This is a genomic window from Marinobacterium marinum (assembly GCF_013868415.1).
Taxonomy (GTDB): domain Bacteria; phylum Pseudomonadota; class Gammaproteobacteria; order Pseudomonadales; family Balneatricaceae; genus Marinobacterium; species Marinobacterium marinum.
This window is the reverse complement of record NZ_JACEMT010000046.1, coordinates 114,061-170,850: the sequence shown is the minus strand read 5'-3', so window position 1 is coordinate 170,850 and position 56,790 is coordinate 114,061. Positions and strand designations below refer to the sequence as shown.

Genomic DNA, 56,790 nt, shown 5'->3' with positions numbered 1-56,790 from the left:
AAACCTCTACTGCTCGCGTTTTCCTGCGTGCGGGTACTGGCAAAATCATGATCAACAACCGTACTCTGGAAGAGTACTTCGGTCGTGAAACCGCGCGTATGATCGTTAAGCAGCCGCTGGAACTGACCGACAATGTCGAGAAGTTCGATGCCCACATCACCGTTAAAGGCGGTGGCGGCTTCGGTCAGGCTGGTGCTATCCGTCACGGTATCACCCGTGCGCTGATGGAATACGACGAGACTCTGCGTGGTGCTCTGCGTGAAGCTGGCTACGTAACCCGTGACGCTCGTATGGTTGAGCGTAAGAAAGTGGGTCTGCGTAAAGCACGTAAGCGTCCGCAGTTCTCCAAGCGTTAATTGCAGGCGGCGAAGCCGCCTTACGGCAATTCAAAAAAGCCTGCAGCCCACGTGGTTGTGGGCTTTTTTTGTCTATGGGGTTAAGTCAATAAAATGGGTGTTCGCCTAATGGAGAGGGCTTTATACCTTGTAAAAAAAGGGTATTTTCTTTAACATTCGGCGCATTTGAACAAACCGGTTTTGTGTTTTCATGACTGAGCGCCTCGTCAGCTTTTTGTGTTTTTGCAAAATGTGGCGGGTCGATTGAGGGGAGATGAAGTTAATGAGCAATGACGGCGTGAATAAGGGGCGACGTCGTCTCCTGATCGGTGCCACATCTGCAGTAGGTGCAGTGGGTATCGTAGGAGTGGCCGTCCCGTTCGTGGCTTCCTGGAATCCGAGTGCCAAGGCGAAAGCCGCAGGTGCACCTGCCAAGGCGGATATCAGCAAGCTGGAGCCCGGTCAGCAGATGATCGTTGAATGGCGAGGCAAACCCGTATGGGTTGTGCGCCGTGGCGAGGAAGCACTGGCTAATCTGGAAAAACTGAACGATCGTGTCGCTGACCCGATGTCTGAAAAACCTCAGCAGCCGGATTACATTCCCAAGAATGCGGCTCGTGCTATCCGTCCGGAAATCGCTGTTATGGTCGGTATTTGTACTCACTTGGGCTGTTCTCCGACCTATCGCCCGGAAGTGGCACCGGAAGATCTGGGTAAAGACTGGCTGGGCGGCTTCTTCTGTCCTTGTCATGGCTCCCGTTTTGACCTCTCCGGTCGTGTATACAAGTCTGTGCCGGCACCAACCAACCTGGTTATCCCGCCGCACATGTATGAAGATGACAATACACTGATTATCGGTGTTGATCCGGAGACTGCATAATGGCTGGTACACGCAATAAAGGTAATCCGGGCCTGATGGGCTGGATTGACGATCGTTTCCCGGCAACTGCCATGTGGGAAGATCACCTTTCCAAATACTACGCGCCGAAGAACTTCAACTTCTGGTACTTTTTCGGTTCCTTGGCACTGCTGGTGCTGGTTAACCAGATCCTGACCGGTATCTGGCTGACCATGAGCTACAACCCGAGCGCCGAAGGTGCGTTCGCATCCGTTGAATACATCATGCGAGATGTGGAATACGGTTGGTTATTGCGCTACATGCACTCCACGGGTGCGTCGGCCTTCTTCGTGGTGGTTTATCTGCACATGCTGCGTGGCATCATGTACGGTTCCTACCGCAAGCCGCGCGAGCTGGTGTGGATCTTCGGTATGACCATTTATCTGGCGCTGATGGCCGAGGCCTTCATGGGCTACCTGCTGCCTTGGGGACAGATGTCCTATTGGGGGGCTCAGGTTATCATCTCCCTGTTCGGTGCGATTCCGGTTATCGGCCCCGACCTGCAGCAGTGGATTCGTGGTGACTTCCTGATCTCCGGCATCACGCTGAACCGTTTCTTTGCATTGCATGTCATTGCCCTGCCGATCGTGATCTTGGCGCTGGTTGTACTGCACATCATTGCGTTGCATGAAGTCGGTTCCAACAACCCGGACGGTATCGAAATCAAGGACAAGAAAGATGAAAACGGTGTGCCGTTGGATGGTATTCCGTTCCACCCGTACTACACCGTTAAAGATATTGTTGGGGTTGTTGTCTTCCTGTTCGTGTTCTGTACGGTTGTCTTCTTCTTCCCGGAAGGCGGCGGTTACTTCATTGAGAAACCGAACTTTGAGGCTGCCAACGCGCTGAAAACGCCTAACCACATTGCGCCGGTATGGTACTTCACGCCGTTCTACGCCATGTTGCGTGCGATCACCTTCCCGATGTTTGGTCTGGACGCCAAATTCTGGGGTGTGGTGGTAATGGGTGCTGCAATTGCCATCCTGTTTGTATTGCCCTGGCTGGATCGCAGCCCGGTTAAATCGATCCGTTACAAAGGCTGGTTGAGCAAAATCTGGCTGGTTATCTTTGCCGTGAGCTTTGTTGTACTGGGTGTGTTGGGTGTGCTGCCGGCAACAGAAGGCCGTACCCTCCTGTCTCAGGTCTGCACAGCACTGTACTTCGCATTCTTCCTGCTGATGCCGTTCTACACACGCATGGAGCGCACTAAACCGGTTCCGGAGAGGGTAACAGGCTAATGAAAAAGTTCCTTATCACATTGATGATGGCACTGGCGCCGATGACCGCCAGTGCAGCCGGCGGTGCCGGTGTGCCGCTGGACTCGTTCGAGGGTGATCTGACTGATCAGGCCTCCCTGCAACGCGGTATGCAGACCTTTGTAAACCGTTGTATGGGTTGTCACGAAGCGGGTTACCAGCGTTTTGAGCGTGCTGCTCAGGACTTGGGTATGCCCAATGCGCTGGTCGAGGAGTATCTGATTCTTGACCCCGCCGCTAAAATCGGCGAGCACATGAAAAGTGCGATGGCGAAAGATGATGCCGCGACCTGGTTTGGTGCGCCTCCGCCCGATCTGACGCTTGAAGCGCGTCTGCGTGGCTCCGACTGGCTGTACACATACCTGCGCAGCTTCTATAAGGATGAAAGCCGTCCTTGGGGTGTCAACAACGCGGTCTTCCCGGATGTGGGTATGCCGAACGTGTTGGAAGATCTTCAGGGCAAGGTGGTCAACCACTGTACTCCGGAAGAGCTTGCGCACAGCCAGGACGAAATCGATCCGCTGACCGGCAAAACCATGGGTGGCTGTCTGACAGTTGATGAAGCAGGCAGCCAGTCTGCGGAAGAGTTCGACAAGACCGTCTACGACCTGGTTAACTTCATGACCTATATGGGCGAGCCATCTCGTCTCGAGTCTGAAAGACTGGGTACCAAGGTCCTGATCTTCCTGGCGATCCTGTTCGTCTTTGCCTTTGCTCTGAAAAAAGAGTACTGGAAAGACGTACACTGATTGCCGACGGGTGATTGAGTCCGAAGCTACGCGGTCGTGAGGCCGCGTAGATTTTTTGTTTCAGCAGTATACTTTTGATGGGGATAGTGCGATGGGTGTAGTAGCCAAACGTTCTTCCATGACCTTTTACTCGGATGGTTCCGACCATTACAGCCACAGAGTACGTATTGTGCTGTGTGAAAAAGGCGTGGCGGTTGATATTGTTGAGTGTAAAGCAAGCGAGCTGCCGGAGGATGTCGCGGCGCAGAACCCCTACAACAGCCTGCCGACCCTGCTGGATCGCGAGCTGGTATTGTACGAACCCAATGTGATGATGGAATACCTCGATGAGCGTTTCCCTCATCCGCCCCTGTTGCCGGTCTACCCGGTTGCCCGAGCTGAGAGTCGCCTGTTCATGCATCGTATCCAGCGTGACTGGTGTGTGCTGGTTGATCGCATTCTGGCCGATGAAGGTACTGACGCAGAGCTGGATGCTGCGCGCAAGGATCTGCGTGACAGCCTGGTGACGATTTCACCGATCTTTGCTGAAAAACCGTTTTTCATGAGCGATGAATTCACGCTGGTGGATTGTTGTCTGGCTCCGATTCTGTGGCGCTTGCCGCAGATGGGCATTGAACTGCCTGAAGCGCAAACCAAGCCGCTGCAGGCGTACATGCAGCGCCTGTTTGAACGTGAATCATTCCAGGCCAGCCTGTCCGAGTATGAGCGCGAGATTCGCGACTGATTCGGCTGTTTGTTTGGTATGATCGTGCAGGGATGAAGGTGACTTCATCCCTTTTTTTATCCATAAATATAGAGGTCACTGTGGCGAGGCCGCTGTGGTGACGTTATCAAAACAGGCTCCGTACCAAGACACCGGGATGGGCCTGAGGAGCTGTTATGAGTGATATCAAACCCAGTCGTCCGTACTTGCTGAGAGCGCTGTATGAGTGGGTGCTGGACAACAATATGACCCCTCATGTTGTGGTGGATGCAACTGTACAGGGCGTACAGGTGCCCGAGCAGTTCGTGAACGATGGTCAAATCACCCTGAACATAGCCCCTGGTGCCGTGCAGTCGTTGTTGCTTGATGACCAGGGAATTAGTTTCAGTGCTCGCTTTGGTGGTGTACCGATGCAGGTGTATGTACCGATCGTTGCCGTTCTGGCAATTTTTACTCGGGAGAACGGCATGGGAATGGGCTTTGGTATGGAGCCGGGGGTGGAAGAGCTGCATGCGCAAGCAGAACGAGGTGTTGAGCCGCCGGATGACGAGCCGCCTGCGCCGAGTGGTGGCCGACCGGCGCTGCGAGTGGTGAAGTAGTTCCCTCGTCAGTGAAGGCAAAGGACAGAGGGCCGCCATGGCTGCCCTCTGTTTTATGGCGCAGGTCAGCCCTGGCCGCCAACGTATTCGAATACCTTGACGATCTTGCGCACGCCAGTCACGGAGCGTGTCACGTCCACGGCCAGGTCGGCCTCCGAGGGCGCGACCAGTCCCATCAGATAAACCACTCCGTTTTCGGTCACTACCTTGATTCGGCCACTGGCAATACGCTTGTCGGCCATCATCTGGACCTTGATGCGGCTGGTCAGGTAAGCGTCATTACTGCGGACAATGGCTGAGGTCGGGCCGGCAACCTCAAGTTCGTTATGCACCTTGCGGACGTGACGAACCTGGCTGGCAATTTCGCCGGCTTCTCGTTTGACCTGCTCTTCCGGGACCTGTCCAATCAGCAGAACCTGACCGTTGTAGCTGACCACGTTGACATGTGATCCCGCCAGAGCCTGAGAGCCCTTGCTGAGGTTGACCAGCGTTTTGGTTTCGATCGATTCATCTTCCAGGTAGCTGCCCAGGGTGCGGCTACTTTGATCTTCCTGAATCGGTTCTTCCCGGGTAGCGCTGATAATGCTGGAACAGCCGGTCAGAACGGTGGATGCCAGTATCATTGCGATCATGGGGCGTTTTAGCATGTTGATCAGCCTCCAAAGAGTTGGTATTCAATCAGGTCGCACAAACAGTGCAAAACCAGCAGGTGAGCACCGTGAATCAGAGCATCCTCGGTGCCCGGGATGCAGATTTCAATTTCATCAGGCAACAGCAGGGCTGCCATGTTGCCGCCGTCACCTCCGCTAAGCGCAATGACCATCATCTCGCGATCATGGGCCGCCTGAATGGCTTGTACCAGGCTATTGGCGCGGCCATGTGTTGAGATCAGCAGCAGGATGTCGCCTGGCTGTCCCAGTGCACGTATCTGTTTGGAGTAGACATCGGCGAACCCTGTTTCCTCACTGATGCCGCTCATGGCGGCGGCATCGCTGAGTGTCATGGCGGGGAGGCCGGGGCGTTCGTGACGAAAGCGATTCAGCAGCAGCGAGGAAAAATGCTGCGCGAGTGCAGTCGAGCCTCCGTTGCCAACACACAGTATCTTCTGTTCACTGACAAGGCATTGCAGCAGGAGTTCACCGGCTTCAGCGATCAGGGGAGTATGCTGCTCGATGGTGAGCGCATTGATCTCCATGGTGTTGTGAAACTGACTGACAATGCGGTCTTCGAGTTCCATTTAAAAGCGTTTCCGGTGTTCAGGGACGAAAGGCATCTTTATACCATATTGGTGGGGCGCTCTCCGAGTCTCCTTCAAAAGCCAGTACGTCAAAACGACAGGGGTACCGGCTCCAGTGAGGGTTGCGGCTGAGCATGAAACGAGCGGCTCGGATCAGTTTCTGTTGTTTGCGCCAGTCTACAGAAGCTGCAGCTCCGCCATACTGACGGCTTGAACGGCTGCGTACCTCTACAAAGACGATCTGTTCATGATCCTGCATGATCAGATCGATTTCACCCAGTCGACACCGGGCATTGCGCTGTAACAGAGTCAGTCCCTGCTGAAGGAGCCAATGTTCGGCCTGTTGCTCGGCATCCATGCCGATACGGTTGCGATCCATCGCATTATCCTCTTAGTTCTTATTGGTAGCCGCCTGAGACGAGGTCAGGCTGGCCGGGGTACCTGACGTGAACGTTGTGCAGCTCAATTCACGCAACAGGCGCTTGTTGCTATCCATGGCCAGTCGGCCGGTTTCGCCAAGCAGGAAGCTGCCGGGATTCTGTTCCAGCTGGGGGAGCCAGGGATAGGCTTTGATGGCATCCGCGCCCAAGGCAAACAGGCGGCCAAAGCGGGAGAGGGTATCTTCTCCCTTGCTGTTCAGCAGGCGATGAGTCTCGCTGGGTGGCTGGAGTAGCCAGGGCAGGTCACAGAATGTAATGCCGTCCATATCAACGTCGCGGACCGGGTTTGGCGACCCCGGATATAGGTGTGATGTGGCATAAATCGGCATATCGGATGCGAAGTGGTAATTCAGCATGGGCTTGATCAGGCGTGCGGGGTCTGGCTGGGCCGTCATCAGGATAGCATCGGCGTCCTGGCGTCTATATTGCTTGAACTGGGACGGGTGGCGCAGTTTCTTTTTACGCTCGGCGCTGCCTCGTATTTGCAGGAGTTCGGCGATCTGATCGCTGTAATTGCCGCTCGCTTCATAGCGCATATTACCAGTGACCTGGCCGCCGGCGGACTCAAGCTCTTCTTTCATGACATCGGCAATTCGGTCGCCCCATTCAGCAGCAGGGCTGATAATCAGCAGGTTTCGGTGGCCGTCGGCCAGGGCGCGGCGGACCACCATGCGGGCTTCATGCTCGGAAGACAGCTCCAGCTGCCAGGGGCGGGAAGGGCCTGCTTCGGCCGAATTCAGTGCCAGGACCGGAATGTTCTGTTCGGGCAGGGAAGAAAGCTGATTGATCAGGCTGGGCGTCAGCGGGCCGAGCAGAAAGTCGACAGCCTGTTGCCGGGCCTGTTGCAGCAAGGGCGTGACATCAGTGACACCGGTTGAGTCGAACATGATCAGCTGAGGAACCGGTTTGCCTTCGCGGCGCATGACTTCGATCTGGGCTTCCATGCCCTTGCGGATGGCGGAGGCAGGCTTGGCCAGATCGCCGCTAAGCGGCAGGATAACGCCGATGCGTTGAGCGAACAGCTGTTCACCATCAAACTCCAGACCCATCAGGCCGGCCGGAGGGAGTGTCAGCGCAGGGTGTGATTCCCACAGCACGCTCCAGTTTTCCAGTGCCTGTTGGCGGCCCGCCATATCAGTACTTGATCGCAGCATCATGGCCAGTTCGAACCAGCCCTGTTCCTGATAATTGTTGTTGGCCGAGGTTGCCGATTTGATGCCGTTGAGTGGCGTCTGCTGCAGTACTTGCCAGATACGGTTATGGTAGTGCTGCTGTTCGGTGGGGTCCAGTGTCAGCAGACTGCTGACAATCAGCTCGCGCACAGCGGCAATGCTGTTGTTCTGCTGGAGCCAGATATCGGCACGCAGTTGCCCCAGTTCAGCCTGTTGTGCCACCGGGAGTGCTCCCAAGCGGTTCGGATCAAGCAATTTTAGCGCTTCCGCCGGGTCCTCTGAGCCTGACACCAAAAGTGTTTTCAGTTTGGCCACTTCGAAGGCAAGTGTTGGGGGGATCTGGGCCAGATTGATGCTGTCGAGGATGTCGACGGCTCGCGTTTCATCGCCGTTCTGGGCTAGCATGCGAGCAGCCTGCAGCTTCAGATCGGCAGCGGGGGTTGCAGGCAGTGTCTCAGCCTTGCGCAGCAGACCTTCAATGTTTTGCGAAGTCGTTGCTGTCCTGTCAACGACCTCTGGAGATGTTGTGTGACTGGAGCAGCCTGCCAAAAGCGTTGTGGCCAGCAGGAGGCTGAAAGACAGTCGGTGTAAAATCGTCATATAATCCCAATCCTTGCCAACAGATGGATGTCCTAATGTCAGAACCTGTTCTTTATATCGTAGCTACGCCGATTGGTAATCTGGCGGACCTGTCGGAGCGCGCGAGGGAGGTGCTGGCTGGCGTGGATTACATCGCCGCCGAGGACACCCGCCACAGTGGGCGCTTGCTGGCACACTTTAACATTAAAGGTCAGATGATTTCAGTGCATGATCACAATGAACGTCAACGTTGTGAGCACATTATTAATCTGTTGAGCAGTGGGCATTCCATTGCGCTGGTCAGCGATGCCGGCACGCCGTTGATTTCCGACCCGGGCTTTCATCTGGTCCGTGCGGTGCGTGAAGCGGGTTATCGGGTTTCGCCGGTACCGGGTTGCTGCGCTTTTATAGCGGCATTATCGGCATCGGGGCTGCCGTCGGACCGATTTCAATTCATTGGCTTTCTGCCTTCCAAAAGTGGTGCTCGCAGTCAGGCGCTGGAAGTCTTGTCCGACAACGCTGAAACGCTGGTATTTTATGAATCAACGCATCGCATTCTCGACAGTCTCAAGGCCATGCGAGAAGTGTTCGGTGCCGGGCGCTATGCCGTTGTGGCGCGTGAACTGACCAAGACCTTCGAGACCATTCATGGCGACAGTCTGGCGGGCCTGATTGACTGGATGGAGGCCGATGCCAACCAGCAGCGAGGCGAATTCGTGGTGCTGGTGCAGGGGGCCGAGAAGTCTCAGGATGAGGATGCCATCGATCCTGAATCCGAGCGGATTTTGCGCATCCTGGCACAAGAGCTGCCACCGAAAAAGGCGGCGGGCGTGGCGGCCGAAATCACCGGTTACAAGAAAAACCGTCTTTATCAATTGCTGATCGACTGAATGACTTGCGTAACCGGCGCAGACCTATATACTTCGCGCCGAGAGTCTGCCAGGCAATCGTCGCTGCGTTCGCGCAGGGGAGGAAAGTCCGGGCTCCATTGGGCAAGGTGCCAGATAACGTCTGGGCGGCGCGAGCCGACGGAAAGTGCAACAGAAAGTATACCGCCTAAGCATCTTCGGATGCCGGTAAGGTTGAAATGGTGCGGTAAGAGCGCACCGCGTGGGTGGCAACATTCCACGGCGATGGTAAACCCCACCCGGAGCAAGACCAAATAGGGACCCATTAAGGCGTGGCCCGCGCCGGGTCCGGGTAGGTCGCTTGAGACCAGTGGCGACGCTGGTCCTAGATGAATGATTGTCCACGACAAAACCCGGCTTATCGGCAGACTCTCACTTCCCTTCTTGTTGTATCCACATCCACATGTTGCTTTCGTGACGGTGCAGATTCTTTCGATCTGCAAGCCATGGGCACACGTTGGCCGTTCAGGACAGGCGTGTCTCGATTATGAGTACGGGTGAGTTGTCGGTATGCCCGGCGGGCATATTGGAGAGGTGTTGCGGCGGGTATCGTTTTATGGCTTGAGAAAGTCGCTGCAGGCCCCCGGAGAGGAGGCTGCAGCGAAATGGTCAGCTTTCCTGATCCTTCACGAAAGTCGCGTCCTTTTCACCCTTGAAGAAGTCGCGTCCGTAGACCAGCAGGCAGAGTACGACGCCGACGGCAAAGGCCCAGGTAGCGCCACGGGTTGCCAGCACTGCTGCAACAATACCCGCGATGCCCAGGTCACGCTGGGAGCGCGCTTCCATAACGCCGATACGTACCGATACATAGCCCTGAATCAGCAGGGTCAGAGCCAGGGCTACGCCCAGAATCGGCTGTACCAGAGTCACGATCGGCATGAACAGCAGGCCGGTGTTGGTACCCCAGCGGAAGGAGCCTGCACCACCGAAAATGGAGTACATGGCCTTCTTGCCCTGACTGAAGCGTTCTACGATCACAACGTGCATGGCAGCCCAGAGCGGACCACACATGGCGACATCGGGGCCGATGATCGACATGACGGAGTTGCGAGCACCGAAGATCATGTGGGCGCGGTCCGGGTTGTACTCAACCACTTCATCCGGGCGTTCGTGGTCGGCTTCCTTCAGAATGGCACGACTCTGCAGCACATCGCCGAATAGTACGATGTAGGCGGCCAGTACGGTTGGAATACAGCTGATGAACATTTCCAGTGGCGGCATGCCCAGGCCGAATACGGTGTACTCGGACCAGAGAGTGGCGAAGTCGGGTGACGAAAAGCCCCACTCGATTTCAGGCCAGGAGGTTTCCCCCACGGTAGGCGCGATGACAATGGCCAACACCACGATGGGGAATACACCCAGTTTGCCGATCATATTGAACAGGGTGTTGCTGGCTTTCAGGCGTGCGAAATGACGTGAAAAAATAACGTAGAAGGCAATACCGACGGCCACGGAGATGGTGATCGGGTAAGTATCAAAGCGTCCGTCGACCTTGAATACGGTCATGACGGCTGCGATGCCGGCACCAATGATGACGCCTGATTTTATGGCCTGCGGGATTGCCGCCACTACGCGGTGCGCCAATCCCGAAGCGCCAATGCCAATGGCAAATAACCCTAATAGCAGCTGGAAGGATATAAGCGCATGTATTCGCTCCGGGCCTTCGGGGAAGCTGGCGCAGTAGGCCATCAGCAGTGGAATGGCGGGGGTGATCCAGCCCGGGATGACGGGGTCGCCCAGCAGGTGGTGCAGCAGGTAGAACAGGCCGTTCAGCATCACAACTGCCAGCGCAACTTCAAACGGCATGCCCAGCAGTTCGGTCATCAGGGGAATAGCCGCCAGGTCTACGGCACACATCAGCAGGCCCTGAAAGTAGTCCGGCCACTCGATCTTGTAGTGAATAAAGGGCAGGCGGATCTTGAATGGCCCGGCGGGCCAGTAAGGTGTTTCCTGTCCGTCAACTCGCTGTTTTAGCATAGTTGTACTCTTTGTTGTTGTATGAATGTTGAGCCCGTCCTGTCGGGCAGGGCGGGCATGGGTTGGGGATCAGTAAGCTTCCTGGTACAGCGCCAGAGCGTCGGCCTCGGTCACTTCAACCGGGTTGTTCATCAGCAATCGGCTTTGCAACATGGCGTCTCTGGCCAGCGTCGGCAGGCTGTCTTCGCTGATGTTGACGTCGCGCAGGCGCTGAGGGGCACCGGACTGGTTCATCAGTGCCTGCATGTGTTCGACAAAGCGTGCCGAGCGGGTCTGGACATCCGCATCGCTCGGGCCCAAGACAACGTCGGCCAGCTCCGCATACAGCGGTGCCGCAGCGGCCATGTTGAAACGCAGAACCGGACCCAGCATCAGCGCATTGGTCAGGCCGTGCGGCAGGTGGTAGTGACCACCCAGCGGGTAGGCGAGGGCGTGTACGGCTGCAACGGGGCTGTTAGAGAACGCCTGGCCGGCTAGATTGGAGCCCAGCAGCATGGCTTCACGAGCGGCTCGGTTAGAGCCTTCCTGACAGGCCGTCACCAGATTGCCGCACAGCAGACGCAGGGCTTCCCTGGCCAGCACGTCGGACAGGGGATTCTTGCGGTGAGCCGAGGTGTAGGCTTCAATGGCATGAACCATGGCGTCGATACCGGTCGCGGCGGTGGCGGCGGCCGGCAGACCAATAGTCAGCTCTGCATCCAGCAGGACGCGGTCGGCGTACAGTTGTTGGGCAACAACCCCCATCTTGGTGGTTTCACCGGTGGTCAGGATGGTGATGTTGGTCACTTCGGAGCCGGTACCGGCCGTGGTCGGTACCTGTACCAGCGGGGCACGATCACCCTTGATGTTGCCGATGCCATACATGTCGGCCAGAGACTGGTCGGATTTCAGCATGACGGCAACCAGCTTGGCGATGTCCATGGACGAGCCACCACCCAGCCCCAGCACAATATCGGCACCTGCAGTCTTACCCTGTTCGACACAGGCCAGCAGTACTGACTCGGGTGGGTCGGCGACGACATCATCGAAGACGACAACGCTAAAGCCACAGGCGGCCAGTGATGCCTTGGCAGCATCCAGCAGGCCGTTTTCGTGCAGGAACTTGTCGGTGACGATCAGCAGGTTGCGCTGTTCGAACCATTCGCCGAGCAGTTCGCCCATGCGCGCGGCGCCGCCCCATTCCAGATGCATCGACCCGGGGGTGTCGAAGGTAAAGGGCTTGAGTTCTTCAGTCATGGTTGGATTCCTCCTCCATTCCAGAGGCGAGCGGCACAAGGCCTGCTCGCCGGTTGAGTCTTACAGCGCGCTGCAGACGTACTTGAGTTCCAGGTATTCATCGATGCCGTACTTCGAACCTTCTCGGCCGAGCCCGGACTGTTTGACGCCACCAAAGGGTGCGACTTCGTTGGAAATCAGGCCGGTGTTGTGGCCGACCATGCCGTATTCCAGAGCTTCGGAAACGCGGATGGTGCGTGCGTGATCGCGGGTGTAGAAATAGGCGGCCAAACCGAAAATGGTGTCATTGGCCATGGCAATGGCTTCCTCTTCGGTGTCGAACACGAACAGGGGGGCCATGGGGCCGAAGGTTTCTTCCCGGGCCACTTTCATCTCGGTGGTGACACCGGTGAGAATGGCGGGCTGGAAGTAGAGGCCGCCCAGGCGCTCGCCACCGTGTAGCAGGGTGGCGCCCTTGGCAACGGCATCCTGAATGTGTTCTTCCACCTTGGTGATCGCCTTTTCCTCGATCATCGGACCGATATCGGTACCGGCCTTGGTGCCGTCACCGACTTTCAGCGCACGTACCCGTTCGGTCAGCTTTTCAGCGAAGGCATCGTAGACGCCGCGTTGTACCAGGATGCGGTTGGCGCATACGCAGGTCTGGCCGGCGTTGCGGTACTTGGAGGCCATGGCACCTTCAATGGCCTGATCCAGGTCGGCATCATCGAACACGATGAAGGGGGCGTTGCCACCCAGCTCCAGGGAAACTTTCTTGATAGTGTCTGCGCACTGGGCCATCAACAGTCGGCCGACTTCGGTAGAGCCGGTGAAGGACAGCTTGCTGACGACTTCGCTGTCGGTCAGCACTTTGCCGATCTTGCTGGCGGAGCCGGTGACGATCTGGAATACACCGGCCGGTACGCCGGCCCGCTGTGCCAGTTCGCCCAGTGCCAGAGCCGTCAGCGGGGTCAGGTCCGCGGGGCGGACGATCATGGAGCAGCCGGCGGCCAGGGCTGGTGCAACCTTGCGGGTGATCATGGCAGCCGGGAAGTTCCAGGGCGTGATGGCGGCAGTAACGCCAATGGGCTGGCGCAGCACGGTAATACGCTGGTCTGCACGGGGTGCAGGGATGGTGTCGCCGTACACGCGTTTGGCCTCTTCGGCAAACCATTCGATGAAAGAGGCCGCGTAGGCGATTTCGCCCTTGGCTTCGGCCAGCGGCTTGCCCTGTTCGCGGGTCATGATCAGGGCAAGATCATCGACGTTTTCCAGCATCAGCTCGAACCAGCGGCGCAGGATGGCTGCGCGTTCCTTGGCTGGGCGGGCTGCCCAGGTTTTCTGCGCGACTCGGGAGGCTTCGATAACGGCCGGGATTTCTTCCGGGGCCAGGTGAGGCACGGTCGCCAGGGGTTCACCGGTGGCCGGATTGGTCACGTTGATGGTGGCTTGCGATGCTGCAGCGACCCAGGTGCCATTGATCAGGCAAAGGTCTTTCAGCAAGGACGCATCCTTGAGTGTGGTCATAACCATCTCCATTCAGGTTGTGTGGCCATGGCTGTTCCCGCCGAGTTAAGGGCGCGAACAGCACTGAAAAGGCGTCGATTAACTAAACGTTGTACATGCAGAGGCGCGTTTGAACGCCGAGCGTCAAGCGCTCGACGTCGGGCAGAAGAGTGGACTTGGACTCCGTCCGGTGCAGCGAACGGGAAGCCGGCCTGAGTGCGGTGTTGCCAAGCCATGAGGGGCTCGTGGCGCCAGGGTGTAACCACGAGAAGGTCTTGAGGGCAGCACCTTGAAAGGGGCTGCAACAATGACTGTTTGACAGCATTCGCATACCGGTTTGCCTCTTTGTTGTTCTTCTGCGTCACGCGGGCAGAACTGCAAAGGTGCTAAAGCAAAACGGATGCCAGTTTTTACTATCTTGTAACTAATTGTTTATTAAGGGTTTTTGTTTGATCTGGAAACGCAATGAAAATGAATGAGCGGGATTCGCTCATTCATGATCGGCAGCGCGGGCGGTTTTCGCTCGGGATGAGGGGTGGGGCGGGTAGATTTTCCATTCGCCCAGCAGTTTGCTGGCAGGCGGGTGGTCGGAAGCGGGCAGGCTGCGGCCGATGGCGATGACCTGCTGTAATTGATGCGTAACCGGGTCCATGTAAGAGGTGAATCCGGGCGGATCTTCCGGCAGTTTCAGGCGGAGCCCCTCCAGGGTCGTGCGAATTTCGGTATCGTCGGCATCAACGCCTGCAATACGGATGGCTTCGGCGATGGCGAGAATGCCGGCGTAAGCGCCTTCTGCCGCATAGGAGGGGTAGCGACCGCTCAGTGCATGAAAGCGCTGTACGAACCAGCGGTTGTAGTCGGTTTGGGGCCAGTTATTGTGGTGGCGGGAAGAAAGAATGAGCCCGCTCGGCATGTCATCCGCCAAGGCTGCGAGAACTTCGTAGTTGCCACCGGTGTCGAAGTTGGCAAATTCGGCGTGCCGGAACAGATTGGCCTGGTTGGCCTGTTCGATGAAGGCTACGAGGTCGCCGCCCCACAGCGAATTGATGATCAGGTCGGTCGGTTGCTGCTTCAGGGCTTCTATATAGGGGGTGTAATCAGGCTCGTAGAGGCGAGGCCAGAGAGCGGTCACGATTTCGAAGGGAACGTCAGCCTGCCGCAGAGCCTGCTGCAGGTCTTGCCACATTTGGTAGCCATAATCGTAATCCGGTCCCAGATAGGAGATGCGCAGAGGTCTTTTTCCGGGCCGCTGAAAGGAATCCTGAATATAGCGTGCGGCGGCATACATGGACTGGCGGCTATTGTTGTTGACCCTGAAGTAGTAGGGAGAGACATCCGTTTCGGTCAGGCGGGGGGAAGCATGGTCGGTGCCGATGAAAAAGGCGCGTTCGGATTCCGCGACCTGGGCGACCTGCCAGGCAACGGCGGAATTGACCACGCCACAGATGAATCGGGTACCTCGGTCGCGCACAAACTCGCGCGCCAGGCGAGTTGTCCGAGAAGCCTTTGAGCGGCTGTCGGCAATGAATATTTGCAGGTGCGGGTATTGGATCGGCTGCTGTTGCAGCCATTCCAGTGCCAGCTGAATACCCACGGCACTGTCGCGACCATAGAGCCCGCCACGCCCGCTGAGCGGGAACAGGCAGCCGACGCGTACCTGGGCTTCAGCATCCTCAGCGCCGAGCGTGATCTCGGCCTGTGCGGGCAGGACTGCAAAAGTGAGGGGCAGCAGGATCAGTCGGCGTATGAGAGAGGCGAGAAAGCTGAGTCTGAACATTATGATTCTCTGTAGCGGGGTTTAAAGCCCCAGGCGTTGAATGCGACGCTTGAGAGCATGGCGGGAAATACCCAGGCGCTCGGCTGCCAGTCCTTTGTGTCCTCCTGTTTCCTGCAGGGCGGCAAGGATCAGTTGGCGTTCCTTGTCCTCGACCGCCTCTGTATAAGCGGCAGGTTGAGGCGCTGCGTCCGTGTCGGTCTGGAGTTCATCCGGCAGGTGTCGGGGCAGGATATTCTGTCCGGGGTGCAGGATGGTGATGCGCTCAACCAGGTTTCTTAGTTCCCGCACATTGCCGGGCCAGTCATAGTGGTGCAGCAGTTGTAGTGCTTCCGGGCTCCAGGCTGGCGGCTCACAACCTTCCTGGGCGGCAAACTGCTGGCTGAAGTGGTGCATCAGCAGCGGGATGTCATCGCTGCGTTCGGCCAGGGGCGGGGCGCTGATGGGCAGGATGTTGAGGCGGTAGTAGAGATCGGAACGAAAGGTTCCGTGTTCCACTTCGGACTTGAGATCGCGATTGGTGGCGGCCATCACGACCACATCAGCCTGAACTTCACGGCTGCTGCCGATCGGGCGGTAGCTGCGGTTCTCGAGAAAGCTCAGTAGCTTGGCCTGTAGGGGCAGAGGCAGTTCGCCGACCTCATCCAGAAACAGGGTGCCGCCATCGGCCAGGGCGATCAGGCCGTTGCGGTGTTGCGTTGCGCCGGTGTAGGCGCCACGCTCGGCACCGAACAGTTCGGCCTCAATCAATTGTTCGGGCAGGGCGGCGCAGTTGATTTCGATGAAGGGAGCATCCGCGAAGCGTACGTCGTGCAGGCTGCGTGCGACCAGCGCCTTGCCGGTACCTGAGGGGCCCGAGATCAGAACCGTCTTGCCGGAGCTGCGACCGATCTGCTCCAGTGTCTGGCGCAGCCGTTCCATCTGTGGACTGTTGCCGACCAAGCGGTGTGTATGTCTGTGACGTTGGCGGTGAAAGCTGAGTTCTCGCGCCATGCGTGAGTGCTCGCTGCTGCGCCGGATCAGCACGACCAGTTCATCCCATTCGAATGGCTTGGTGATGTAGTCGAGTGCTCCTTCTTTTACGGCTCGAACGGCAGAGCGAGTGTCGCCATGAGCCGAGATCATGATTACGGGGATTTCCGGTAGTGTCTGGCGCAAACGAGGCAGAAGCTCAAGCCCTGAAAGGTCTGGCAATCCCAGGTCCAGCAGGATTACGTCCGGTTGCTCGGAGGTCGCCAGTTCAAGCCCTTCACGCGCAGTACCGGCGCCGAGGACCTCGATTCCCTGGTCCATCAGGGCAAAGCGAATGCTGCGGATCAGATTGCGTTCATCGTCGATAACCAGAGCGGTCAGATTAGTCATTATTCGCCTCGTTGTGTCCTGGGGCCGGGCAGCGCAGTTCAACGCTGGTCCCCCGGTTGACCTGGCTGCGGATATGCAGCCTGGCGTCATTACTGGCCGCCAATACCTGGCAGATTGCCAGCCCCAGACCGGTGCCGGTTTCCCGGGTTGTGAAGAAGGGTTCGGTAATGCGGGGCAGCAGCGTGTCGGAAATGCCCGGACCGTCGTCGGTAACCGTGAGTAGAATGGCCCCCGTTTTCTGCTCTGTGACTGCTGTCAGTCGGATATGCCCCCCACTGCCCTCCAGGCTTTGCAAGGCATTCAGAATAAGGTTCATCAATATTTGTCGCATGTGACCGGCATCGGCACGAATGAACAGAGCACGATCACAGCTCATTGCCAGCGTGACCTGCTGATGCCGCGCCGACGCACTGACCAGTGCGATCAGTCCTTCATACAGCTCGCAGACGCGAATGAGTTCGGCCTGGGGTGGGCGCGGCCGGGCAAAATTGAGCAGGTTGGCAATCACCTCGTTGACCCGTTCGATCTCCTCTTCAACCATGTTCAGCATGTCTTTGTGCATGGCGTTCTGTTCACGTCGGGCCAGTGCCTGAATGGTGGTGCGAATGGTGGTCAGAGGGTTGCGAATATCATGCGCAAGTCCGGCGGCCAGTTGGCCCAGAGACGCCTGGCGCTCCATGTCGACTGTGGAACTGATGACCTGTTTAAGCTGTGTGCGCATGCGTTCGATGGCCTGTGTCAGGCGCCCCATTTCGGCGCTGTTGAGCAGCTTGACCGGGGTTTCAAGATCACCGTTCGCAACCTGTTCGACGCTCTGGATCAGTACGTCAACTTGGTGTTTGAGGCGGCGAGACAGGTACCAGTGCAGCAGTAGCAGGGACACGGCGGTGCCGGCAACCAGTGTGATCAGCCAGTAGCGCATCCCGGCGCTGGGCGGCTCTATGAGTTCGGTATTTTGTACCAGCTGCAGTGTCCAGCCGGGGATGAGTTCATGATGGTGGGAGGTGTCGCCGGGGGAGGCGGGTTGTCCGACAGTATCGTAACTATGGCCGTCCGGGGTACGCAAAAGTGCTTTGTAAACGCCACCCAGTTGCAGGTTTCGGGGAATACCGGCAAGGGTATTGAAACGAAGAATCAGCGCGATGGATGGAGCGTTTTCTGCCGGCGTCAGGGCGCTGAATGTGACCTTCTTGCGCATCAGAAGTGCGGGAGGGGTGTTCCATGAGTGTTCGCCGGGGCCGATGAGGTCGACGCTTTCGAAAGTGGATGTGGGGCTTTGTTGCATCTGTTGATATCGGGTTTGAGTCAGGGTCTGGGAGGGAAAGCTCCATAACAGATTGTCCTGAGCGTCGAAGAAAGCGATGCCGTAGACGGCCTGATCATCCAGCTGTAGCCGCAGCAGGCTTTTCAATTCGGGTGATAGAGCATGGTAGCCCTCTCGAGTAAACAGTTCACTCCTGTCGAGCTGGTCGGTGAGGGCTTCCAGTTCGTACTGGCGTTCGCGCAAGTGGGTACGGAATTCATTGCGGGTAGCAGCCAGATGGGTGGCCAGGCGCCCATCCGTAATACGGGTCACCAATTGCGCGAAGTAGCTGTCGTACAGGGCGGTAAATGACAGTAGCGGGACCAGTGCGACGATCAGGGAGAGCCAGAGGTACTGGGAGCTGAGCTGTTTTTGCTGAGGGTAGGCGGCCATTCAAGAGTTCTGCGGTTGTTGGACCGGGAGCTGGGCTGATGTGATCGAGCGCCGGGGGGAGCAACGATACCAGATCTTGTCATGCGATGTGCAGCGAATCCGTTATGGAGGGCTGAATGAGGGCGAGTGTGGACAGCAGGGCCTTTTCCTGCCGTGTTTTATTTTGGGGCCGCATGAATTTTATGAAGTGTATTTTCACGCATTTTTTTAAGGTCATTTTTAAATGCTTGATTTTCCGGCAGTCAGGTTGATTCATCGATGAAACAGCCTCTTGTTGCATTAATGAAACTCAAGTCGATCAGGGGGTGGATTCCCCTCAGGATGCCACTCCTATGCATTTTTTGAGTTTTATTAAGTGTTTGTTAAATAAGATTATTTTCGAATTTTTTGGCCGGATGAAGCAAGGGTTGAAATTGTTATACCGATGGTACACCACCTTGCATCTACTGGGCTTACTACCTATAGTGTCGCCTAGTGGGAAAAAGTGGATAAAAGTGGGTTAAATTGGGGAGTGACGGACGTGAAATTTCGCGGAGTCAATCCGATCAATCTCGATGCCAAAGGACGTATGGCCCTGCCGGCGCGCTATCGCGAGACTGTTCATGCTCATTGCGAAGGCCGAATGGTGGTGACGATTGATACCGAAGATCAGTGCCTGTTGCTTTATCCGCAACCCGAATGGGACGAAATTCAGGCGAAAATTGACGCCTTGCCCAGCTTCAATAAGGCCGTGCGACGCATTCAGCGTCTGCTGACCGGCCATGCAACGGACCTGGAGCTGGATGCGAATGGACGCATGTTATTGCCGGCACCCTTGCGTGACTATGCCGAGCTGGACAAGAAAATCATTCTGCTTGGCCAGGGCAACAAGTTCGAAATATGGAGCGAGGCGCTCTGGAACAGTACACGCGATGAGTATCTGCAGGCGGAGGACGAGGGTGAAATCCCGATTGAACTGCAAAGCCTGTCGCTTTAACAGACACAACGACGGAACAACATGAGTCAAACATTCAGTCATATTACCGTGCTGCTCGACGAGGCGGTCAAAGAGCTGGTCCAGGAGCCCGATGGATTTTACATCGATGGCACCTTTGGTCGAGGCGGACACAGTGCGCTGGTGCTGGAGCAGCTATCGCCGCAGGGGCACCTGATGGCGATTGATAAGGACCCTGAGGCTATCCGTCACGCTCATGAGCGTTTTGCCGACGAGCCGAGATTCAGTATTGAACATGGTTCCTTTGCTCAGCTGCAGACATTTGTCGAGCAGCGAGGTCTGGTGGGGAAAGTCAGTGGCGTTTTGCTGGACCTGGGGGTCAGCTCGCCGCAGCTGGATGACCCCGAGCGTGGTTTCAGTTTCCTTAACGATGGCCCGCTGGATATGCGGATGGATACCACGTCCGGGGAAAGTGCGGCGGACTGGATCAATCGCGCCTCCGAAACCGAGATCGCCGATGTGCTTTACCAGTACGGTGAGGAGCGCTTCTCTCGCCGCATGGCGCGCGCAGTTATTGCCGAGCGTGAAGAAGAGCCTATCGTCACCACGGCACGGTTGGCCAGGATTATTGCCGAAGCCAATCCGCGTTGGGAAAAGGGCAAGCACCCGGCAACGCGAGCTTTTCAGGGAATCCGAATTCACATTAACCGCGAACTGGCGGATGTGGAAGATTGTCTGGATCAGGCGCTGGAAGTGTTGGCTCCGGGTGGCCGCCTGGTCGTGATCAGCTTCCACTCGCTGGAAGACCGCATCGTTAAGCGTTTTATTCGTCGTCACGTTAAAGGAGACGAGCATTTGCCGCCCGGGGTTCCGGTCACGGATGCGATGCTGAAGCGGCGCTTGAAGTCTGCAGGGAAGGCTGTGAAGGCGGGTAAGGATGAGTTGAACCAGAATCCGCGAGCACGTAGTGCTGTCATGCGGGCAGCCATCAAGCTGGCATGAAGCGGTTCAAGTTCACCGTGAAGCATCCGGATTTTGAGGTCTGGGTGGAAAGCATCAAGGCGCGTTTGCCTCTGCATTGGCTGGCGCGGTCGCGGACGGCTCCAGAGTTGCCTGCTCGGATGCTCAGTGGCGGTGAACTGTTTGCGCCGGTGTTGATCAGTGTGGTGTTGACACTGGCAGTAATGGGCAGCGCCATGGCCGTGATTTTTTCGGCCTATGAATATCGTCGCCTGTTTAACCAGCACCAAATACTGGTACAGCAGTGGGATGAAATTCAGGTGGAGTGGGGGCAGTACCTGCTGGAACAGAGTGTCTGGTCGGCGCACCATCGGGTAGAAGCCCTGGCCGCAGATCAAATGAACATGGTAGTACCGGCAGTCGAAGCCATCGAGATCGTGCGCAATGAGCAGCAATAAAGAGAGCGATATGCAGAATCAAGCGGCGCGAGGCTGGCGGATCTGGCTGGTTCTGGTGCTGCTCGCCCTGATTGTGGCTGCGATCACCTCAAAACTGTTTTCACTGTATACCAATGAGCAGGAATTCCTGCGTAGCCAAGGGGATGCCCGGTCGTTGCGTACCATGCTGATTCCGGCACACAGGGGTGTCATCAGCGATCGCAATGGCGAGCCTTTGGCGGTGAGTGCGCCGGTTGCAACGATCTGGGCGGATCCTCTCAAATCCGATTTGCAGCATGCAGGCCTGACGCGACTCGCTCAGTTGCTGGAAATGCGCCCGCATGACCTCAAGGCCGAACTGTCCGCGAACCGAGAGCGTCGTTTTCTGTATTTGAAACGTCAGGTGACCCCGGAGCTGGCTGAAAAAGTCGAGGCCTTGGGCGTGACCGGCATCCATGTCGATCGAGAATACAAGCGCTATTACCCTTCCGGCGAGGTGAGCACTCACCTGGTCGGTTTTACCAATGTGGATGGCGAGGGGCAGGAAGGTCTGGAGCTGGCCTATAACCACAGCCTGCGTGGCGAACCGGGCCGCAAGCTGGTTTTGAAAGACCGGGTCGGGCGTACCATCAAGCACATTCGATCCTTGCAGGATGCCGATCCGGGCGATGATCTTCAGCTCAGTATCGATCTGCGCGTTCAGTATATGGCTTATCGTGAAATGAAAGCAGCGGTCGATGTACACAAGGCCGACTCCGGCTCGGCCGTCGTACTGGATGCACGCACCGGTGAAGTGCTGGCACTGGTCAATCAGCCATCCTATAACCCGAATGAGCGCTCCGGCCTGAACACGTCGGCACTGCGTAACCGGGCGCTGACTGACCTGTTCGAGCCCGGTTCTACCACCAAGCCTTTCACTGTGGCGGCGGCTATGATGAGTGGCAAGTATACCCGCGATTCCATCATTGATACCTCGCCGGGCTATATCCGTGTATCGGGTGCCACAATCAAGGATCACCGCAATTACGGCGAATTGAGCCTGACCGGTATCATTACCAAGTCGAGCAACGTCGGTGTGACCAAGCTGGCGCTGGCAATGGAGCCGGACAGTGTACGCAACATGTTGTCCAATGTCGGTATGGGGCGTGATAGTGGGACCGGCTTTCCGGGAGAGCGCACCGGCGTGCTGCCGTATCTGAACGAACGTCAACGCGTAGAGCGGGCCACCATGTCCTACGGTTACGGGTTATCCACGACGTTGCTGCAGCTGGCGCAGTCTTATGTGCCTTTGGCGGCGGATGGCGTGTTTCGTCCGGCCACGTTGCTGAAGCAGACGCAGCCGACTGCCGGTACACGGGTAATGCCGCCGGGGGTTGCTCCGCAGATTCTGGATATGATGGAAACCGTGATTGGGCCAACGGGAACAGGGCGTCGTGCTGCTGTAGAGGGGTACCGGGTAGGTGGCAAAACCGGCACGGTGCACAAGGCCAGTGGCGGAGGGTATGCCGCAGACAAATATGTGTCGGTTTTTGCCGGCGTCGTGCCCGTTAGTAACCCGCGCCTGGTGATTGCAGTCATGGTCGATAATCCCAAGGGGCAGGAATATTACGGAGGGTTGGTCGCGGCCCCCATCTTTTCCCGAGTCGCGGGAGGGGCGCTGCGGTTGTTAAACGTGCCGCCGGACAAGTGGCCCGAGTCCTCATCTTCACGGGTGGCAATGCAATGAGTTTATATACCCGGTCTTTACAAACACTTTTGCCGCAGGCGCTGACAGTGCCTGCGGCTTTGCCCGTTGATGGCTCTGTGCAGGTGTCGGGCCTGGCGCTGGACAGTCGCAAGGTCGGTTCCGGATATCTGTTTTTTGCCCGTAATGGCGTCGCGTGCCGAGGGGTCGACTTTATTGCTGATGCCCTGCAGCGGGGGGCGGTTGCGGTTGTGGTTGAGCAGGGGGAGTTGAGCGAGGAAGAGTGTGCTCGACTGCCGGTTCCGGTGCTGGGGGTCGATGATTTGGACGCGGTTGTGGGGCAGGTGGCCAGCCGTTTTTATGATCACCCCAGTCGTGAGTTGAAGGTGATCGGCATCACCGGAACCAACGGGAAAACGTCCTGCAGCAATTATCTGGCTCAGGCGCTGGAATATCTGGGCCACCGTACTGCCGTGATCGGAACGCTGGGTAACGGTTTTTTGGATAACCTTCAGCCGGCAACCCATACGACGCCCGATGCCATAGCGCTGCAGGGGCTGCTGGCTGAATTGAAACGGGCCGGAGCCGAATACGTGGTTATGGAGGTGTCCAGTCATGCGCTGGATCAGCAGCGAGTGGCCGGAATGCAGTTTGCGGCAGCCGGGTTTACCAACTTGACGCGCGATCATCTGGACTATCACGGCGACATGGCGCAGTACGGGGATGCCAAGGCACGGCTATTTGTCGACTATACGCCTGCCTTGCAGGTCATCAATCTGGATGACGTATTCGGGCGCACTCTGTGGCAGCGACTGTGCCCTGAAGAGGCCCGTGTGCTGGGCTTCGCGTTGAGTGAACCGGGAGCGGATCTGGGCGTTGAAGAACTGGAGTTTACGGCAGAGGGCTGCCGTTTTGTGTTGAGCGCCGGACAAGAACGCCACAGGGTTGCAACGGCGCTGATGGGAAGTTTCAACGTCAGCAATCTGCTGCTGTGCGCCGGTCTGTTGCAGTTGCTGACGTGTACGCCAGCGCAGGTCGCGGCGGCACTGGAATCCGTACAACCGGTCGCCGGGCGCATGCAGACACTGCCGCTGGTTTCTGGCAAGCCTGCTGTTGTCGTGGATTTTGCCCATACGTCCGATGCGCTTGCTCAAACACTGCAGGCGCTGCGCTTGCATCGTTCCGGACGTGGACGTTTGGTGTGCGTGTTCGGCTGTGGTGGTGACCGTGATGTTGGCAAGCGGCCGGACATGGGGCGTATTGCGTCAACACTGGCAGATCAGGTGATTGTGACCAGCGACAACCCTCGTTCAGAATCGCCGGAGGCTATTATCGCCGACATTCTGGCAGGTGTAGTGCCCGAGGTGGATATGCATGTCGAAGCGGATCGTGCGGCGGCGATTCGGTGGGCGATCGAACAGGCGTCTGCTGACGATCTGGTGTTGATTGCCGGCAAGGGGCATGAGCGCTGGCAGGAAGTAAACGGGGTCAAAGAGCCTTTTGATGACAGTCAACAGGCTTTGCATGTATTGCAAGAAGGAGCTGATGTATGATGCGCGCCTTCAAGCTGAGTGAGCTCCAGCAAGTGTTGGGTGCGCAACAGCCAGGTGAAAATTGCACGCTGCAAAGGGTCGTCACTGATAGCCGTATTTTGGCGCCGGGTGATCTCTTTGTGGCGCTGAAAGGCCCGAGTTTCGACGGGCACGATTTTGTCGGTGCTGCCGAGTTGAAGGGGGCTGCGGCAGTTGTGGTCGATCACAGGATCGAAACCCGATTGCCTCAGCTGGTTGTCACCGACACCTTAAAGGCACTCGGACAGTTGGGCGGGTATAACCGCTCGCTGTTCCGGGCACCGGTCTTTGCCGTTACCGGCAGTGGTGGCAAAACCACGGTCAAAGAAATGTTGGCGGGCCTGTTGGCCACCCGAGGGGAGGTGCTGGCGACCGAGGGTAACCTGAATAACGAAATCGGGGCGCCTTTGACGCTATTGCGCCTGTCGGCCGAGCATCGTTCGGCCGTGATCGAACTGGGCGCCAGTGCGCAGGGTGAAATTGCGCGCACAGCGGCGTTTACTCAACCGGACGTAGCTGTGTTGAATAATGCCATGGGGGCACATCTTGAGGGCTTTGGCGGTCTTCAGGGAGTGGTGAGTGCCAAGGGCGAAATATTCAGCGGACTGCGTGAAGGCGGCGTTGGTGTGGTCAACCTGGACTCTCCTCATGCGTCGGCCTGGATCGAGCGTTTGCACCGCTTGAAGCGCCGTGTATTTACCTTCGGGGTGGAGAACGGTGCGGCCGATATCAGTGCCGGGCGCTTACAGATGAACACGGATGGCAGCTGGCGCTTTGTCCTGGATGATGGCACCGATCAGTTGCCGGTTAACCTGAAGATACTGGGGCGTCACAACGTGGCTAATGCGACGGCGGCTGCAGCTGCCTGGGTGGCGGCCGGACAACGACTGCCGCAGATCGCGGGTGTACTGGATCGGTTTACGCCGGTTGCGGGGCGCTTGAGTCCTCATCGCTTGCATTCAAAAGCGCTGGTGATCGATGACAGCTATAACGCCAATGCCGATGCCATCAAGGCTGCGACAGATTTGCTGGCGCAGTTGTCGGGAGAGCGGATTCTGGTGTTGGGCGATATGGCTGAACTGGGCGAGGATTCCCCGCGTCTGCATGCCGAAGTGGGGCGTTATGCTGCTGAGCGGGGCGTTGAGCGGCTACTGGTTACTGGACCCAGAATGCAGGCGGCCGCTGATGCTTTTGCCTCTCTCAAGTCGGGTGCGGAACATTTCAAGGAACAACAGACATTGATTGAACGATTGAAAACACTGCTGTCGCCCGAAACGACTGTTCTGGTCAAGGGCTCGCGCAGCGCGCAGATGGACAGGGTCGTTACTGCCCTGCTTGAAGGGGAACACTGATACTATGCTTTTGTTACTTGCCGACTACCTGTCCCAGTATTATTCCGGATTTGGGGTGTTTCGTTATATCACGCTGCGCGGGATTATGGGAATTCTGACAGCTTTGGGCATTTCGCTGTTTATGGGGCCCTGGCTGATTCGTCGCCTGAAAGAAAAGCAGATTGGGCAGGCCGTGCGTGACGATGGTCCTCAATCTCACCTGAGCAAGGCCGGTACGCCGACGATGGGGGGCGCACTGATTCTGTTGTCCATCGCGATCAGCACGTTGCTGTGGAGTGATCTGAGCAGCCGCTATGTTTGGGTGACTCTGATCGTGACCCTGATTTTTGGTGCCGTTGGCTGGGTGGATGACTGGCGCAAGGTGGTGGAAAAGAATCCGCGTGGCCTGCCTGCGCGCTGGAAGTACTTTTGGCAGTCGATTGGCGGAATCGGAGCGGCTGTCGTGCTGTATGTGACCGCACAGTCACCGGTGGAAACTCAGCTGATACTGCCGTTCTTCAAGGATGTGGCGATCGATCTGGGCATTTTCTTCATTGTCTTTACCTATTTCGTGATCGTCGGCAGCTCCAATGCCGTTAACCTGACTGACGGCCTGGATGGTCTTGCCATCATGCCCACAGTCATGGTGGCGGCAGCTCTGGCGGTGTTCGCTTACCTGAGCGGTCATGTGCAGTTTGCCAGCTATTTGCAAATTCCCTATGTGGCAGGCTCCGGCGAACTGATCATCTTCTGTGGTGCCATTGTGGGGGCCGGGCTGGGTTTCCTCTGGTTCAACACCTATCCGGCGCAAGTATTCATGGGTGATGTAGGCGCCCTGTCGCTGGGTGCCGCTCTGGGCATTATTGCGGTCATCGTACGTCAGGAGCTGGTGCTGGTGATTATGGGCGGTGTGTTCGTGATGGAAACCGTGTCGGTGATTCTGCAGGTTGCTTCTTTCAAGCTGACCGGGCGCCGCATCTTCCGCATGGCGCCGATTCATCATCATTTTGAATTAAAAGGCTGGCCGGAACCGCGCGTTATTGTGCGCTTCTGGATTATCACCGTGGTGCTGGTACTGATCGGGCTGGCGACCCTGAAAATACGTTAACAAAGCGATGGATAAAGGAGAGCAGGGGTGAGCCTGATCACGACTGACAAACGGCGCATCATTATCGGTCTGGGCCAGACCGGGCTCTCCTGTGCGCGGTATTTTCGTCGCCGCGGGATTGAGTTTGCGATGTGTGATACCCGTCAGGCTCCTGCGGCCGCCGGTGCGTTCAGCACCGAGTTTCCAGCCGTGGAGCTGCGTTTGGGAGAGCTGGACGGCGATTGGCTCTCGCAGGCACAGGAGCTGGTGATCAGTCCGGGTATCGATAAGCGTCATCCGGCAATCGAGCAGGCCGTAGCAGCCGGCGCTGCCCTGATAGGCGATATCGATCTGTTTTGCCGGGAAGCTCAGGCTCCTATTGTCGCCATTACCGGCTCCAACGCAAAAAGCACCGTGACCACCCTGGTGGGGCTGATGGCCGACCGGGCCGGTATCTCGGTTGGTGTAGGGGGCAATATCGGCACCCCGACGCTGGATTTGCTGCAGCAGCCGGCCGAACTGTATGTGCTTGAGTTGTCCAGCTTCCAGTTGGAAACGACTCATGAATTGAGAGCAGCTGCGGCAACCGTGCTCAATGTCAGTCCCGATCATCTGGATCGTTATGCCGGCATGCAGGACTACACACTCACCAAGCAGCGAATCTATCGTGGTGCGGCGGTGGTTGTGGCCAATCGTCAGGATGCCCTGACCCAGCCTTTGTTGGCGCAGGGTGTGGAGCTGCGCAGTTTTGGACTGGATGAACCTGATTTGAAGCAATACGGGCTGCGCCATTGTCAGGGAAAGCTGTGGCTGTGCTGTGGCCGGGAGCCGTTGTTGCCCGCATCAGACCTCAAAATACGTGGGCGTCATAACCTGGCCAATGGGCTGGCGGCTCTGGCACTGGCCGATGCCGTAGCGATTCCGCGCGAGGCGGCTCTGGCGGCATTGCAGGATTTTGCCGGACTGAAGCATCGCTGCCAGTGGGTGGCTGAGCTGCAGGGCGTCAGCTATTTCAATGACTCCAAGGGCACTAATGTGGGGGCAACGCTGGCGGCGCTGGAAGGGCTGGGGGCCACGCTGCCGGAGCAGGCTCGGTTGATTTTGATTGCCGGAGGCGTTGGCAAGGATCAGTCTTTTGCTGCTTTGAACGAACCATTGCAGCGCTTCAGTCGGGACGTGGTTTTGATCGGGCGTGATGCAAGGCAAATCGCGACCGAAGTGACATCGGTCAGACCCCACTTTGAGGCGACATTGCAGGCGGCTGTCAACCGTGCGCAGGCGTTGGCACGTCCGGGCGACATTGTGCTGCTGTCACCGGCTTGTGCCAGTTTTGACATGTTTTCAGGTTATGCCGAACGTGGCGACTGCTTCGTTCGGGCGGTGGAGGCGTTGACGTGAAGGCGGGGCTGAGGCTGCCAACACCGGCACTGCCGGAGCGGCTGCGCGTGCCTGCCGGCATGGCACCGCTGGACCCGTTGCTGTTATGCAGTGCGCTGGCATTGATGTTGATAGGGCTGGTGATGATTACATCGGCCTCCATGGATGTGGCAGCACGGGATTTCGGCTCTCCGGCCCATTTTATAGTGCGGCACGGCAGCTTCGTCTTTATGGCGCTGTTGTGTGCATCCTGCGCGGCGTTTATCCCTGTGCGGACCTGGGAGAAATACAGTTTTGTCCTGTTACTGTTCGGACTGCTGCTGCTGATTCTGGTGCTGATTCCCGGCATTGGTCGTGAGGTGAACGGATCGCGGCGCTGGATAGGCCTGGGGCCTCTCAACCTGCAGGCATCGGAGATTGCCAAGGCCTGCATGGTGATCTTTATCAGTGGCTATCTGGTGAGACGGCTGGATGAGGTGAGAAACAGTTTCTGGGGGGTGGTCAAACCTGCGCTGCCGATGGGGGTGTATGGCTGGTTACTGCTGATGGAGCCGGATTACGGAGCGCTGGTGGTTATGGTCGGCACCGTGGCCGGCATCGTATTTCTGGGTGGTATGAGATTTGTGCAGCTGGTGTTGGTGGTTGTCGTGGGGGGCAGTCTTGTAGCCATGCTGGCCTTTTCCCAGTCATACCGTCTGGAGCGTCTGAAAAGCTTTACCGACCCTTGGGCTGACCCTTATGGGGCCGGGTACCAGTTGTCTCAGGCACAGATTGCTTTCGGGCGCGGTGACTGGTTCGGCACCGGCCTGGGTAACAGTGTGCAGAAACTGTTTTATCTGCCGGAGGCGCATACGGATTTTGTTTACTCCGTGCTTGCCGAAGAGCTGGGGCTGATTGGTGCCTTGCTGATTATCGCGTTGTACGTGTTGATGGTTGCGCGGATCTTCAGTATTGGACGGCAGGCCGAAAAGCAGCAGCGTTTTTATATGGCGTACCTGACCTATGGGTTCGGGTTTACCATCGCGGGGCAGGCATTGATCAATATTGGCGTTAACGTGGGGGCCTTGCCGACCAAGGGGTTGACCTTGCCTCTGTTGAGTTACGGCGGCTCCAGTTTGCTGGTGTGCGCAACGATGATCGCGATTGTCTTGCGGGTCGATTATGAACTGAAATGCCAGCGCCTGAAGATGCAGCCACGAGAGTTGCCCTGGTTACGACGCCTGTTAAGGCTTGAGGAGAAGGTGAAATGAGCACCCGGGCACGAAAAGTGTTGATCATGGCCGGTGGTACGGGGGGGCATGTTTTTCCGGCGCTTGCGACCGCCGAGAAGCTGCAGCAGCAGGGGGTCGAAGTCGAATGGTTGGGCAGTCGTACAGGGATTGAAAATGATGTGGTGCCTGCAGCGGGTATTCCATTGCATCGAATTTCGGTAGCAGGGCTGCGTGGCAAGGGACGGTTAAGCTTACTGCTGGCACCCTTCCGCCTCGCCAATGCGCTGGGACAGGCGCTGGCCGTTCTGCGCCGGGTGCGGCCCGATGCGGTACTGGGAATGGGTGGCTTTGCCTCGGGGCCTGGCGGCCTGGCGGCCTGGCTTTTGCGACGGCCACTGGTTGTTCATGAGCAGAATGCGATTCCGGGGATGACCAACAAGACGTTGGCACGGCTTGCAACGCGTGTACTGCAGGCGTTTCCGGAAGCCTTTGCCGACCGTCAGGGTGTCGAGACGACCGGTAACCCGGTCCGGGGCCCGATTCTCGAACTGGCTGCTCCCGAACAGCGCTGGGCTGAGCGTGACGGGCCGCTGCGCCTACTGATCGTCGGGGGCAGCCTGGGCGCTTTGGCAATCAACCGGATAGTGCCGCAAGCACTGGCACAGCTTCCGTCGGCACAGCGCCCTCAGGTTTGGCATCAGACCGGCAAGCGTCACTTGGAAGTAACGCGCGAAGCTTATGCCGAAGCCGGTGTCGAGGCCAGTGTCGTGCCCTTTATCGAGCGTATGGACAAGGCTTATGGTTGGGCGGACCTGGTGTTGTGCCGTGCCGGAGCGCTGACCGTCAGCGAAATTGAAATAGCGGGTGTTGCGGCTGTTTTTGTGCCCTTTCCGTATGCGGTTGATGATCACCAGACTGCCAATGCGAAACATTTGCAGCAGGCCGGAGCTGCACAGCTGATTCAGCAAGTCGATCTGGATGCGGAGCGACTGGCTGCTTTGCTGGCCGAGATGAGCGAACGAGACAATTTATTGAAAATGGCCGAGCGAGCGCGACAGCAGGCGCGTCCCGATGCCAGCGACAGAGTGGCAAGGGTCTGCCTGGAGGTGATGAAGTGAAAGCGGTGAACCGCAGTGTAAAAGTGTATGAAGTGCCCGAAATGCGTCGTATCCGCAGAATTCATTTCGTCGGTATTGGTGGCGTCGGCATGTGTGGTATTGCCGAAGTATTGTTGAACCAGGGGTATGACATCAGTGGTTCGGATATCCGTCCGACCGCGACGACGATGCGCCTGGAAGCTCTGGGTGCCGAGATTTTTATCGGTCACGCTGCCAGCAACGTCAGTCAGGCCAATGTGGTGGTGATTTCGACGGCGGTCAAGTCCGATAACGCGGAAGTGGCGGCGGCAAGAGAGCTGCGCATTCCGGTGGTCCGTCGTGCCGAAATGCTGGCTGAGCTGATGCGTTACCGTCACGGTATTGCGGTTGCCGGCACCCACGGCAAAACAACGACGACCAGCCTGATGGCCTCCATCATGGCTGAAGCCGGTCTGGACCCGACTTTCGTGATTGGTGGTCGCCTGAACAGTGCCGGCACCAATGCTCAGCTGGGGGGCAGTCGTTACCTGGTGGCCGAGGCTGATGAAAGTGACGCTTCCTTTCTGCACCTGCAGCCGATGGTGGCCATTGTTACCAATATTGATGCCGATCATATGGATACCTATGGCGGCGATTTTGGTAAACTCAAACAAACGTTTATCAGTTTTTTGCACAATCTGCCGTTTTATGGTCTGGCCGTTTTGTGTACCGAGGATCCGGTGGTGCGGGAAATTCTGCCCGAGGTCAGTCGTCCAGTGCTGACATACGGCTTCCACGAGGGGGCGGATTACCAGGCGGTGGACATCCGTCAACAGGGCATGCGTACCTGCTTTACGGTTCAGCGCCCGGGCAATCAGTCGCCGCTGGAAGTCTGTGTCAATATGCCGGGGCGGCACAATGTCCTGAATGCGCTGGCGTGTATTGCCGTTGCGTTGGATGAAGGTATTGATGAAGGCGCCATCGTGCGTGCGTTGGACCGTTTTGAAGGTGTGGGTCGGCGGTTCCAGGTACTGGGTGAATTGCCGGTTGCTGGGGGCGAAGTGACATTGGTGGATGATTACGGTCATCATCCGACCGAAGTACAGGCGGTCATCCGAGCCATTCGCGAGGGCTGGCCGGAGCGTCGTTTGGTGATGATTCATCAGCCTCACCGCTATACCCGTACCCGCGATCTGTATGAAGACTTCGTCAAGGTATTGTCGGAAGTTGACCTGTTGCTGCTGATGGAAGTCTACCCGGCCGGGGAAGAGCCCATTCCGGGCGCGGATTCGCGCAGTTTGTGCCGCAGCATTCGTCAGCGGGGTGTTGAACCCGTGTATGTCGAGGGGCCGGACGGCGTGGCGGAGATATTGCGTAATGTATTGCAGCCAGGTGACCTTCTGCTGACCCAGGGAGCCGGCAATATTACCAGTCTGGCTCATCAGCTGACTAAGGAGTCCCTGGTGAGTGCGGTCAAGGAACAGGAATGATGAGCAAGCAGATACAAGCAGCGGAAGTAGCAGCTCTGGGGCGGGTCGCCGTCGTGATGGGTGGAACCTCGGCCGAGCGCGAGATCTCTCTGCGCAGCGGTCGAGCCGTGCTGAAAGGGTTGCAGAATGCCGGAGTGGACGCCTTTGCCATCGATCTGGGAGCAGAGGGCGCCAACCCTGTGGCCCAGCTTCTGGATAGTGAGTTTGATCGCGCCTTCCTGATTCTGCATGGCCGTGGTGGGGAAGACGGTACGATTCAGGGTGTTCTGGAAATGATGGGCAAGCCCTATACCGGCAGCGGTGTTGCCGCTTCGGCCCTGGGCATGGATAAGTTGCGCTGCAAGCAACTGTGGCAGGGAGCCGGGCTGCCGACTCCCCTGTTTTCGGTGCTGGATGCCGAAACTGACTTGGACAGGGTCGAGGCCAGACTTGGCTATCCGGTCATGGTCAAACCTGTACACGAGGGCTCCAGTATCGGGATGAGCAAGGTGAATAACCGGGCCGAACTGGAAAGCGCCTATGCTGCGGCAAGCCGGTATGACAGCAGTGTGATTGCCGAGCAGTGGGTTAATGGTCCCGAGTTTACGATTGCCGTTTTGAATGATCAGGCCCTGCCGGTTATCCGGCTGGAAACACCGCATGACTTTTACGACTTTGAAGCCAAATATTCAGCAGCTGATACGCATTATCATTTTGATACCCGGTTGACGTCTGCACAGGCCGAAGCCCTTCAACTGCTGGCTCTGCAGGCATTCAATACCGTGGGATGTCGTGGTTGGGGACGTATCGATGCGATGATGGATGCCAATGGCAGCTTTCAGTTGCTTGAGGTCAATACCGCGCCGGGAATGACGGACCACAGCCTGGTGCCTATGGCTGCCGGGGAGGCCGGGATCAGCTTTGAACAGTTGGTTGTGGGTATTTTGAGCTTGAGTAGCGCTGAGGCGTAAGCATGGCACAGGCCGGAGAGCAGGGGGTTGTAGGCAATAATCAGGATCGCCAGTGGCGTATGGTGGTGATTCTGACGCTGCTGGTGATATTCACCGGCGTGAGCAGCTCGCTCCTGAGAGAACTCTGGCAGTGGTTGAATCAGCCGGTGGGAGTGGTGACAGTGGCGGGAGCGACTCGCCACCTGGACAAGGAAGCATTGGCGCAGGCACTGGCGACACGGATGAACCGGCCATTGCTGCAGCTGGACCTGAAAGCCTTGCAGGAGCAATTGGTTCAGGAGCCCTGGGTACACAGTGCCAGCGTACGCCGTCAGTGGCCGCCAGCGATTGGTGTGCAGCTGGAGGAAGAAGTGCCGGTGGCACGCTGGGGAGACAAGGGATTGCTCAACCACCAGGGTGACATCTTTTGGCCCGAGTTGAAACCGGAGTATGCGGCCTTGCCGAAGCTGACGGGGCCGGCACATGAAACCATCAGAATCATGCAACAATACCATGACCTGAACCGGATGTTCTCGGCATCAGGGCTGCGGTTGACGGGGCTGGTGCTGGAGTCACGAGGGGCCTGGACACTGGAGTTGGACAACGGCATTCGAGTGGTTGTCGGTCGTGAAGAACTGGTGCCGCGATTGAAGCGGTTTATAGATATCTATCAGCAAAGGCTGGCGGCTCGAGCAGAGCAGATCGAGCAGGTTGATATTCGCTATACCAATGGTGCCGCTGTGAGTTGGCGCGCAGAAACAGGACAGGATAATGCAGGTTAAGGGTGAGATGGCAGGCAACATGATTGTTGCACTCGATATCGGCACTTCGAAGGTCGTCTGCCTGGTGGGGGAAGTCACGCCCCAGGGGACGATCGAGATTGTAGGCGTGGGTTCCCAGCCGTCACGAGGGCTTAAGCGTGGTGTCGTGGTCAATATCGAATCGACCGTAAGCTCCATACAGCGGGCGGTGGAAGAAGCCGAGCTGATGGCCGGGTGTAAGGTACACGGTGTCACTGTCGGCATTGCCGGCAGCCATATCAGCAGCCTGAATTCCCACGGTATCGTGGCGGTTCGTGATCGCGAAGTCTCTGATTACGATCTGGAGCGGGTGATTGATGCTGCTCGGGCCGTTGCCATCCCGGCCGACCAGAAAATTCTGCATATCCTGCCGCAGGAATACCTGATTGACAATCAGGAGGGCATCAAGGAACCGCTTGGCATGTCAGGTGTGCGCCTGGAGGCCAAGGTGCATCTGGTCACCGGGGCTACCAATGCGATCCAGAATATCGAAAAGTGTATTCGCCGATGTGGGCTGGAAGTGGATGCGGTTGTACTGGAGCAGCTGGCTTCGAGTTATTCGGTACTGACCGAAGATGAGAAAGATCTGGGGGTTTGTATCGTGGATATCGGTGGTGGTACCACCGATCTGGCGGTCTTTACTGCGGGTTCGATTCGTCATACGGCAGTGATTCCGATCGCCGGTGATCAGGTCACCAATGACATCGCCATGGCGTTGCGTACACCGACCCAGCACGCCGAGCAGATCAAGATCAAGTATGCCTGTGCCCTGGCCCAGCTGGCTCAGGCCGATGAGATGATCAAGGTGCCCAGCGTCGGAGACCGACCGGCCCGAGATTTGTCACGACAGGCGTTGGCTGAAGTGGTAGAGCCGCGTTACGAAGAACTGTTCACGCTGGTTCAGGCCGAGTTGCGCCGCAGCGGTTTCGAAGACCTGGTAGCTGCCGGTATCGTGTTGACCGGTGGTACGTCCAAGATGGAAGGAGCAGTGGAGCTGGCCGAGGAAATTTTCCACATGCCGGTTCGTTTGGCCAAGCCGCAAGGCATTCGAGGCATGGAAGCCCAGTTGGGTAATCCGATTTACGCTACCAGTATCGGTTTGCTGCATTACGCCCGGCAGGATCATGAAGTACCGATGGCCCCCATTGCAGCGGAACCTGTCAAGGAGTTGATACCGGTAGTCGAGCGCGAGCCGCGCAAGGGAGTGGGGGATCACCTACAGCGGTTTAAATCCTGGGTACAAAGAAACTTTTAATAATTAATTTCAAGTTAATCGCCGGAAGTGCCGGATAGTGCAGTAACAGGCACCGGAGAGGAGGGGGACAAATGTTTGAACTGGTCGAAAGCGTAACCCAGAGCGCGCTGATCAAGGTGATCGGTGTTGGTGGCGGCGGTGGCAATGCCGTGCAATACATGGTGGATACCGAAGTTGAAGGGGTCGAATTCATCTGTGCGAACACCGATGCTCAGGCACTGAGCCGTAGTGCGGCTCGCACGGCGCTGCACATCGGCAGTGAGTTGACCAAGGGGCTTGGGGCCGGAGCCAACCCGGAGGTCGGGCGCCAGGCGGCCATTGAAGATCGCGAACGTATTGCTGAAACCCTGTCCGGCGCGGATATGGTGTTTATTACCGCAGGCATGGGGGGCGGCACAGGGACGGGGGCTGCACCAATCGTGGCTGAAGTCGCCCGTGAACTGGGAATCCTGACGGTTGCTGTCGTAACCCGCCCGTTCCCGTTTGAAGGGCGCAAGCGGATGAAAATTGCCGAAGCCGGCATTGCCGAGCTGCGCGATGCCGTGGACTCCCTGATCATTATACCGAATGAAAAGCTGATGCAGGTGCTGGGTAAAAACTGCAGCCTGGTGAATGCATTCAGTGCGGCCAACAATGTGCTCAAGGGTGCCGTACAGGGCATTGCCGATCTGATCACGCGTCCGGGCATGATCAACGTGGACTTTGCCGACGTACGTACGGTGATGTCTGAAATGGGTATGGCGATGATGGGAACCGCGATGGCACGGGGTGACAGCCGTGCCGAAGAGGCGGCTGAAGCAGCGATTCGCAGCCCGCTGCTGGAAGATATCGATCTGCGTGGCGCCAGCGGGATTCTGGTGAATATTGCGGCGGGTGAAGATCTTAGCCTGGGCGAGTTCACCGAAGTCGGTAATATCGTTGAGCAGTATGCAGATGACGATGCCACCATCGTTGTGGGTACCGTTATCGATCCGACGCTGGGTGAAGAGTTGAAAGTGACGGTGGTCGCCACCGGTCTTGATCGTGCCCGGGAGCCCGAGCTGAATCTGGTGCAGAACAAAAGCAACAACAGCCGCAAGCCTGATGGTTCGCTGAATCTGGATGAAATCGAACTGCCGACCATCTTGCGTCGTCAGCGCGAGGAAGCGCTGGTTGATAAGCCCAGACAGGAAGCGGGTGGAGAGAAGCCGGGGCAAAAGGATGATTACGGCAGTCTGGATATCCCGACATTCCTGCGGCGTCAGGCTGACTGAAAAATAGTCAGCCATAAGAAGGGTGGCGCCGATTGAATAATTGGCGTCGAATTTGTTACTATTTCGCGATATTTTTGTAAATTCAGGTTGGCACAGCGGATGATCAAACAGCGCACACTCAAAAACAGCATCAAGGCCACTGGCGTCGGTCTTCATACGGGCCAGAAAGTGTACTTGACGCTGAAGCCGGCACCGGTCAATACCGGTATCGTGTTCCGCCGAGTGGACCTGGACCCAGTGTTTGAAATAGAAGCCCGTGCTGATAATGTCGCTGATACTACGCTGTCGACCAATCTGGCGCGTGACGGTGTGCGTGTGGCGACGGTGGAACACCTTCTGTCGGCGTTGGCCGGACTGGGAATCGATAACGCTTATGTCGAGTTGAGCGCCGAAGAAGTTCCCATTATGGATGGCAGTGCCGCGCCTTTCGTATTTCTGATTCAGTCGGCGGGTATCGCCGAGCAGGATGCGCATAAGGAATTTATCCGCATCAAACAGGAAGTGACCGTCAGTCACGAAGGCAAGACCGCGACGTTTAAGCCGTTCAGCGGTTTCAAGGTCGGCTTTTGTATCGAATTTGACCACCCGGCCTTTGCCAACCGTAACATGGAAGCCGTCCTGGATTTCTCCAGTACTTCCTTTGTAAAGGAAGTGAGCCGGGCGCGCACATTCGGTTTCATGCGTGATATTGAGTACCTGCGTTCCCAGAATCTGGTACTGGGCGGCAGCTTTGAAAACGCGATTGTGGTTGATGATTTCAAGATCCTTAATGAAGATGGCCTTCGCTATGAGGACGAGTTTGTCAAGCACAAGGTGCTGGACGCCATTGGTGACCTTTACCTGCTGGGCAAGAGTCTGATCGGCGAATTCTATGGCCACAAGTCCGGTCACTATCTCAATAACATGTTGTTGCGCAAGTTGCTGGCGACCGAGGATGCTTGGGAAACGGTGACGTTCGAGGAGCAGGGGGCGCCTGTGCCCATATCCTATCACCGCCCTGTTGCAGCGGGTTGATCCTGCCCTGAAAGCCGGCCTGTAAAGGCCGGCTTTCACGTTTCAGGGCGGCAGCTTGTCGGGAAGTCTGAAGCAGATCAAAAATCCGCGCCGTTGACATTCTATTATCTGCCCCAATACAGGTAGAATGTCGTATCCATTTTTTTGCCAAAGGGAACTGCACCGCCTGTGGGGGCAGACCTTTGCATTCAACCGGTTAAAAGTCGAATTATGCTGTCACTGTTCAAGAAGATACTGGGAAGTAAAAACGATCGTGAGCTGAAGCGACTGGGCAAGGTCGTCAAGCAGATCAACGGGCTGGAAGCGGATGTCGAGGCTCTTTCCGATGCGGAACTCAAGGGGCGGACAGCAGCTTTCCGTGCGCGACTTGAGCAGGGTGAAGCGCTGGAGAAACTGTTGCCTGAAGCCTTTGCAACCGTTCGCGAGGCCTCCAAGCGTGTCATGGGCATGCGTCACTTTGATGTCCAGCTGATCGGCGGGATGGTGTTGCATGATGGCAAAGTGTCCGAGATGAAAACCGGTGAGGGTAAAACACTGGTGGCGACGCTGGCTGTATACCTGAATGCGTTGCCGGGCAAGGGCGTGCATGTTGTGACTGTGAACGACTATCTGGCTCAGCGTGATGCTGAGTGGATGCGGCCGTTGTATGAATCTCTTGGCTTGAGTATCGGGGTGGTCTTCTCCGGACAGGACTCCATGTCCAAGCGTGCCGCCTATGCCGCTGATATTACCTACGGCACCAACAACGAATTTGGCTTTGACTACCTGCGCGACAACATGGCCTTCAGTATCGATGACAAGGTGCAGCGCGATTTCCACTTTGCGGTAGTCGACGAGGTGGACTCCATCCTGATTGATGAGGCGCGTACGCCGCTGATTATCTCGGGGCCTGCCGAAGACAGCTCTGCGACTTACCATCAGATCAACCAGCTGATTCCGCGCTTGCAGCAGTTCCACGGCGAAATCGATCCCAAGGATGCTTCTCAGGTGATTGATGAGCACTTTGTTGTTGACGAGAAAAACCGCACTGTTGAGCTCACCGAAGCCGGTCACCAGCTGGTTGAAGATCTGTTGATCGAACATGGCATGCTGCAGGAAGGCGAAAGCCTCTATGCGCCACAGAACCTGAATCTGTTGCACCATGTGTTGGCGGGACTGCGTGCGCACTACCTGTTCCAGCGTGACAAGGATTACATCATCCAGAACGGTCAGATTGTCATCGTCGACGAGCACACCGGTCGTATCATGCCGGGACGTCGCTGGTCAGAGGGTCTGCACCAGGCGGTGGAAGCCAAGGAAGGTGTACAGATTCAGATGGAAAGCCAGACACTGGCTTCAACTACGTTCCAGAACTACTTCCGTCTGTATGAAAAACTGTCCGGCATGACCGGTACTGCGGACACCGAAGCGTACGAGCTGCGCCAAATCTACGGTCTGGACGTGGTCGTTATTCCGACCAACCGTCAGATTCAGCGTAAGGACTACAACGACATCATCTTCCTGACCATGGAAGAAAAGTATCAGGCGATCGTAAAAGAGATACGCTACTGCCGTGAACATAATCGTCCGGTCCTTGTGGGTACTGCGTCGGTTGAATCGTCGGAACTGCTGTCCGCGTTGCTGGACAAAGAGAAGATCCCGCACAATACGCTGAACGCCAAAAACCACGGGCGTGAGGCTGATATCATTGCTGAGGCGGGCCGCCCCGGCGCCGTAACCATTGCAACCAACATGGCCGGTCGTGGTACTGACATCATGTTGGGCGGCAAACTGGAGGCCGAAATCGCCGCGCTGGGTGACGAAGTCAGCGATGCGGAAGTCGACCAGGCACGCGAAGAGTGGCGTCAGCGTCACGAGCTGGTGCTGGAAGCTGGCGGCCTGCACATCATCGGTACCGAGCGTCACGAATCACGTCGTATCGACAACCAGCTGCGTGGTCGTGCCGGTCGTCAGGGAGACCCTGGTTCGTCCCGCTTCTTCCTGTCTCTGGAAGATGATTTGATGCGCATTTTCGCATCCGACCGCGTGCGCCAGTTCATGCAGGCACTGGGTATGGACAAGGGAGAGGCTATCGAGCACAAGATGGTTACCAATGCCATCGAAAAGGCCCAGCGCAAAGTGGAAGGACGCAACTTCGATATCCGTAAATCGCTGCTTGAATATGACGATGTCGCCAACGATCAGCGCAGCGTCATTTACGGTCAGCGAAATGAAGTGATGGCGTCGAATGATATTTCCGAAGCGGTTGAATCGATTCGGAATGAAGTCATCGACAACACGATCAGCGAGCATATTCCGCCACAGAGCCTGGAAGAAATGTGGGATGTTGCCGGGCTGGAAAAAGCGCTGGAAAGCGAGTTTGCACTGAAACTGCCGATCCGCGAATGGCTGGATACGGATGACAGCCTTCACGAAGAAAGCCTGCGCGACAGAATTCGCGGCGAGATCGTGACCGCTTACCAGGCCAAGGAAGAAGCGGTCGGGGCGGAAACGCTGCGGATGTTCGAGAAGCAGGTGATGCTGCAGGTGTTGGACACCCTGTGGAAGGAACACCTGCAGACCATGGATTTGTTGCGTCAGGGTATTCACTTGCGTGGCTATGCGCAGAAAAACCCCAAGCAGGAATACAAGCGTGAGGCTTTTGCCCTGTTCCAGGATCTGCTGGAGCACATCAAGCATGATATTGTACGTATTCTGAGCCATGTACAGGTACGTCAGCCGGAAGAGGTTGAGCGTATGGAAGAAGAGCGCAGGGCTCAGGCCGAACGTCAGCAGATGAACTACGAGCATGCTCAGGGCAGTGCCATGGGCGAGCAGTCGAGCAGTGAAGGCGAAGCTGACGAGCAGGCGGACAACGCGGAACCCTTCAAGCGTGAAACTCCGAAGGTCGGCCGCAACGAACCCTGCCCCTGTGGTTCAGGCAAAAAATACAAACAGTGTCACGGTAAACTCAGTTAATTATTGTCAGTCAAGTAAGGAAAACAGCATCATGGCAGTTGGTCCGGCTACTTTGCCTCAATTACATCCGGTAAACGGGTTTCGTCTCGGTATTGCATCGGCGGGGATCAAGAAACCGGGCCGACGCGATGTGGTGCTGATGGAAATGGCTGAAGGCAGCGCGGTTGCGGGTGTGTTCACCCTGAACGCCTTCTGCGCCGCGCCGGTACGGGTCTGCAAACAGCATCTGGCGGCGGCGCCGGCGCGTTACCTGCTGGTCAACACCGGCAATGCCAACGCCGGTACCGGCGAGCAGGGCATGGTAGATGCCATGGCATGCTGCCAGGCCGTGGCCGAACGCTGTGAAGTGCCGGTTGAAGCGGTGTTGCCGTTCTCCACCGGCGTAATCGGTGAGCCGTTGCCGGTTGGCAAGATTGTCGACGTGCTGGGTGCGGCCAAAACTGATCTGTCCGAGGATAACTGGGAATCGGCAGCCTGGGGAATCATGACGACTGATACCCGGCCCAAGGCCACCAGTGAACAGATCTCTTATCAGGGTAAAATCATTACTTTGACAGGAATTTCCAAGGGATCAGGCATGATCATGCCCAACATGGCAACCATGCTGGGATATGTGGCAACCGATGCTGAAGTGCCGCAAGCGTTGCTGCAGCAATGGTTGAGCAACGTGGCGGATCGTTCCTTCAACCGTATTACGGTTGATGGCGATACCTCGACCAACGATTCTTGCATGCTGGTAGCGACCGGTGCCAGCGGCGTTTGCATCGACGGTTCCGACTATGAACTGGCGGCGCTGTTTACCGAGGCGCTGGAGCGCGTCATGCTAAACTTGGCACAGGCGATTGTGCGTGACGGTGAAGGTGCGACCAAGTTTGTTGAGGTTTGCGTCGAGTCAGCAGGCACCAGCCAGGAAGCGCTGGATGTGGCGTACACCATCGCGCATTCGCCGCTGGTCAAGACGGCGCTGTTTGCCAGCGATCCCAACTGGGGGCGTATTCTGGCTTGCGTTGGGCGTGCCGGGATCGACAATCTGGATCTGGACGCGCTACAGATCTATCTCAATGATGTCTGTATCGTCGAGAACGGCGGTCGTGCTGCCAGTTATACCGAAGAGGCGGGACAGGCCGTCATGGATGGGGAAGAGGTCCTGATTCGAGTGGTGCTGAATCGTGGTCAAGTCATCGAGCGCGTGTGGACCACGGACCTGTCACATGACTATGTCAGCATCAATGCGGACTACCGCAGCTGATTCATGGCCAGGCTGATTCATGTCGCCGCAGCCGTCATACGTGACCGCTCCGGTCGTATTCTTATTGCCCGTCGTCCTGATGACAAGCATCAGGGCGGCCTCTGGGAGTTTCCGGGCGGCAAGGTAGAGGCCGGTGAGCCGGTCGCTGATGCCTTGGCGCGGGAGCTGAAAGAGGAGCTGGGTATCCAGGTGACCTCGGCACGCCCCTTGATTCGTATTCCTCATCACTACCCGGACAAGTCGGTCTTGCTGGATGTATGGGAGGTAGACGACTTCAAAGGCGAAGCGCATGGTGCCGAGGGGCAGCCGGTTTGCTGGGTTATGCCGGACGTGCTGGATGACTATGCCTTTCCGGCGGCGAATACGCCGATTCTGGCTGCTGCCCGATTGCCGGAACGTTTGCTGATAACCGGCGCAACCGCATCCTGTGGCGAATACGAAGAGCGTCTGCTGGCGGCTTTGGCACAGGGAATCGACTGGGTCATGCTGCGTGCCAAGAACCTGAACGACGAGCAGTACGCCCACCTGTACCATCAGCTACAGGTGATCTGCACACCCAGAAACGTTCGCTTGGGAGTCAACACGTCGGTGAAGCAGGCCAACAGCCTGGAGGCCGAACATCTTCACCTGACATCGGCTCGTTTGCTGGCGCTGACTGATCGCACTGAGTTCAAGGGGCGCTGGCTGAGTGCGTCCTGCCATTCGCTCGAACAGATGGAATGGGCACAGGCCAAAGGGGTGGATTTCATCACTTTGTCCCCGGTGCTGGCAACATCTACACATCCGGAAACACCGGCGTTGGGATGGGCGGCATTTGCCGAGCGGGTGGCCGAGTGTACGCTTCCTGTCTACGCGTTGGGCGGCTTGGGAGAAGCTGATCTGGCCTCTGCCCGGCAGTATGGGGCGCAAGGTATCGCGGCCATATCGGCCTGGTGGTGAGAGCCGTTATCCAGAAAGCCGGCACGCTCGTGATGAGGTGCCGGTTTTTTGTTAGTGGGTGCTTGAGTCTTCAATAATCCGCATTGACAGATCAACGGCGCGGCAGTGTTTGGTCAGTGCGCCGATGGAAATATAGTCGACACCGGTATTGGCATAGTCGAGCAGTGTTGCATCGGTAATGTTACCGGAGGCTTCCAGTTTGGCACGGCCGGCCGTCTGAGCTACAGCGGCGACCATGCGCTCGGGGCTGAAGTTGTCTAGCATGACGATATCGGCACCGGCAACCAGAGCCCGCTCCAGTTGCGCTTCGGTCTCGACTTCGATTTCGACCGGCTTGCCGGGGTGGTTACGGCGGGCGGTTGCAATAGCCTGCTCAATACCACCACAGGCCATAATGTGGTTTTCCTTGATCAGGAAGGCGTCATAGAGCCCGATTCGGTGGTTGGAGCAGCCGCCGCAGCTGACCGCGTATTTTTGGCCCATACGCAGGCCGGGAATGGTTTTCCGCGTATCCAGCAGGGTCACCGGGGTATCCGCGACACGCTGTGCATATTCGTGACTGACGGTTGCAGTGCCGGATAGAGTTTGCAGAAAGTTCAGGGCGGCACGTTCGCCGGTCAGCAGGGAGCGGGCCGACCCGTGCAGCCGAAACAGTACCTGGTCGCGTTCGACCAGGTCTCCGTCTTCGACCAGCCATTCGAGCTGAACTTCGGGGTCAACCTGGCGGAAGACTTCATCTACCCAGGCTCGCCCGCAGATAACTGCGGTTTGGCGGGAGATGACCCGTGCCTGTTTTTGATCGCCGGCCGGGATCAGTTCGGCAGTGATATCACCGTTGCCCACATCCTCTTTGAGAGCGGTGCGCACGTTCTCTTCAATGATCGGTTTGAGTTCGGTCAGCGTCAGCATGGTGGCGGGTCTGTCCCTATCATGTACTATGGAGTGCCTATCTTAACGGAAATATGACAGCCTGAGTATGCCGTCGGAGTACCCCCTTGAAGTCTATCGATCTTGATATTATCGAACACCGTTTAACGGCTGCCGAGTTCATCCCGTCCCCCAACTGTAACGAGCGCCCTGACGGTGAAGTGTCGCTGCTGGTGATTCACAATATCAGCTTGCCGCCGGGCCGGTTTGGCGGAGGTCATATTGCCGAGCTGTTTACCAATCGACTGAACCCGGACGCGCATCCCTACTTTGCCGAAATTCAGGGGTTGGAAGTATCGGCTCATGTACTGATCGCTCGAGACGGGAGCATGACGCAGTTCGTACCCTTCGATCGCAGGGCCTGGCACGCTGGGCGCTCCTGTTTTCAGGAGCGTGAGGCCTGCAACGATTTTTCCATCGGGGTTGAGCTGGAAGGCACGGATGAGCTTCCTTACACGGATATGCAGTATCAGACATTGGCGGCGGTGACGCGTGCTTTGCTGAAATCCTACCCTGATTTGAAGACGGAGCGGATAACCGGCCACAGTGATATCGCACCGGGGCGCAAGACTGATCCGGGGCCTGCATTCGATTGGAAGCGTTACCAACGATCTCTCGGGTGATCTGAGAATCGTTTTCAATTATTATATGGCCCCCGCAATTCTTTCTTCCGAGGACAGCATGGCCGCGTTGCTCAGTATTGAAGGTCTCAAATGTGCGTACCAGTCACAGACGGTGCTGGAGGATGTCGCACTGTCCATGGAGCAGGGTGAAATCGCGTGCCTGCTGGGCCCCAGTGGCTGTGGCAAGACCACGGTACTGAGAGCGATTGCCGGTTTTATTACGCCTCGGGCGGGGCGAGTCTGCCTGGGAGAGCAGGTGATCAGCAGTCCTGATCAGGTGGTACCGCCGGAAAAGCGCGGCATGGGAATGGTGTTCCAGGATTACGCGCTTTTTCCCCACCTCAGTATTGCCGATAACATCGCCTTCGGGTTGAGTGGTCTCGGGCGCGCCGAAAAGCGCCGTCGGGTACAGGACGTGTTGGACCTTGTTGAGCTGCCGGACTTGAGTGCCCGTTATCCTCACGAACTGTCAGGCGGCCAGCAGCAGCGTGTAGCCCTGGCCCGTGCTTTGGCGCCGGACCCGCGCCTGCTGTTGATGGATGAACCCTTTTCCAACCTGGATACCGATCTGAGACGCCAGTTGTCACAGGAGGTGCGCGATATTCTCAAGCGACGAGGCATCGCTGCGATCATGGTGACACATGATCAGCAGGAGGCGTTTACCATCAGCGATAAAATCGGAATTCTGTCAGCGGGTAAGGTACAGCAGTGGGATACGCCGGAAAATCTGTACTATCGCCCGGCAACGCCGGAAGTTGCAGCGTTTGTGGGCAAGGGAGAGCTGTTCAAAGGGCGTATCAACCAGGATCTGGCAGTGGAAACCGAGCTGGGTGTGCTTGAGTTTGCCGAGCCTTTGGGCGTCGGCTGTGGTCAGGACGTGCAGTTGTTTTTGCGTCCGGGTGACCTGTATCTGGGGCAGGAAGGCGGCATTGTCGGACAGGTCATCAGTTCGGAGTTTCAGGGCAGTCAGGTCCTGTACCGTGTGCGTTTGCACTCGGGGCGTGAAATTGAAGTGCTTGAGCAGGGCATGCATCGCTATGCCGAGGGTGAACAACTGCAGGTGCATGTGACGGCGCATCGCCCGATTCTGTTTGCTGCCCCCTCCGCGGCTGACTGAATACCGGTCGCAGCAGGGGCTCTGTGCCTATAGGTACTGCAGGTTGGGTGGCAGACCGATCTCCATGGCGATTGGGCGATGATCCGAAATCGAAAAATCCAGTACCTTGGCGCCGCGCAGTTCCAGTTTGGGTGAGATCAGGATGTGGTCCAGTGCATGTTTCGGCTGCCAGCTCGGGTAAGTGTGCAGCGTTTCCTCGGCCGAAATAAGATCCAGTCCGCGTAGTGCCGGTCGCTGGAGCAGGTGTTCCAGCGGGTTGTTCATATCGCCCATCAATACCACATGAGGGTGGTCTTCGATCAGTTCGCGGATAAAACGCAGCTGTCGGTCCTGAGTGCGTGCCCCCAGCGCCAGATGGAGCACGATGATCAACAGCGCGTCCTTCCCCTGTCCCAGACGAATCAGAATGGCGCCCCGGCCGGGGATCAGGCCGGGGAGTGGATGGTCTTCAACCAGGCTGGGCTCCAGGCGGCTCAGTACTCCGTTACTGTGTTGAGCCAGCTTGCCCAGGTTGCGGTTGAGCTGTTGGTACCAGTAGGGGAAGTGGCCCGCTCCGGCCAGATATTCGACCTGGTTCACAAAGCCGCTGCGCAGGCTGCCGCCATCGACCTCCTGCAGTGCCACCAGGTCATACTGACGTAACAGGCGACCAATTTGGTCCAGTGTCCGGTTACGGTGCCGATGGGGTAACAGGTGTTGCCAACTGCGGGTCAGGTAATGTCGATATGCCTGTGTTCTGATGCCAACCTGAATATTGAAACTGAGCAGGTTCAGACTCTTGCGCGGCGGGTGCTGAATGACAGGCTCGACAGATGGTTGTGCGGCATGGGCTGGAGCAGGGTGTGCAGAAGCGGAGTGTGGCATGGTCGTGATAGGCGTCCGTTATATCCGGTTCTGTTCAGACTAAGTGAGCACCGGGGCTGAGTCCAGTCCATTTGGCCGTGTATTGATCCGTCACAGGGTTTGATCAGGGGGCTACACCGCTATCGACTGCTGTTCGACCGCCGTTAGAGAACGGTATTCACCGGGCGGCAGTTGCGGGTCAAGTTGGATGTCACCCATGCTTTCACGGTGCAGCGCGATGACCTCGTTGCTGATGGCTGCAAACATCCGCTTGACCTGATGGTGACGGCCTTCGTAAATAGTCAGACGGCACTGGTTGTCGGTCAGGCGTTCCAGTTGTGCGGCCGAGGTCATGACCTGTTCGCGGGCCAGCCAAATTCCCTGGGTGAAGCGTTCTTCTGCATCCGAGTGTATTCGTTCGGCTGTGGTGACCCGATAGGTTTTGGGAATCCGGTGTTCTGGCGCGGTTATTCGGCGTGACCAATGACCATCGTTGGTCAGCAGCAGCAGTCCCGTGGTGGCGCGATCCAGGCGCCCGGCCAGATGCAGTTCCGTGCGCAGATGCTTCGGTAGCAGTTCCAGCACGGTCGCATGTTGCGGGTCGCGGGTGGCGCTGAGATAGCCTGACGGTTTATTCAGCATCAGATAGTATGCGCGCTGCTGCTGCAGGAGTTGATCGTCCAGCCGCACGGTACTGAAAGGGGTGACCGGGCAAAGAGGGTCGGTGACAACACGATTATCCACTTCAACCCGGCCACCCGCGATCAGGTGGCGCGAGCGTTTGTGGCCGTGCTCGGTATGTTTACAGATAAAGCGATCCAGGCGCACGCAGGTCTCGTTTTGAATATCTCGTGAAGGGCAGGCGGCAGCGGGGCTTATTCCCCTTTGAGCTGCTTGATCAATGCTGAGGGCAGGTCTTTCAGTGTCAGCGTTTCGGTGGCCGGGTCAAAGGTGATCGACTTGCCCAGCGACTCGTTGCTGAAACTGATGGAAACCTCTTTGGTGCGCCCGGTGTAGCGAATGTACTTTTTCAGGCTGCTGCGATCAGGGATGAACTCCTCCTTCAGCTCGGGCGCACGCTCGGCGATGAAGTCGTCGAGTGAGACCTCGGCCACGGAGTCCACGTTGCCGGCCAGCTCGCGATAGTTGACGGCGGCGCCTTCCTTGGACTGCTCCATGCAGAACTCGGCGACTTCCTTCTGGTAACGCTTGGCATTATCTTCCGGCATCGCCTCGGCGTAGTCGCTCACGACCTCCATGAAGCGCTCGGTATCGGCCTGAGTGTCCACGGTGTCGGTAAAGCCGAAGAAGCCCATCAGCGGCTGCTGCAGGGGACGGTCGCCGAAACCGAAACTCAGCGTCAGGTAACGCTTGCCGTCAGGATTGTCGATCTCGTGGAGGTCGATACAGGCACAGAGGCCGGTTTTGGCAAAGTCGATATAGCCGGTTTCCTGCAAGTCATTGTCGGTATTCAACAGCAGGCCATCTTTCTGTTTGAGATGGGCGACCCAAAGGCGATGAGCGGCTTCCAGTTCTTCCTCGATAAACAGCCAATGGCCGTCGGTTTCCAGATCTTCCTGCTCCATCAGCATGGCCAGGTGCTCGATTACCTTGGCGCTGAATTGGGTAAAGCTCAAGGTCTGATCACGCCAGTTCAACAGTAATCCCTTGAATACCGTGGCTTCGTCTGCGAAGCAGCCGTAGCGTTTGCTGGCGCGGCGAGTGAAGAGAGGTTTAATCTCCGCCAGTAGTCGGTTGTTCAGCCCTTCCCGGTCGAAAAGCGCTTCACGCAGGTTGTAGGATTGATCACCGGTGCGGCGCGTCAGGCGGTGGGCAATGGCGGCGGTGGCGGGCATGGTCAGGCTCCGGGTTGAGTTGAACGGGATACGGATTATAAACAATCCGCGTCCCGAAAACGCCCTTGTCTGTCAGTCGGTGCGCAGCGAGGAGGCCAGCAGGCGGTCGGCCAGTTCAACAAAACCGAAGCCGCCATTGGCTGACGTGATGAAGCGTGGCGGGCGAGGCAGCTTGTCAAGAAAGCGAGCGATATTGGCCACGCCAAAGGTGTTGCTGAACTGCTCGAACATGGCTGCATCGTTGCCTGAGTCGCCGATAAAGGCAACCTCATGCTCGCCAATGGGGGTGCTCTGCCGTTGTGCTTCCTGCTCGAGCCAGGCACGGGCGGTACTGGCCTTGTCGTAGTTGCCCAGCCAGGCATTGATATGAATGGAACTCAGGCGAGCGTGTACACCGGCGCTCTGCAATGACAGCAGAATCTTCTGTTGCTCCTCGGGGGTGGTGTGCCATTGCTGTCCGATGTCAAAGGCGATGTCGGTTTCGCGATAGGGTTGGTCGGCGGTCGCGCGGGCAAAGGGGTAGCGGTCGATCAGCTGTTGTTGCAGGTGACCCAGCTGAAGCGCCTGCACATGACGTTTGGTTTCGGACTGACGGTAGTGGCGCCGGATGATGCCGGTTTCGTCTTGTTGCATCCAGAAGGCGCCGTTCTCGCCGATCACGGCGGTGACCGGCCAGGTCCTGACGATGCAGTCGCACCAGCCCGCGCAGGCGCCGGTAACCGGGATAACGCTGATTCCAGCGCGCTGCAGGCTGTCGAGGGCGGCATATGTTTCGACGGGAAGGCGGCCTTCCCAGGTCAGGGTATCGTCCACATCGGTGAACAGGTAGCGAATCGACGGATCCAGTCGCGTGGGAAGGGGTTTTGGGGGCTGTATGTTCATGTCAGTGTTCCAGAGTCAAAATCAGGGGCTGATGGTCCGAGAGGTTGGTGAGTGTGTCGACTTTAAGTTCCAGTGGTCGGAGCTGTTGCAGCCAGAAGTAATCGCGGCAGTGCGGGCCCTGAGGCCATTGTTCAAGGTCGTGGATGCCGCAGGTCGGTTGATGAGAGCGGCTGCCGTGGCACAGTTGCCAGGCATCCTGCCAGCCTTGGGCGGCCAGCCAGCGATAGTGCTCGTGGCGGCTGTCCAGGTTGAGGTCGCCACACAGCAGAGTGCGTACGCAGTGAAAGGGCTGGGCATAAATGCCGGGACCCTGTGTCTGCGGCGGCTCCTGCTGCTGCAGGCTGCTCAGATAGGCCAGTTGCTGCCTGCGCTCATGGGCATCATGAAAGGCCAGATGGGCGTTGAGTATCCGTAACGGGCCGGCGTTTCCTTCGATCAGGGTTTCCACTGCGCAGCGGGGCGTCTGCAGCTCCTGTCCTGAGGATTGCGCCGATGTCGCGGGCAGTACGTGTATGCGACGATCCAGCAGAGGCCGGCGGGTCAGGGTCAGGTTGCCGAACTCGCGGCGCCGTTGTGGTGCTGTGCCTGGCCAACTGAGTGCCGCGCCCCAGACCGGGACGAAGTCGGGGAAGGCGTCGACCAGGGCCTGCAGCTGGTCGGGCTGTTTGGCGCTGGTGTATTCGGGGAAATGGCGTGCTACTTCCTGCAGGCAGATCAGGTCCAGCGGCCCCTGCGCCTGCATATAGTCGATGATACGGACAATGTCGATGCGACTGTCACAGCCTTTGCCGTTTTGGATATTCCAGCTGAGGATACGCAGGGTGCTTGGCATCATTTCAACCCCGCATGCATGAAGGACTGGACGAAGCGGCGCTGGAACAGCAGGAAAACGGCCAGCAGCGGGCCGATGGCGATCAGGGTGCCGGCGCAGATGACCGGCCAGTCGACGCCCGATTCGGGCGCGCCGAAGATCGCCATGCCCACGGTGAGCGGGCGGCTGTTCTCGGTGTTGGTGACCACCAGCGGCCAGAGGAAGTTGTTCCAGTGGTGGCTGACGGACACCAGCCCGTAAGCCAGGTAAGTAGGCTTGGCCAGTGGCACATAGACTTTCCACAGCACGCCGAGACGGGAGCAGCCTTCCAGACGGGCGGCATCTTCCAGCTCCTGGGGGACGCCCTTGAAGGTCTGGCGCAGCAGAAAAATGCCGAAGGCGCTGGCCATGTAGGGCAGGCCAACACCGAGATGAGTGTCGATCAGTTCAAGTCCGGACAGGGTGCGGTAGTTTTCCACGATCAGGATTTCCGGCATCACCATCAACTGCAGCAACACCAGTGCGAAGGCCAGGCCTCGACCGCGAAACCGCATTCGTGCCAGGGCATAGCCGGCAAGCGTACAGAGCACCAGTTGGGCGGCGAGGATCAGCCCGGTGATGATCACTGTATTGAGCATGTAACGCATGAAGGGCGCCTGCTGCCATGCGGTGACGAAGTGCTCGCCGGTCAGCGGCGCAAGCAGGTCGAAACGAGTGGCATATTCCGCCGGATGGGTCGCGGCCCAGAGGGCATACAGCAAAGGTAGTATCCACAACAGGCCCAGCAGCCAGGCGGCTGAGGTGGACAGGAAGGTGTTCAATCGGGTCATCATGTCTTGGCCTCAGCGGTAGTGGATGCGGCGTTCGAGCACGCCGAACTGCAGCAGTGCCAGCAGGATCAGCATCAGCAGCATCACGGCGGTCAGAGTGGCGGCATAATTGCTGTCGAAGAAGCTGAAGGCATTTTCGTAGATGTAGTAGAGCAGCAGGTTACTGGCGTTGTTGGGGCCTCCCTTGGTGAGGATGAACAGGTGATCCACCAGCTTGAAGGCGTTGAGGATGGCGTTCACCAGCACAAACAGGGTGGTCGGCATCAGCAGTGGCAGGGTCAGTCGTCTGAAGGTGTACCAGCGCCCGGCACCCTCCAGAGCGGCGGCATCGTAGATGTCACGGCTCAGTGTCTGTAGAGCGGCCAGGTAGAAAATCATGAAGAAGCCGGCCTCTTTCCAGACGGTCATCAGCATCAGACTCGGCAGGGCCCAATCGGGGTCGCCCAGCCAGTTGATGCCGGGGTGGCCGAACAGAGCCAGCAGCTTGTTGAACAGGCCGATCTCGGGGGTATAGAAAAACAGCCAGATATTGGCCACGGCGATCATTGGCAGCATGGTCGGGGTAAAGTAGGCCAGACGCAGTGCGGTGCGGCCGCTGATCCTGCTGTTGACCCAGAGCGCCATCACCAAGGCCAGCGCAATGGAGGTGGGGACGGTGCCCAGCGCGTACCAGAGATTGTTGCTCAGTGCCTGCCAGAAAACATCGTCCTCCAGCATCATGCGGTAGTTGTCGAGTCCGGCAAACTCGGCGGCTTCACTGCCCCGTGCCGGAAAAAAAAGCGAGTGCCAGAGAGTGGTCAGGGTCGGGATATGGGTGAATGCCAGCAGCATGGCCAGTGCCGGGAGCAGCATCAGCCAGGCATGCAGCCAGGACAATCGGTTCATCGTGTCGCCTTGCAGAAATATCCGGGTCGAAAGCGGCCTGCGGCGCGAATGCCACAGGCCGTTTGGATCAGTAGCGGGACAGGATACGTTTGGCCTGCTGCTGGGCCGCGTCGAGCGCGGCCTGGGGTTCGGCCTGGCCGTTCAGGACCGACTGGATGGCATCATCCAGCAGCTTGCGTACACGACCGGCCTGGTGTGTCGCCAGTTCTGCGGTGGCGTATTCCAGCTGGTCGCGGGCAACGGCGGCCGGCGGGAAGGTCTGGACGTATTCCTGCAAGGCTTCGGTGTCGTAGGATGCCGGGCTGACGCCCATGTAGCCGGTGGCGATGCTCCAGCTGGCGGCCTGTTCCGGTGAGGTCATGAAGCGGACCAGCTTCAGTGCGGCACGGCGTTCCTCATCGGTGGATTTCTTGAACAGGTAGAAGTTGCCGCCGCCGGTGGGTGAGCCGAACTGCTTGCGGGCGGGTAGCATGGCCACGCCGAAATCGAAATCGGCGTTCTTCTTCACCGCCGTCAGGTTGCCGGTGGAGTGCCACATGATGGCGGTCTTCTGTTCCAGGAAGTTCTGGCGCAAGGTGCCCCATTCGATGGTGCCCTGAGGCATCACCCTGTACTGGCTGCCCAGGTCGCTCCAGTACTGCAGGGCTTCCACCACGGCGGGCTTGTTGAAGTAGGTTTCGTTACCGGCGCTGTTCATCAGTACTTCGCCGTTCTGTTTGGCCAGGGCACCGAACATCCAGTAGGGGTAGCCGGTGGACGGAATCATCGCGCCCCAGCGCTGGACCTGCCCATCGGCATCGGTTTTGACCAGCTTTTGTCCCATCTCGGCCAGTTCGTCCCAGTTTTGGGGTGGCTGCTCAGGATTCAGGCCAGCATCGCGGAAGGCGTCCTTGTTGTAGTACATCACAATGGTCGAACGCTGGAAGGGAATGCCCCAGGTGGTACCCTCCACCTTGCCGTTTTCCATCAGGGCCGGGTAGAAGCTGTCCAGCCACTGGCGTTCCTCGGCAGTCTGCACCACTTCATCAAAGGGCACGATGGCATCCAGGTCCTTGAGTTCATGCACATCGATGGAAAACATCACCGACAGCTGTGCCGGTTGGCCGCTTTTCAGTGCGGCCAGAGCCTTCATGCGAGCATCATTGTAGTTGCCTGCATAAATGGCGTTGACGTCGATATCCGGGTTTTGTTGCTCGAACTGGTCGATCATGCCGTCCACAACCTGGGTCAGCGGGCCGCCGACCGATACCGGGTAGTACATGGTCAGTTCTGTCTTGGCCTGAGCCGCAGTAGCGGCCAGAGAGGTCAGGCCGACTGCCAGCAGGTGCTTGCCTTTATGCAACATGGTAAGACTCCGTATGGGGAAAATAAGTAGAAAGTGGCGCAAAGGGTGTGTTTAGCCGCTGCCCGCTATGCGCACAGAAGCCATGTTCATGTTCGGGGAGCCAATTGAGTTTCAATTCGGCACCGCAGGACAGCAATTGGTGACCGGGCAGGCGCAGCTTGATGAGCTGATCCCCCAGACGGGTCAGAACGGCATCAATGATGGTATCGGCACCATGGTAGTCGCAGCCAAGGACGCGGGCGGGTTCTCCCTGATGATGGCAGTGCACGTGTTCGGGGCGGATGCCGATACGGTGCTGGCCAGTATCAATCAGGTTCATTGGCGGATTGCCGATAAAGCGGGCCACGAAGGTGTTTTCCGGTGTGCTGTAGAGTGCCTGAGGCGTACCCATCTGGGCCACCCGGCCTTGGTTGAGCAACAGGATACGGTCGGCCATGCTCATCGCCTCCACCTGATCGTGGGTGACGTAGAGTACGGTCATGCCCAATCGCTGCTGCAGCGAGCGCAGTTCTGCGCGCATCTCGTTGCGCAGTTTGGCGTCCAGGTTGGACAGAGGTTCGTCCATCAGGCACAGCGGTGCTTCGGCCACGATGGCACGGGCCAGTGCTACGCGCTGACACTGGCCGCCAGAAAGCTGCCCCGGCTTCTTATGCAGTTGAGGGCCCAGATCGACCAGTTCGGTGACCTGACGCAGACGGCGGTTGCGCTCTTCCACGGCAACGCGCCGGGCCTTGAGGCCGAACAGAATATTTTCGGCCACGCTCAGATGCGGGAACAGGGCATAGGACTGGAACACCATTGCCAGTCCTCGCTGGCCCGGCGGCAGGCGGGTAATGTCGCGACCGTTGAGGCGGATCGACCCCGAGGTTGGCGTCTCCAGCCCTGCGATCATTTTCAGGGTGGTGGACTTGCCACAGCCGGAGGGCCCCAGCAGTGCTACGAACTCGCCTGGCTCGATGGAAAAGCTGATATCGCTGACGGCCCGGGTGTCTCCCCAGGCTTTGCATAGTGTCTGAACTTCAAGTTGGCTCATGGGGTGTCTCCTGTGTCGAAGTGCAGATCACCTCGGTATGCGTGTCGCGCAGCAGGGCATTGATCGGCGCAGGCAGCTGTTCGGTCACGAACATATCCACTTCGCTGATGCAGCCGGTACGTACCGGTGCGCTGCGCAGGTACTTGCTGCTATCGGTGACCAGAATGCATTGGTCGCTGCAGTCGATAATGGCGCGAGACAAGTGTGATTCCTCCAGCGAGAAATCCATCAGCTCGCCTTTGGCGTTGATTCCGCCGGCGCCCAAAATGCCGAAATTGACCTGAAACCGGCGCAAAAAGCGGGTGGTATCTTCACCCATCAGGTCCTGATCGGAGGGGCGGATGCGCCCGCCGGCTACCAGGGTTTCGATATTGGGGTTCTGGCACAGGGTAACGGCAGCGTTGAGATTGTTGGTGATCACCTGTAGACCGGGGTGGTGCAGTAGCGCCCGTGCTACCTGCTGCGGAGTGGTGCCGATACCGAGAAATACGGAAGCGCCTTCCGGCAGGCGTGCGGCAACGGCCTGAGCAATGGCTTGCTTGGCTGCGAGATTGATAACCAGGCGATTGCTGAACGACAGGTTGCGGTTCTGGTGTGGCAGGGTGATACCGCCGTGCACGCGCTGGACCAGTCCTTGGTGACTCAGGATATTCAGATCCTTGCGGATGGTCTGCACGGACACTTCAAAGGCCTGCGTCAGTTCGCTACTGGTCAGGCTGCCACCGGCCTGGTTGAGCAGAGCCAGAATGCGGTTTTGTCGCTCGGATAGTGTCATGGGCTTTCGTTCGCGTGTATGCCTTGTTTCGCAAGGTTGTCATGGGGTTTCGAACGAAATTATTGGGCGGAAGGGTTACAGGACGGCAACAGTCAGATGACAGGACAGTGAAAGTCTGATGGCAAAGAAAAGGCGCTCATGAAGAGCGCCTCAGCGTCAGGACTCGTCCTGCTTTTTCTCGCGCTTTTCACGGCGCTTTTCTTTCAAGGTTTTGGTTGGCTGCTTTTTCTCTTTACCTTTGGCCATTTCTTTTTCTCCAGAATCTTAAATTTATATATATTTCTAAAAATATTTAATCCAATCATTCATCGTGGGAGAGATGCTGGGAGCATCAGAAATTCTTCAAGGCGCTACCCTCCTGTTAACCCTTTTTTAAAATTTTTATTAGTTTAAAATGCAGGACAGACCCCATAATTTTGACCCGGCAGGTTTCGCCCGGAGAGGTACCCAACAAGGCGGAACCGAGCGGAGATAATACCGAAATTTTCTGCTGTTCGGGGGCTGCTTCTGCTGGTGCTACCAACTGGAGCACACAGGTTTCTTCGGTTTGCAGAATTTGCAGCAGTAAAAGGGAGCCGGGGCGGGCGCGGCCTTTCGTATCGGGAGCGCTTTTTAACTGTTCCAGGCGACTGAATACCGATAGCAGGTGCAGCGGGCTGGAATAGTTGTAACTTTCTCCGGTCATGAAATAGTGGCTCAAGCGATCAGCAAACCGCCTGAAAGAAAATGCGATCTGGCTGTACATAAAAACCCTCCATCAATCCAATATTATGTTTGGATAGCCGCCGGAGGGTTTAAGCCCTCCGGCCTAAGTCGGGAATTTCAAGGCTCCACTGGAATATAAGATAAAAACAATCCTGACTAAAATATAAATATGAACCTAAGGATCATACCTGTTATAAAATAAAAGGCAAGTTGGTGATTTTTTTGGATTTTTTTTGGATTTTATTTGGGTTTTAAAAGTGGTGATCGTATTTTTCAGGAGGGGCTTTGGGGGAGGGAGCCGAAGGCCCGCCCTGAGAGCGGACCTGATTTGAGGAATGGCTATTGCGAAATCGAGACTTCAGAGGGGGGGCGCAAGAGTTGAATGTTCCGGTTGCCGGCCACCTCCCAAGGCTTCCCAGGCATCGTACTGGCTCAGAAAGACCTTGCCGTTCAACTCTTCAAGGAAATGGGTGCGCTTGAGGCGGTCCATGACCGGGCCCTTTACTTCCGACAGGTGGAAATGTACCCCGCTGTCCTTGAGTCGGTGGTTGATGGCTTCCAGACTTTCCAGGGCGGAAGCGTCGATCAGGTTGACTGCCGGGCACATGAGCACCAGATGTTCAATTTGCGGACGTTCGGCAATCAGGTCATAGACACGATCTTCCAGATAGCGGGCGTTGGCGAAATAAAGGCTTTCATCAATGCGTAAGGTCAGAAGGCGCGGGCTGGTTTCCACTTCGAACCGATCAACATTGCGGAAATGCTCGGTTCCGGGGACTCGGCCGACAATGGCGCTGTGCGGTTTGCTGGTGCGGTACAGGTACAGCAATACCGACAGACCGACACCGGCGATGATGCCCATCTCGACCCCTTCGGCCAAGGTCAGAAGAATGGTGGCCAGCATGGCTGTGAAGTCACTGCGTGAGTAGGCCCAAGTGCGTTTCAGGGCACCGAGGTCGACCAGTGACAGGACCGCGACGATAATGGTGGCTGCCAGAGTGGCCTGGGGCAGAAAGAAGATAAGCGGTGTCAGGACCAGTGTAGCAATCGCGATGCCGACAGCGGTAAAGGCACCTGCTGCGGGGGTGGCGGCACCGGCATCGAAGTTGACCACCGAGCGGGAAAAGCCACCTGTGACGGGAAAGCCGCCGGAAACGGCAGAGGCGATATTGGAGCTGCCCAAGCCGATCAGCTCCTGATCCGGCGAGATGCGCTGGCGACGTTTGGCTGCCAGTGTCTGGGCAACCGAAACAGATTCCACAAAACCGACAATGCTGATCAGTAATGCCGAAACCAGCAGTTGTTGCCAGAGGTCAATATCGAAACTGGGCAGGTGCAGGCCTGGCAATCCGCCCGGCACGTTGCCGACTACACGCACGCCCTGTTCGCCGAGGTTGAGCCCCCAGGTCACCAGAGTGGTGGCGACGACCGCCAGTACAGGCCCGGCCTTGGCGACAATATCGGCCAGTCGGGCCTTGAGCCCGAGGCGTATCAACAGAGGCTTCAGCTGTTTGCGTACCCAGAACAGAAAAGCCGTGGCGCTGACACCGATGGCCAGAGTGGGCAGGTTAACCTGGTCGAGCCTGGCACCAATGGAAAGCAGAATATCCAGCAGGTTATGGCCTGACGCATCTACGCCCAGAATGTGCTTGAGCTGACTGGCTGCAATGATCAGTCCTGAAGCGGTAATAAACCCGGAAATCACCGGGTGGCTGAGGAAATTGGCCAGAATGCCAAGGCGCAGCAGACCCATGACAATCAGTATAACCCCGGACAGGAAGGCCAGCGCGATGGCGGCAGTCAGGTACTCGGCCGTCCCCTGCAGGGCGAGGTTGCCGACTGCAGCTGCCGTCATCAGTGACACGACGGCCACGGGACCAACTGCCAGGGTACGGCTGGTACCGAAAACGGCATAGGCCACTAGTGGCAGAATACTGGCGTAGAGCCCTACCTCTGCCGGCAGTCCGGCGAGCAGGGCGTAGGCCAGAGACTGCGGAATCAGCATGATCGTGACGATCATGGCCGCAATGAGGTCGCTGGTCAGCGTGCTGCGGTTATAGACCTTCAGCCACTGCAAAATGGGGAGGTAGCGTTCTAGCATTGATTCGCATCCTGTTCGGGGTATTGCAAGGGTTTATTTCCTGTCGGCAAAGTCGCAGGCCGCTGCTGCCTCGTGTTCAGCCGGGCGGTGGTGGAG

At 57.5% G+C, this 56,790-nt stretch carries 52 protein-coding genes and 1 other RNA gene (2 of these 53 cut by a window edge); 29 read left to right on the top strand and 24 right to left on the bottom strand.

Annotated elements, in window-relative coordinates; genetic code table 11:
- The 6 genes from rpsI to H1S06_RS08895 all read left to right on the top strand — a co-directional run.
- Positions 1-356: the 3' portion of a 30S ribosomal protein S9 gene (rpsI, locus tag H1S06_RS08920; RefSeq protein ID WP_181739313.1), read on the top strand. Its footprint begins 37 nt before the window's first position; 356 of the gene's 393 nt are visible here — the last part of the coding sequence; its start codon lies off the left edge, out of view; its stop codon occupies positions 354-356.
- Between the two features lie 262 nt (positions 357-618).
- The gene (petA, locus tag H1S06_RS08915; RefSeq protein ID WP_181739311.1) at positions 619-1,215 is read left to right on the top strand and encodes a ubiquinol-cytochrome c reductase iron-sulfur subunit; all 597 of its coding nucleotides are present in this window, start codon (positions 619-621) and stop codon (positions 1,213-1,215) included.
- The gene (locus H1S06_RS08910) at positions 1,215-2,471 is read left to right on the top strand and encodes a cytochrome b (protein WP_220183821.1); all 1,257 of its coding nucleotides are present in this window, start codon (positions 1,215-1,217) and stop codon (positions 2,469-2,471) included. The genes petA and H1S06_RS08910 overlap by 1 nt, the downstream gene beginning before the upstream one ends.
- Complete coding sequence (locus tag H1S06_RS08905) at positions 2,471-3,238, top strand: cytochrome c1 (protein WP_181739309.1); 768 nt, start codon at positions 2,471-2,473, stop codon at positions 3,236-3,238. Before H1S06_RS08910 ends, H1S06_RS08905 begins: the two co-directional genes overlap by 1 nt.
- Positions 3,239-3,329: 91 nt before the next feature.
- Positions 3,330-3,962, top strand: a complete 633-nt coding sequence (gene sspA / locus H1S06_RS08900; protein ID WP_181739307.1) for a stringent starvation protein SspA — start codon at positions 3,330-3,332, stop codon at positions 3,960-3,962.
- Between the two features lie 164 nt (positions 3,963-4,126).
- Complete coding sequence (locus tag H1S06_RS08895) at positions 4,127-4,540, top strand: ClpXP protease specificity-enhancing factor (RefSeq protein ID WP_181739413.1); 414 nt, start codon at positions 4,127-4,129, stop codon at positions 4,538-4,540.
- A gap of 65 nt (positions 4,541-4,605) precedes the next feature.
- Here H1S06_RS08895 and H1S06_RS08890 read toward each other — a convergent pair whose 3' ends face one another.
- The 4 genes from H1S06_RS08890 to H1S06_RS08875 are packed head-to-tail and all read right to left on the bottom strand — an operon-like array spanning position 4,606 to position 7,989.
- Positions 4,606-5,187: a BON domain-containing protein gene (locus H1S06_RS08890; RefSeq protein ID WP_181739305.1), complete on the bottom strand. Its 582-nt coding sequence runs from the start codon at positions 5,185-5,187 to the stop codon at positions 4,606-4,608.
- A 5-nt stretch (positions 5,188-5,192) separates the two neighbouring features.
- Positions 5,193-5,777, bottom strand: coding sequence for an SIS domain-containing protein (locus tag H1S06_RS08885; RefSeq protein WP_181739303.1), 585 nt, complete (start codon positions 5,775-5,777; stop codon positions 5,193-5,195).
- Between the two features lie 19 nt (positions 5,778-5,796).
- On the bottom strand, positions 5,797-6,156 hold the full coding sequence (locus tag H1S06_RS08880) for a YraN family protein (RefSeq protein WP_181739301.1): 360 nt from the start codon (positions 6,154-6,156) through the stop codon (positions 5,797-5,799).
- 12 nt (positions 6,157-6,168) lie between these two features.
- Complete coding sequence (locus H1S06_RS08875; RefSeq protein WP_181739299.1) at positions 6,169-7,989, bottom strand: penicillin-binding protein activator; 1,821 nt, start codon at positions 7,987-7,989, stop codon at positions 6,169-6,171.
- A gap of 35 nt (positions 7,990-8,024) precedes the next feature.
- Between H1S06_RS08875 and rsmI the strand changes: the two genes are divergently transcribed.
- Positions 8,025-8,858 (top strand): 16S rRNA (cytidine(1402)-2'-O)-methyltransferase, encoded by an 834-nt coding sequence (gene rsmI / locus H1S06_RS08870; protein ID WP_181739297.1) that lies wholly within the window; start codon positions 8,025-8,027, stop codon positions 8,856-8,858.
- A 41-nt stretch (positions 8,859-8,899) separates the two neighbouring features.
- Positions 8,900-9,253: RNase P RNA component class A (rnpB, locus tag H1S06_RS08865), an RNA gene on the top strand.
- A 232-nt stretch (positions 9,254-9,485) separates the two neighbouring features.
- Here rnpB and H1S06_RS08860 read toward each other — a convergent pair.
- The 6 genes from H1S06_RS08860 to H1S06_RS08835 form a co-directional block, all read right to left on the bottom strand.
- Complete coding sequence (locus tag H1S06_RS08860; protein ID WP_181739295.1) at positions 9,486-10,853, bottom strand: hypothetical protein; 1,368 nt, start codon at positions 10,851-10,853, stop codon at positions 9,486-9,488.
- A gap of 69 nt (positions 10,854-10,922) precedes the next feature.
- Positions 10,923-12,089, bottom strand: a complete 1,167-nt coding sequence (locus H1S06_RS08855; RefSeq protein ID WP_181739293.1) for an iron-containing alcohol dehydrogenase — start codon at positions 12,087-12,089, stop codon at positions 10,923-10,925.
- 60 nt (positions 12,090-12,149) lie between these two features.
- Complete coding sequence (locus H1S06_RS08850) at positions 12,150-13,595, bottom strand: NAD-dependent succinate-semialdehyde dehydrogenase (protein WP_181739292.1); 1,446 nt, start codon at positions 13,593-13,595, stop codon at positions 12,150-12,152.
- A 469-nt stretch (positions 13,596-14,064) separates the two neighbouring features.
- Positions 14,065-15,351 (bottom strand): ABC transporter substrate-binding protein, encoded by a 1,287-nt coding sequence (locus H1S06_RS08845; RefSeq protein WP_181739290.1) that lies wholly within the window; start codon positions 15,349-15,351, stop codon positions 14,065-14,067.
- Between the two features lie 21 nt (positions 15,352-15,372).
- Complete coding sequence (locus H1S06_RS08840; protein ID WP_181739288.1) at positions 15,373-16,710, bottom strand: sigma-54-dependent transcriptional regulator; 1,338 nt, start codon at positions 16,708-16,710, stop codon at positions 15,373-15,375.
- Entirely contained in the window at positions 16,703-18,406 is a 1,704-nt protein-coding gene (locus tag H1S06_RS08835) for a sensor histidine kinase (protein ID WP_181739286.1), read from the bottom strand. The genes H1S06_RS08840 and H1S06_RS08835 overlap by 8 nt, the downstream gene beginning before the upstream one ends.
- 520 nt (positions 18,407-18,926) lie before the next feature.
- Here H1S06_RS08835 and mraZ point away from each other — a divergent pair.
- The 19 genes from mraZ (at position 18,927) to H1S06_RS08740 (ending at position 41,961) form a co-directional block, all read left to right on the top strand.
- Complete coding sequence (gene mraZ, locus H1S06_RS08830; protein WP_181739284.1) at positions 18,927-19,382, top strand: division/cell wall cluster transcriptional repressor MraZ; 456 nt, start codon at positions 18,927-18,929, stop codon at positions 19,380-19,382.
- A 21-nt stretch (positions 19,383-19,403) separates the two neighbouring features.
- Positions 19,404-20,342, top strand: coding sequence for a 16S rRNA (cytosine(1402)-N(4))-methyltransferase RsmH (gene rsmH, locus H1S06_RS08825; protein WP_181739282.1), 939 nt, complete (start codon positions 19,404-19,406; stop codon positions 20,340-20,342).
- Positions 20,339-20,758: a cell division protein FtsL gene (gene ftsL, locus H1S06_RS08820; RefSeq protein ID WP_255482969.1), complete on the top strand. Its 420-nt coding sequence runs from the start codon at positions 20,339-20,341 to the stop codon at positions 20,756-20,758. The genes rsmH and ftsL overlap by 4 nt, the downstream gene beginning before the upstream one ends.
- The gene (locus H1S06_RS08815; RefSeq protein WP_181739280.1) at positions 20,745-22,463 is read left to right on the top strand and encodes a peptidoglycan D,D-transpeptidase FtsI family protein; all 1,719 of its coding nucleotides are present in this window, start codon (positions 20,745-20,747) and stop codon (positions 22,461-22,463) included. Before ftsL ends, H1S06_RS08815 begins: the two co-directional genes overlap by 14 nt.
- Positions 22,460-23,974 (top strand): UDP-N-acetylmuramoyl-L-alanyl-D-glutamate--2,6-diaminopimelate ligase, encoded by a 1,515-nt coding sequence (locus H1S06_RS08810; protein WP_181739278.1) that lies wholly within the window; start codon positions 22,460-22,462, stop codon positions 23,972-23,974. Before H1S06_RS08815 ends, H1S06_RS08810 begins: the two co-directional genes overlap by 4 nt.
- Complete coding sequence (locus H1S06_RS08805; RefSeq protein ID WP_181739276.1) at positions 23,971-25,344, top strand: UDP-N-acetylmuramoyl-tripeptide--D-alanyl-D-alanine ligase; 1,374 nt, start codon at positions 23,971-23,973, stop codon at positions 25,342-25,344. Before H1S06_RS08810 ends, H1S06_RS08805 begins: the two co-directional genes overlap by 4 nt.
- A 4-nt stretch (positions 25,345-25,348) precedes the next feature.
- Positions 25,349-26,431: a phospho-N-acetylmuramoyl-pentapeptide-transferase gene (gene mraY / locus H1S06_RS08800; protein ID WP_181739274.1), complete on the top strand. Its 1,083-nt coding sequence runs from the start codon at positions 25,349-25,351 to the stop codon at positions 26,429-26,431.
- Positions 26,432-26,458: 27 nt separating this feature from the next.
- On the top strand, positions 26,459-27,808 hold the full coding sequence (gene murD / locus H1S06_RS08795; RefSeq protein ID WP_181739272.1) for a UDP-N-acetylmuramoyl-L-alanine--D-glutamate ligase: 1,350 nt from the start codon (positions 26,459-26,461) through the stop codon (positions 27,806-27,808).
- Entirely contained in the window at positions 27,805-29,037 is a 1,233-nt protein-coding gene (gene ftsW / locus H1S06_RS08790; protein ID WP_181739270.1) for a putative lipid II flippase FtsW, read from the top strand. Before murD ends, ftsW begins: the two co-directional genes overlap by 4 nt.
- A complete protein-coding gene (murG, locus tag H1S06_RS08785; RefSeq protein ID WP_181739268.1) occupies positions 29,034-30,116 on the top strand; it encodes an undecaprenyldiphospho-muramoylpentapeptide beta-N-acetylglucosaminyltransferase in 1,083 nt (360 codons plus the stop codon). Before ftsW ends, murG begins: the two co-directional genes overlap by 4 nt.
- A gap of 41 nt (positions 30,117-30,157) precedes the next feature.
- Positions 30,158-31,564, top strand: a complete 1,407-nt coding sequence (gene murC / locus H1S06_RS08780) for a UDP-N-acetylmuramate--L-alanine ligase (protein WP_220183825.1) — start codon at positions 30,158-30,160, stop codon at positions 31,562-31,564.
- The gene (locus H1S06_RS08775) at positions 31,564-32,514 is read left to right on the top strand and encodes a D-alanine--D-alanine ligase (protein WP_181739264.1); all 951 of its coding nucleotides are present in this window, start codon (positions 31,564-31,566) and stop codon (positions 32,512-32,514) included. Before murC ends, H1S06_RS08775 begins: the two co-directional genes overlap by 1 nt.
- Positions 32,515-32,516: 2 nt before the next feature.
- Complete coding sequence (locus H1S06_RS08770; protein WP_181739262.1) at positions 32,517-33,275, top strand: cell division protein FtsQ/DivIB; 759 nt, start codon at positions 32,517-32,519, stop codon at positions 33,273-33,275.
- Complete coding sequence (gene ftsA / locus H1S06_RS08765) at positions 33,265-34,548, top strand: cell division protein FtsA (RefSeq protein WP_181739260.1); 1,284 nt, start codon at positions 33,265-33,267, stop codon at positions 34,546-34,548. Before H1S06_RS08770 ends, ftsA begins: the two co-directional genes overlap by 11 nt.
- Before the next feature lie 71 nt (positions 34,549-34,619).
- Complete coding sequence (gene ftsZ, locus H1S06_RS08760; RefSeq protein WP_181739258.1) at positions 34,620-35,801, top strand: cell division protein FtsZ; 1,182 nt, start codon at positions 34,620-34,622, stop codon at positions 35,799-35,801.
- A gap of 99 nt (positions 35,802-35,900) precedes the next feature.
- Positions 35,901-36,815 carry a UDP-3-O-acyl-N-acetylglucosamine deacetylase gene (gene lpxC, locus H1S06_RS08755; protein ID WP_181739256.1) on the top strand — a complete coding sequence of 305 codons (915 nt, stop codon included), beginning with the start codon at positions 35,901-35,903 and terminating at the stop codon, positions 36,813-36,815.
- A gap of 207 nt (positions 36,816-37,022) precedes the next feature.
- The gene (gene secA, locus H1S06_RS08750; RefSeq protein ID WP_328515327.1) at positions 37,023-39,773 is read left to right on the top strand and encodes a preprotein translocase subunit SecA; all 2,751 of its coding nucleotides are present in this window, start codon (positions 37,023-37,025) and stop codon (positions 39,771-39,773) included.
- A 31-nt stretch (positions 39,774-39,804) separates the two neighbouring features.
- The gene (argJ, locus tag H1S06_RS08745; protein ID WP_181739252.1) at positions 39,805-41,022 is read left to right on the top strand and encodes a bifunctional glutamate N-acetyltransferase/amino-acid acetyltransferase ArgJ; all 1,218 of its coding nucleotides are present in this window, start codon (positions 39,805-39,807) and stop codon (positions 41,020-41,022) included.
- A gap of 3 nt (positions 41,023-41,025) precedes the next feature.
- Positions 41,026-41,961, top strand: coding sequence for a Nudix family hydrolase (locus H1S06_RS08740; protein WP_181739250.1), 936 nt, complete (start codon positions 41,026-41,028; stop codon positions 41,959-41,961).
- A 51-nt stretch (positions 41,962-42,012) separates the two neighbouring features.
- Here H1S06_RS08740 and nadC read toward each other — a convergent pair whose 3' ends face one another.
- Positions 42,013-42,870 (bottom strand): carboxylating nicotinate-nucleotide diphosphorylase, encoded by an 858-nt coding sequence (gene nadC / locus H1S06_RS08735; protein WP_181739248.1) that lies wholly within the window; start codon positions 42,868-42,870, stop codon positions 42,013-42,015.
- An 86-nt stretch (positions 42,871-42,956) separates the two neighbouring features.
- Here nadC and ampD point away from each other — a divergent pair, with 86 nt between their 5' ends.
- Both ampD and H1S06_RS08725 read left to right on the top strand, forming a co-directional pair.
- Positions 42,957-43,511 (top strand): 1,6-anhydro-N-acetylmuramyl-L-alanine amidase AmpD, encoded by a 555-nt coding sequence (ampD, locus tag H1S06_RS08730; protein WP_220183819.1) that lies wholly within the window; start codon positions 42,957-42,959, stop codon positions 43,509-43,511.
- 58 nt (positions 43,512-43,569) lie between these two features.
- Complete coding sequence (locus tag H1S06_RS08725; protein WP_181739246.1) at positions 43,570-44,628, top strand: ABC transporter ATP-binding protein; 1,059 nt, start codon at positions 43,570-43,572, stop codon at positions 44,626-44,628.
- Between the two features lie 27 nt (positions 44,629-44,655).
- Here the strand turns inward: H1S06_RS08725 and H1S06_RS08720 are convergent, their stop codons facing one another.
- The 13 genes from H1S06_RS08720 to H1S06_RS08660 all read right to left on the bottom strand — a co-directional run.
- Positions 44,656-45,492 (bottom strand): endonuclease/exonuclease/phosphatase family protein, encoded by an 837-nt coding sequence (locus H1S06_RS08720; protein ID WP_181739243.1) that lies wholly within the window; start codon positions 45,490-45,492, stop codon positions 44,656-44,658.
- 111 nt (positions 45,493-45,603) lie between these two features.
- Positions 45,604-46,299, bottom strand: coding sequence for a pseudouridine synthase (locus tag H1S06_RS08715; protein WP_181739241.1), 696 nt, complete (start codon positions 46,297-46,299; stop codon positions 45,604-45,606).
- A gap of 47 nt (positions 46,300-46,346) precedes the next feature.
- Positions 46,347-47,327: a nucleoid-associated protein gene (locus H1S06_RS08710; protein WP_181739239.1), complete on the bottom strand. Its 981-nt coding sequence runs from the start codon at positions 47,325-47,327 to the stop codon at positions 46,347-46,349.
- Between the two features lie 72 nt (positions 47,328-47,399).
- A complete protein-coding gene (locus tag H1S06_RS08705; RefSeq protein ID WP_181739237.1) occupies positions 47,400-48,209 on the bottom strand; it encodes an HAD-IIB family hydrolase in 810 nt (269 codons plus the stop codon).
- Between the two features lies 1 nt (position 48,210).
- On the bottom strand, positions 48,211-49,044 hold the full coding sequence (locus H1S06_RS08700) for an endonuclease/exonuclease/phosphatase family protein (RefSeq protein ID WP_181739235.1): 834 nt from the start codon (positions 49,042-49,044) through the stop codon (positions 48,211-48,213).
- A complete protein-coding gene (locus tag H1S06_RS08695) occupies positions 49,041-49,853 on the bottom strand; it encodes a carbohydrate ABC transporter permease (RefSeq protein ID WP_181739233.1) in 813 nt (270 codons plus the stop codon). Before H1S06_RS08695 ends, H1S06_RS08700 begins: the two co-directional genes overlap by 4 nt.
- A gap of 9 nt (positions 49,854-49,862) precedes the next feature.
- On the bottom strand, positions 49,863-50,735 hold the full coding sequence (locus H1S06_RS08690; protein ID WP_181739231.1) for a carbohydrate ABC transporter permease: 873 nt from the start codon (positions 50,733-50,735) through the stop codon (positions 49,863-49,865).
- A gap of 67 nt (positions 50,736-50,802) precedes the next feature.
- Positions 50,803-52,080, bottom strand: coding sequence for an ABC transporter substrate-binding protein (locus H1S06_RS08685; protein WP_181739229.1), 1,278 nt, complete (start codon positions 52,078-52,080; stop codon positions 50,803-50,805).
- Positions 52,070-53,113, bottom strand: coding sequence for an ABC transporter ATP-binding protein (locus H1S06_RS08680; protein ID WP_181739227.1), 1,044 nt, complete (start codon positions 53,111-53,113; stop codon positions 52,070-52,072). The genes H1S06_RS08685 and H1S06_RS08680 overlap by 11 nt, the downstream gene beginning before the upstream one ends.
- Complete coding sequence (locus H1S06_RS08675) at positions 53,100-53,888, bottom strand: DeoR/GlpR family DNA-binding transcription regulator (RefSeq protein WP_181739225.1); 789 nt, start codon at positions 53,886-53,888, stop codon at positions 53,100-53,102. The genes H1S06_RS08680 and H1S06_RS08675 overlap by 14 nt, the downstream gene beginning before the upstream one ends.
- Positions 53,889-54,249: 361 nt before the next feature.
- The gene (locus H1S06_RS08670) at positions 54,250-54,633 is read right to left on the bottom strand and encodes a GreA/GreB family elongation factor (protein WP_181739223.1); all 384 of its coding nucleotides are present in this window, start codon (positions 54,631-54,633) and stop codon (positions 54,250-54,252) included.
- A 318-nt stretch (positions 54,634-54,951) separates the two neighbouring features.
- Positions 54,952-56,694, bottom strand: a complete 1,743-nt coding sequence (locus H1S06_RS08665) for a SulP family inorganic anion transporter (RefSeq protein WP_181739221.1) — start codon at positions 56,692-56,694, stop codon at positions 54,952-54,954.
- 33 nt (positions 56,695-56,727) lie between these two features.
- Positions 56,728-56,790: the final stretch of a bifunctional protein tyrosine phosphatase family protein/NAD(P)/FAD-dependent oxidoreductase gene (locus H1S06_RS08660; protein WP_181739219.1), read on the bottom strand. 1,668 nt of this gene lie beyond the right edge of the window; only the last 63 of its 1,731 coding nucleotides appear in the window; its start codon lies off the right edge, out of view — the gene reads right to left on this strand; the stop codon is at positions 56,728-56,730.

Excerpts from the sequence above, each read along its gene's own strand:
- mraY (WP_181739274.1), top strand. The coding sequence starts at position 25,349 with ATGCTTTTGTTACTTGCCGACTACCTGTCCCAGTATTATTCCGGATTT.
- rsmH (WP_181739282.1), top strand. The coding sequence starts at position 19,404 with ATGAGTCAAACATTCAGTCATATTACCGTGCTGCTCGACGAGGCGGTC.
- H1S06_RS08855 (WP_181739293.1), bottom strand. The coding sequence starts at position 12,089 with ATGACTGAAGAACTCAAGCCCTTTACCTTCGACACCCCCGGGTCGATG.
- H1S06_RS08675 (WP_181739225.1), bottom strand. The coding sequence starts at position 53,888 with ATGACACTATCCGAGCGACAAAACCGCATTCTGGCTCTGCTCAACCAG.
- ftsL (WP_255482969.1), top strand. The coding sequence starts at position 20,339 with ATGAAGCGGTTCAAGTTCACCGTGAAGCATCCGGATTTTGAGGTCTGG.
- lpxC (WP_181739256.1), top strand. The coding sequence starts at position 35,901 with ATGATCAAACAGCGCACACTCAAAAACAGCATCAAGGCCACTGGCGTC.
- H1S06_RS08775 (WP_181739264.1), top strand. The coding sequence starts at position 31,564 with ATGAGCAAGCAGATACAAGCAGCGGAAGTAGCAGCTCTGGGGCGGGTC.
- H1S06_RS08840 (WP_181739288.1), bottom strand. The coding sequence starts at position 16,710 with ATGACTAATCTGACCGCTCTGGTTATCGACGATGAACGCAATCTGATC.
- H1S06_RS08685 (WP_181739229.1), bottom strand. The coding sequence starts at position 52,080 with ATGTTGCATAAAGGCAAGCACCTGCTGGCAGTCGGCCTGACCTCTCTG.
- H1S06_RS08860 (WP_181739295.1), bottom strand. The coding sequence starts at position 10,853 with ATGCTAAAACAGCGAGTTGACGGACAGGAAACACCTTACTGGCCCGCC.
- ftsZ (WP_181739258.1), top strand. The coding sequence starts at position 34,620 with ATGTTTGAACTGGTCGAAAGCGTAACCCAGAGCGCGCTGATCAAGGTG.
- H1S06_RS08740 (WP_181739250.1), top strand. The coding sequence starts at position 41,026 with ATGGCCAGGCTGATTCATGTCGCCGCAGCCGTCATACGTGACCGCTCC.
- H1S06_RS08805 (WP_181739276.1), top strand. The coding sequence starts at position 23,971 with ATGATGCGCGCCTTCAAGCTGAGTGAGCTCCAGCAAGTGTTGGGTGCG.
- nadC (WP_181739248.1), bottom strand. The coding sequence starts at position 42,870 with ATGCTGACGCTGACCGAACTCAAACCGATCATTGAAGAGAACGTGCGC.
- H1S06_RS08770 (WP_181739262.1), top strand. The coding sequence starts at position 32,517 with ATGGCACAGGCCGGAGAGCAGGGGGTTGTAGGCAATAATCAGGATCGC.
- H1S06_RS08850 (WP_181739292.1), bottom strand. The coding sequence starts at position 13,595 with ATGACCACACTCAAGGATGCGTCCTTGCTGAAAGACCTTTGCCTGATC.
- H1S06_RS08910 (WP_220183821.1), top strand. The coding sequence starts at position 1,215 with ATGGCTGGTACACGCAATAAAGGTAATCCGGGCCTGATGGGCTGGATT.
- H1S06_RS08665 (WP_181739221.1), bottom strand. The coding sequence starts at position 56,694 with ATGCTAGAACGCTACCTCCCCATTTTGCAGTGGCTGAAGGTCTATAAC.
- H1S06_RS08670 (WP_181739223.1), bottom strand. The coding sequence starts at position 54,633 with ATGTACAGCCAGATCGCATTTTCTTTCAGGCGGTTTGCTGATCGCTTG.
- ftsA (WP_181739260.1), top strand. The coding sequence starts at position 33,265 with ATGCAGGTTAAGGGTGAGATGGCAGGCAACATGATTGTTGCACTCGAT.
- H1S06_RS08885 (WP_181739303.1), bottom strand. The coding sequence starts at position 5,777 with ATGGAACTCGAAGACCGCATTGTCAGTCAGTTTCACAACACCATGGAG.
- H1S06_RS08710 (WP_181739239.1), bottom strand. The coding sequence starts at position 47,327 with ATGCCCGCCACCGCCGCCATTGCCCACCGCCTGACGCGCCGCACCGGT.
- H1S06_RS08875 (WP_181739299.1), bottom strand. The coding sequence starts at position 7,989 with ATGACGATTTTACACCGACTGTCTTTCAGCCTCCTGCTGGCCACAACG.
- H1S06_RS08845 (WP_181739290.1), bottom strand. The coding sequence starts at position 15,351 with ATGTTCAGACTCAGCTTTCTCGCCTCTCTCATACGCCGACTGATCCTG.
- H1S06_RS08680 (WP_181739227.1), bottom strand. The coding sequence starts at position 53,113 with ATGAGCCAACTTGAAGTTCAGACACTATGCAAAGCCTGGGGAGACACC.
- H1S06_RS08690 (WP_181739231.1), bottom strand. The coding sequence starts at position 50,735 with ATGAACCGATTGTCCTGGCTGCATGCCTGGCTGATGCTGCTCCCGGCA.
- sspA (WP_181739307.1), top strand. The coding sequence starts at position 3,330 with ATGGGTGTAGTAGCCAAACGTTCTTCCATGACCTTTTACTCGGATGGT.
- H1S06_RS08815 (WP_181739280.1), top strand. The coding sequence starts at position 20,745 with ATGAGCAGCAATAAAGAGAGCGATATGCAGAATCAAGCGGCGCGAGGC.
- H1S06_RS08890 (WP_181739305.1), bottom strand. The coding sequence starts at position 5,187 with ATGCTAAAACGCCCCATGATCGCAATGATACTGGCATCCACCGTTCTG.
- H1S06_RS08835 (WP_181739286.1), bottom strand. The coding sequence starts at position 18,406 with ATGGCCGCCTACCCTCAGCAAAAACAGCTCAGCTCCCAGTACCTCTGG.
- H1S06_RS08720 (WP_181739243.1), bottom strand. The coding sequence starts at position 45,492 with ATGCCACACTCCGCTTCTGCACACCCTGCTCCAGCCCATGCCGCACAA.
- H1S06_RS08705 (WP_181739237.1), bottom strand. The coding sequence starts at position 48,209 with ATGAACATACAGCCCCCAAAACCCCTTCCCACGCGACTGGATCCGTCG.
- H1S06_RS08810 (WP_181739278.1), top strand. The coding sequence starts at position 22,460 with ATGAGTTTATATACCCGGTCTTTACAAACACTTTTGCCGCAGGCGCTG.
- H1S06_RS08695 (WP_181739233.1), bottom strand. The coding sequence starts at position 49,853 with ATGATGACCCGATTGAACACCTTCCTGTCCACCTCAGCCGCCTGGCTG.
- petA (WP_181739311.1), top strand. The coding sequence starts at position 619 with ATGAGCAATGACGGCGTGAATAAGGGGCGACGTCGTCTCCTGATCGGT.
- murG (WP_181739268.1), top strand. The coding sequence starts at position 29,034 with ATGAGCACCCGGGCACGAAAAGTGTTGATCATGGCCGGTGGTACGGGG.
- murC (WP_220183825.1), top strand. The coding sequence starts at position 30,158 with ATGCGTCGTATCCGCAGAATTCATTTCGTCGGTATTGGTGGCGTCGGC.
- rsmI (WP_181739297.1), top strand. The coding sequence starts at position 8,025 with ATGTCAGAACCTGTTCTTTATATCGTAGCTACGCCGATTGGTAATCTG.
- argJ (WP_181739252.1), top strand. The coding sequence starts at position 39,805 with ATGGCAGTTGGTCCGGCTACTTTGCCTCAATTACATCCGGTAAACGGG.
- H1S06_RS08905 (WP_181739309.1), top strand. The coding sequence starts at position 2,471 with ATGAAAAAGTTCCTTATCACATTGATGATGGCACTGGCGCCGATGACC.
- H1S06_RS08880 (WP_181739301.1), bottom strand. The coding sequence starts at position 6,156 with ATGGATCGCAACCGTATCGGCATGGATGCCGAGCAACAGGCCGAACAT.
- H1S06_RS08700 (WP_181739235.1), bottom strand. The coding sequence starts at position 49,044 with ATGATGCCAAGCACCCTGCGTATCCTCAGCTGGAATATCCAAAACGGC.
- H1S06_RS08725 (WP_181739246.1), top strand. The coding sequence starts at position 43,570 with ATGGCCGCGTTGCTCAGTATTGAAGGTCTCAAATGTGCGTACCAGTCA.